The sequence below is a fragment of the Streptomyces sp. cf386 genome, assembly GCF_900103585.1.
Classification (GTDB): Bacteria; Actinomycetota; Actinomycetes; order Streptomycetales; family Streptomycetaceae; genus Streptomyces.
This window is the reverse complement of the sequence record NZ_FNHV01000006.1, coordinates 457,371-515,041: the sequence shown is the minus strand read 5'-3', so window position 1 is coordinate 515,041 and position 57,671 is coordinate 457,371. Positions and strand designations below refer to the sequence as shown.

42 protein-coding genes (2 of these 42 cut by a window edge) are annotated in these 57,671 nt (G+C 71.6%); 27 read left to right on the top strand and 15 right to left on the bottom strand.

Annotation, left to right across the window (positions count from 1 at the left end):
- Positions 1-423 carry the 5' end (the start) of a class II 3-deoxy-7-phosphoheptulonate synthase gene (locus BLU79_RS18520; protein WP_256333371.1) on the bottom strand. Its footprint begins 939 nt before the window's first position, so only the first 423 of its 1,362 coding nucleotides appear in the window; its start codon is at positions 421-423; its stop codon lies beyond the left edge, outside the window.
- 216 nt (positions 424-639) lie between these two features.
- Between BLU79_RS18520 and BLU79_RS18515 the strand changes: the two genes are divergently transcribed.
- Positions 640-2,238 (top strand): anthranilate synthase component I family protein, encoded by a 1,599-nt coding sequence (locus tag BLU79_RS18515; protein ID WP_218137783.1) that lies wholly within the window; start codon positions 640-642, stop codon positions 2,236-2,238.
- Entirely contained in the window at positions 2,235-2,843 is a 609-nt protein-coding gene (locus BLU79_RS18510) for an anthranilate synthase component II (RefSeq protein ID WP_093906890.1), read from the top strand. The genes BLU79_RS18515 and BLU79_RS18510 overlap by 4 nt, the downstream gene beginning before the upstream one ends.
- Here BLU79_RS18510 and BLU79_RS18505 read toward each other — a convergent pair.
- Complete coding sequence (locus BLU79_RS18505) at positions 2,830-4,242, bottom strand: MocR-like pyridoxine biosynthesis transcription factor PdxR (protein ID WP_093906889.1); 1,413 nt, start codon at positions 4,240-4,242, stop codon at positions 2,830-2,832. The two genes, BLU79_RS18510 and BLU79_RS18505, sit on opposite strands and share 14 nt — an antisense overlap.
- Positions 4,243-4,388: 146 nt before the next feature.
- Between BLU79_RS18505 and trpD the strand changes: the two genes are divergently transcribed.
- Positions 4,389-5,465, top strand: coding sequence for an anthranilate phosphoribosyltransferase (trpD, locus tag BLU79_RS18500; protein WP_256333370.1), 1,077 nt, complete (start codon positions 4,389-4,391; stop codon positions 5,463-5,465).
- Between the two features lie 178 nt (positions 5,466-5,643).
- Here trpD and trpC read toward each other — a convergent pair whose 3' ends face one another.
- The gene (gene trpC / locus BLU79_RS18495) at positions 5,644-6,432 is read right to left on the bottom strand and encodes an indole-3-glycerol phosphate synthase TrpC (protein WP_093906887.1); all 789 of its coding nucleotides are present in this window, start codon (positions 6,430-6,432) and stop codon (positions 5,644-5,646) included.
- A gap of 227 nt (positions 6,433-6,659) precedes the next feature.
- Here trpC and BLU79_RS18490 point away from each other — a divergent pair, with 227 nt between their 5' ends.
- From BLU79_RS18490 to BLU79_RS18375, 24 genes are all read left to right on the top strand, one after another.
- Positions 6,660-10,010, top strand: coding sequence for a non-ribosomal peptide synthetase (locus tag BLU79_RS18490; RefSeq protein WP_177001067.1), 3,351 nt, complete (start codon positions 6,660-6,662; stop codon positions 10,008-10,010).
- An 8-nt stretch (positions 10,011-10,018) separates the two neighbouring features.
- Positions 10,019-11,602 carry an argininosuccinate lyase gene (locus BLU79_RS18485; RefSeq protein ID WP_256333369.1) on the top strand — a complete coding sequence of 528 codons (1,584 nt, stop codon included), beginning with the start codon at positions 10,019-10,021 and terminating at the stop codon, positions 11,600-11,602.
- A 71-nt stretch (positions 11,603-11,673) separates the two neighbouring features.
- Entirely contained in the window at positions 11,674-12,531 is an 858-nt protein-coding gene (locus BLU79_RS18480) for a GHMP family kinase ATP-binding protein (RefSeq protein WP_093906951.1), read from the top strand.
- Positions 12,532-12,580: 49 nt separating this feature from the next.
- Positions 12,581-14,857, top strand: a complete 2,277-nt coding sequence (locus tag BLU79_RS18475) for a pyridoxal-phosphate dependent enzyme (protein ID WP_093906885.1) — start codon at positions 12,581-12,583, stop codon at positions 14,855-14,857.
- Positions 14,854-15,969: a hypothetical protein gene (locus tag BLU79_RS18470; RefSeq protein ID WP_093906884.1), complete on the top strand. Its 1,116-nt coding sequence runs from the start codon at positions 14,854-14,856 to the stop codon at positions 15,967-15,969. The genes BLU79_RS18475 and BLU79_RS18470 overlap by 4 nt, the downstream gene beginning before the upstream one ends.
- Before the next feature lie 199 nt (positions 15,970-16,168).
- Positions 16,169-18,394, top strand: a complete 2,226-nt coding sequence (locus BLU79_RS18465) for an MMPL family transporter (RefSeq protein ID WP_256333367.1) — start codon at positions 16,169-16,171, stop codon at positions 18,392-18,394.
- A gap of 294 nt (positions 18,395-18,688) precedes the next feature.
- Positions 18,689-19,420 (top strand): AfsR/SARP family transcriptional regulator, encoded by a 732-nt coding sequence (locus BLU79_RS18460; protein ID WP_256333366.1) that lies wholly within the window; start codon positions 18,689-18,691, stop codon positions 19,418-19,420.
- 155 nt (positions 19,421-19,575) lie between these two features.
- Complete coding sequence (locus BLU79_RS18455; protein ID WP_093906881.1) at positions 19,576-20,541, top strand: LysR family transcriptional regulator; 966 nt, start codon at positions 19,576-19,578, stop codon at positions 20,539-20,541.
- 79 nt (positions 20,542-20,620) lie between these two features.
- Positions 20,621-20,881 (top strand): acyl carrier protein, encoded by a 261-nt coding sequence (locus tag BLU79_RS18450; protein ID WP_093906880.1) that lies wholly within the window; start codon positions 20,621-20,623, stop codon positions 20,879-20,881.
- Between the two features lie 55 nt (positions 20,882-20,936).
- Positions 20,937-22,169: a beta-ketoacyl-[acyl-carrier-protein] synthase family protein gene (locus BLU79_RS18445; protein ID WP_093906879.1), complete on the top strand. Its 1,233-nt coding sequence runs from the start codon at positions 20,937-20,939 to the stop codon at positions 22,167-22,169.
- Positions 22,169-23,269, top strand: coding sequence for a beta-ketoacyl synthase N-terminal-like domain-containing protein (locus tag BLU79_RS18440; RefSeq protein ID WP_093906878.1), 1,101 nt, complete (start codon positions 22,169-22,171; stop codon positions 23,267-23,269). Before BLU79_RS18445 ends, BLU79_RS18440 begins: the two co-directional genes overlap by 1 nt.
- Entirely contained in the window at positions 23,270-24,016 is a 747-nt protein-coding gene (gene fabG / locus BLU79_RS18435; RefSeq protein WP_093906877.1) for a 3-oxoacyl-ACP reductase FabG, read from the top strand.
- Positions 24,017-24,032: 16 nt separating this feature from the next.
- Positions 24,033-24,740 (top strand): 2-hydroxychromene-2-carboxylate isomerase, encoded by a 708-nt coding sequence (locus BLU79_RS18430; RefSeq protein ID WP_093906876.1) that lies wholly within the window; start codon positions 24,033-24,035, stop codon positions 24,738-24,740.
- Positions 24,741-24,948: 208 nt separating this feature from the next.
- On the top strand, positions 24,949-36,762 hold the full coding sequence (locus BLU79_RS18425) for an amino acid adenylation domain-containing protein (RefSeq protein WP_177001066.1): 11,814 nt from the start codon (positions 24,949-24,951) through the stop codon (positions 36,760-36,762).
- Complete coding sequence (locus BLU79_RS18420) at positions 36,759-37,577, top strand: ABC transporter permease (protein ID WP_093906874.1); 819 nt, start codon at positions 36,759-36,761, stop codon at positions 37,575-37,577. The genes BLU79_RS18425 and BLU79_RS18420 overlap by 4 nt, the downstream gene beginning before the upstream one ends.
- A gap of 20 nt (positions 37,578-37,597) precedes the next feature.
- On the top strand, positions 37,598-38,848 hold the full coding sequence (locus BLU79_RS18415; RefSeq protein WP_093906873.1) for a cytochrome P450: 1,251 nt from the start codon (positions 37,598-37,600) through the stop codon (positions 38,846-38,848).
- The gene (locus BLU79_RS18410; RefSeq protein WP_093906872.1) at positions 38,845-39,819 is read left to right on the top strand and encodes a 3-oxoacyl-[acyl-carrier-protein] synthase III C-terminal domain-containing protein; all 975 of its coding nucleotides are present in this window, start codon (positions 38,845-38,847) and stop codon (positions 39,817-39,819) included. The genes BLU79_RS18415 and BLU79_RS18410 overlap by 4 nt, the downstream gene beginning before the upstream one ends.
- A 52-nt stretch (positions 39,820-39,871) precedes the next feature.
- Positions 39,872-41,032: an acyl-CoA dehydrogenase family protein gene (locus tag BLU79_RS18405; protein WP_093906871.1), complete on the top strand. Its 1,161-nt coding sequence runs from the start codon at positions 39,872-39,874 to the stop codon at positions 41,030-41,032.
- Between the two features lie 15 nt (positions 41,033-41,047).
- Entirely contained in the window at positions 41,048-42,265 is a 1,218-nt protein-coding gene (locus tag BLU79_RS18400) for a class-II aminoacyl-tRNA synthetase family protein (protein WP_093906870.1), read from the top strand.
- Positions 42,262-43,158: a 3-hydroxyacyl-CoA dehydrogenase family protein gene (locus BLU79_RS18395; protein WP_093906869.1), complete on the top strand. Its 897-nt coding sequence runs from the start codon at positions 42,262-42,264 to the stop codon at positions 43,156-43,158. The genes BLU79_RS18400 and BLU79_RS18395 overlap by 4 nt, the downstream gene beginning before the upstream one ends.
- Complete coding sequence (locus BLU79_RS18390; protein ID WP_093906868.1) at positions 43,158-43,409, top strand: acyl carrier protein; 252 nt, start codon at positions 43,158-43,160, stop codon at positions 43,407-43,409. Before BLU79_RS18395 ends, BLU79_RS18390 begins: the two co-directional genes overlap by 1 nt.
- 115 nt (positions 43,410-43,524) lie before the next feature.
- On the top strand, positions 43,525-43,743 hold the full coding sequence (locus tag BLU79_RS18385; protein ID WP_093906867.1) for an MbtH family protein: 219 nt from the start codon (positions 43,525-43,527) through the stop codon (positions 43,741-43,743).
- 28 nt (positions 43,744-43,771) lie between these two features.
- Positions 43,772-44,710, top strand: coding sequence for an ATP-binding cassette domain-containing protein (locus tag BLU79_RS18380; RefSeq protein ID WP_256333365.1), 939 nt, complete (start codon positions 43,772-43,774; stop codon positions 44,708-44,710).
- 110 nt (positions 44,711-44,820) lie between these two features.
- Positions 44,821-45,654: a helix-turn-helix domain-containing protein gene (locus tag BLU79_RS18375; RefSeq protein ID WP_093906865.1), complete on the top strand. Its 834-nt coding sequence runs from the start codon at positions 44,821-44,823 to the stop codon at positions 45,652-45,654.
- Positions 45,655-45,719: 65 nt separating this feature from the next.
- On the opposite strand, the gene BLU79_RS18370 is transcribed toward BLU79_RS18375, so the two are convergent.
- From BLU79_RS18370 to BLU79_RS18315, 12 genes are all read right to left on the bottom strand, one after another.
- Positions 45,720-46,283: a flavin reductase family protein gene (locus BLU79_RS18370; RefSeq protein ID WP_371131887.1), complete on the bottom strand. Its 564-nt coding sequence runs from the start codon at positions 46,281-46,283 to the stop codon at positions 45,720-45,722.
- 88 nt (positions 46,284-46,371) lie between these two features.
- A complete protein-coding gene (locus BLU79_RS18365) occupies positions 46,372-47,925 on the bottom strand; it encodes a tryptophan halogenase family protein (protein WP_093906864.1) in 1,554 nt (517 codons plus the stop codon).
- Positions 47,926-48,073: 148 nt separating this feature from the next.
- Positions 48,074-50,617 (bottom strand): FtsX-like permease family protein, encoded by a 2,544-nt coding sequence (locus tag BLU79_RS18360; protein WP_093906863.1) that lies wholly within the window; start codon positions 50,615-50,617, stop codon positions 48,074-48,076.
- Positions 50,614-51,411: an ABC transporter ATP-binding protein gene (locus tag BLU79_RS18355; RefSeq protein WP_093906862.1), complete on the bottom strand. Its 798-nt coding sequence runs from the start codon at positions 51,409-51,411 to the stop codon at positions 50,614-50,616. The genes BLU79_RS18360 and BLU79_RS18355 overlap by 4 nt, the downstream gene beginning before the upstream one ends.
- Positions 51,383-52,153: a sensor domain-containing protein gene (locus tag BLU79_RS18350; protein WP_093906861.1), complete on the bottom strand. Its 771-nt coding sequence runs from the start codon at positions 52,151-52,153 to the stop codon at positions 51,383-51,385. Before BLU79_RS18350 ends, BLU79_RS18355 begins: the two co-directional genes overlap by 29 nt.
- A gap of 8 nt (positions 52,154-52,161) precedes the next feature.
- On the bottom strand, positions 52,162-52,395 hold the full coding sequence (locus tag BLU79_RS18345; RefSeq protein WP_093906860.1) for a hypothetical protein: 234 nt from the start codon (positions 52,393-52,395) through the stop codon (positions 52,162-52,164).
- A gap of 23 nt (positions 52,396-52,418) precedes the next feature.
- Positions 52,419-52,775 carry an ArsR/SmtB family transcription factor gene (locus tag BLU79_RS18340; RefSeq protein WP_371131891.1) on the bottom strand — a complete coding sequence of 119 codons (357 nt, stop codon included), beginning with the start codon at positions 52,773-52,775 and terminating at the stop codon, positions 52,419-52,421.
- Between the two features lie 57 nt (positions 52,776-52,832).
- Positions 52,833-53,504, bottom strand: coding sequence for a 4'-phosphopantetheinyl transferase family protein (locus tag BLU79_RS18335; RefSeq protein WP_093906858.1), 672 nt, complete (start codon positions 53,502-53,504; stop codon positions 52,833-52,835).
- Positions 53,505-53,642: 138 nt separating this feature from the next.
- Entirely contained in the window at positions 53,643-55,094 is a 1,452-nt protein-coding gene (locus tag BLU79_RS18330; protein ID WP_143052508.1) for a cation:proton antiporter, read from the bottom strand.
- Positions 55,095-55,174: 80 nt separating this feature from the next.
- Positions 55,175-55,915 carry a thioesterase II family protein gene (locus tag BLU79_RS18325; RefSeq protein ID WP_093906856.1) on the bottom strand — a complete coding sequence of 247 codons (741 nt, stop codon included), beginning with the start codon at positions 55,913-55,915 and terminating at the stop codon, positions 55,175-55,177.
- Positions 55,916-56,049: 134 nt separating this feature from the next.
- The gene (locus BLU79_RS18320; protein WP_093906855.1) at positions 56,050-57,348 is read right to left on the bottom strand and encodes a phosphatase PAP2 family protein; all 1,299 of its coding nucleotides are present in this window, start codon (positions 57,346-57,348) and stop codon (positions 56,050-56,052) included.
- A 111-nt stretch (positions 57,349-57,459) separates the two neighbouring features.
- Positions 57,460-57,671 carry the 3' portion of a CU044_2847 family protein gene (locus tag BLU79_RS18315; protein ID WP_093906854.1) on the bottom strand. The gene runs 109 nt beyond the window's last position, so only the last 212 of its 321 coding nucleotides appear in the window; the start codon falls outside the window, past its right edge; its stop codon occupies positions 57,460-57,462.

The following is a 57,671-nucleotide window of genomic DNA, read 5'->3' as shown; positions in this document are numbered from 1 at the left end:
GAACTCCGTCGCGTTGACGGCATCGCCCCGGTAGGAGGGCAGTTCCACCGCGCCCCGCCGTTCCACCGCGCTGGACCGCGGCTTGGCGTACTGTCCCGCCATCCTGCCGATCTTGACGACGGGCAGGGCGGTGGCGTGAGTGAGGATGACCGCCATCTGGAGCAGCGTCTTGATCTTCCCGCGGACGTCGTCGGCGGTGAGCCGGTCGAAGGTCTCGGCACAGTCGCCGCCCTGTAGGAGAACGGCCTCCCCGCGGGCGACGGCCGCCATCTTGCGCCGCAGCAGGTCGCACTCGGAGGCGAAGACGAGCGGCGGAGCGGTGGACAGGCGATCCGTCACGGAACGGAGCTCGGTGGAGTCGGGCCAGACCGGCTGCTGGGCCGCCGGCAACCGGCGCCACGCATCGGTGGGTGAATCGCTCATGCCACTCATCGCACTCATCGCACGTCTTCCCTTTCATGGTCGGGAACCCGTATCAGCTCAATCGAATGCCGGGCCCGGGTCAAGCGATTCCGAAGTGGTCCGCGTACACGGGGATCAATTGGTCTGGCCCCGGCAGGAAAGCGGCTGATTCTCTGAGGGCGATGGGTTGCGCACTCGTCATCCAGTCGCCGATGCCGAATTCACGGGGGGTTTACCGTGTCGTTGCAGGAACGGATCAGCGTGCGGGTCACCGCTGCCGAATTACCGCACCACGACCCTCTGGAGTTGTACGAGCGGCTGCGCGAGGTGTGCCGGGCGGAGGACGTCTTTCTCTTCGAGAGCACCGACGGCGCCGCCCCCGACCGCCGCTCCGCCGTCGTCGGTCTGGGCCGCCTCGCCGAGATCCGGGTCTTCGCGGAACACGTGGAGATCGACGGTGTGCCGGGCGTGGCGTCGGCTTTGGCCCGGGTCGCCGAGGAGGCGGGTCTGCTTCCCGAGGAACCGCTTCCCGAGGAACCGCTTCCCGAGGAACCGCTTCCCGAGCAGCCGCTTTCCGCGGAGCCGCCGCACAGCGCCGGAACGGGCACCCTTCGGCTGCGCACCCCCGACGCTGCCGCCGTCTGGACTCTGCTGCCCCTGGCACAGCACGTCTTCGAGGTGGAGACGGACATACCCGAGACCTCGTACGCCTTCGGGTTCCTCACCTCGCTCGCCTACGAGTCCGTCTGGCACATGGAGACGCTGCCGACCCGGACCAAGCAGCCGAACGGGCCCGACATCACGCTCACGCTCTTCCGGGACGCCGTCTGGTACGACCTGACCACGGCCACCGTCCGTCATCTCGCCGCCGAGAGCACGGAGTTCGGGGATCGCTCACCGGAGGCACCGTCCCTGTCGGAGTCGGCCGCGCGGGCCGCCCGGGCCACCCGCGGGCCGGGCAGCCAGGCCCCTGCCACTGCCCCGGTGCCCGCCGCTCCCGTCCCCTCCTCAGTGCACGACACCGTCAGCCACGAGACGTTCCTGTCGTGGGCCCACCGGTGCCTGGAGCACATCCGGGTCGGGGACATCTACCAGATCCAGATCGGCCACCGCATCGACGTACGCACCGAGCTCACGCCCGTCGACGTGTACCGGCGGCTGCGCGGCCGTAACCCCTCGCCGTACATGTATCTGATGCCCCGCGCCGGCAACCTGCTCATCGGGGCCAGCCCCGAGCTGTACTTCCGGATCGAGGGCGACGAACTCGAGATGCGCCCCATCGCGGGCACCGCGCGCCGGGGGCCGGACGACGAGGAGAACGCACGGCGCGTCAAGGAGATGCGGGAGAGCACGAAGGAACGCGCCGAGCACATCATGCTGGTCGACCTCTGCCGCAACGACATCGGCCGGGTCAGCCGTCCCGGCACCCTGCCCGTGGACCGGTTGATGGCCGTGGAGTCCTACTCGCACGTCTTCCATCTCGTCTCCACCGTCACCGGACGTCTCGACGAGGGCATGGGCACCTGGGAGGCGGTGCGCGCGACGTTTCCGGCGGGGACGATGACCGGCGCTCCCAAGGTGCGGGCCATGGAGATCATCGACGGTCTCGAACGGGAGCGGCGCGGCAGTTACGCGGGCGCCGTGGGGTTGGTGGACGTGCGCGGGTGGAGCGAACTCGCCCTGTGCATCCGCTCGATCGAGTACGACGGAACCACGTACTCCACCCAGAGCTCGGCGGGCCTGGTGGCCCAGTCGGACCCCGAGTCCGAGTGGCGGGAGACGCTGGCGAAGATGGGCGCCGCCTACTGGGCGCTCACGGGGGAGGAGCTGCGATGAAGGTCCTGCTGATCGACGCGTACGACAGTTTCGTGCACATCATCGACCAGTATCTGCGCCACCTCGGCGCGCAGACGCGGGTCGTGCGCTCGCTGACCCGCTCCGCCGACGAACTCGCCGGGTACGAACCGGATGCCGTGGTCCTCGGGCCGGGGCCCGGGCATCCGGCCGAGTCGGGCCATGTGGAGCTGGTGCACGAGTTCGCCGGGCGGGTGCCGCTGCTCGGCGTGTGCCTGGGGCACCAGGCCATCGCCCTGGCCTACGGCGGCCGGATCGAGGTGGCCGACCAGGTGATGCACGGACGGATCAGCACCGTGCAGCACGACGGCACGGGTCTGTTCGCCGGTCTCGGGAACACCCTGCAGGCCACCCGCTACCACTCCCTCGTGGTCGCCCAACCGGTTCCGGAGGTCCTGGAGACGACGGCCGTCGCCGTCGACCACGGCTATGTGATGGGCCTGCGGCATCGCACCCTGCCCGTGGCGGGCGTGCAGTTCCACCCCGAGTCCGTGATGACCACCGGCGGTCTGACCCTGCTGGAGAACTTCCTGGCCATGTCGGCGGACGAGCGTGGCCGGGAACGGCAGTCGCTCAGCGGGATCTGACCTCCGCCGGCGCGCGGGATCCGACTTCCGCCAGCACGCGGACGGCCTCGGTGATGCCCGAGCGCGGCAGATGCGCGTGCCCCACGACGAGCGCGGGCGCGCCCCGTCGTGGCCGGGCGTGGAACGCCGCGCCGCCGCGCACCGCGACGGATCGGCGCAGTGCCCCGGACACCAGGGCCGCCTCGTCGGTGTGCCGGGGCAGCCGGACGTACGCGTGCAGCCCCGCCGCCGGGCCGAGCACCTCGGCGCCGGGCAGGTGCCGGCGGACGGCCTCTTCGAGGGCGTGACGGCGGGTGCTCGCCCGGGCGTTGAGTTTGCGCAGGTGACGGTCGAGCAGTCCGCCGCGCAGCAGCTCGGCGAAGGCCAGCTGGGTGAGGGTCTCGGTGCCCAGGTCGTGCCGGGCGCGCTCGCGCAGCAGCCGGTCCAGCAGGTCGGGCGGTGCGGCCAGCCAGCCGAGCCGTAGCCCGGGGGCGAGGGTCTTGCTGGCCGTGCCCGCGTACACGACGCGTTCGGGGGCGAGGCGTTGCAGGGCCAGCGGGCGCTGGCCGCGTTCGTACCAGAGCCCTCCGTCGTAGTCGTCCTCGATGATCAGGCCGTCCACCTCCCGGGCCCAGCGCACGAGTTGCTCGCGCCGGTCCTCGCTCAGGGTCACGCCGGTCGGGAACTGATGGGCGGGGGTGACTAGGACGGCGCGCAGGTCCGTCGCGGCCAGCGCCGTCACGTCCAGGCCCGCCTCGTCGACGGGCAGGGGCACCGGGCGCACACCGCATTCCTGGAGGAACTGCCGCTGTCCGGGATGGCCCGGGTCCTCCACGCCGATCGCGTCGACCCCCTCCCGGCGGAGCACGCCGCACAGCAGGTCCAGCCCCTGTGAGAACCCGCCCACCACGGCCAGCTGTTCGGCCGTGGTCCGTACGCCGCGTGCCCGCCCCAGGTACTGGGAGAGTTCGAGGCGCAGCGCGGGGGTTCCGGCCAGCGGCGGGTAGGCGTGCGCCGAAGGGGCGGCCGAGCGCAGCGCGCGCTCGTAGCAGGCGAGCCAGTCGCGGCGCGGGAAGTCGGGCAGGTTGCCGCCGCCGGGCCGTAGGTCCCAGCGGACCTCGGGCACCCGGTCCTCACCGAGGAGTGTCGGTACGACCGCCTGGGTGGTCAGGTGTCCGACGACGCGGGTGCCGGCGCCCTGGACGGCCTCCAGGTATCCCTCGGCGACGAGCTGGCCGTACGCCTCCACGACCACGCTGCGGGAGACGTCCAGGTCGTCCGCGAGACGGCGGCTGGAGGGCAGCCGGGTTCCCGCGTGCAGGCTGCCGGCCGCTATCTCGCTCTTGATGAAGCTCTGTATCTGCGCGGTCAGGGAGACCTCGGAATCCCGGACGACTTCGACCGCCATGTGGAGGGACATGACCTTCTCTCTTTCGGAAGTGGACCGCGGGAATTGGACCGCATTTCTCACGTGGCAGTGGTCTGGCTGAGCGGGGCGCCCGGACGTGAGACTCGTCGTACTGATCGATGTTCGATTCGTGCCGTAGATGTCCGAGGAGAATTCACGTGACAACCGGACCGCAGAGTTTCAGTTGGCCCGAATTGCTGAATTCGCTGCTCGACCGGAAGGGCCTTTCCGCGCGGGAGACCGACTGGGCGATGGATCAGGTGATGTCCGGCGTCGCCGGGCCGGTCCGGCTGGCCGGGCTCCTGGTGGCGCTGCGGGCGAAGGGCGAGACCGTCGAGGAGATCGAGGGTCTGGTCAGCGCCATGCGGCGGCATGCGGTGCCGCTGGATGTGCCGGGCCCCACGGTGGACATCGTGGGCACCGGCGGGGACGGCTCGAACAGCGTCAACATCTCCACCATCTCGGCGATCGTGGCGGCCGGGGCCGGGGCGCGGGTCGTCAAGCACGGCAACCGGTCGGCGTCCTCCTCCTGCGGATCGGCCGACGTCCTGGAGGAGTTGGGGGTGGCGCTGGGGCTGCCCGCGGAGGAGATCGGCGCCGTGGCCGAGGAGGTCGGCATCACGTTCTGCTTCGCGCCGGCGTTCCATCCCGCCATGCGGCACGCGGCGGCGCCGCGCCGCGAACTCGGCGTGCGCACCGTCTTCAACGCCCTGGGCCCGCTGCTCAATCCGGCCTCGCCCACCGGTACGGCGATCGGAGTGGCCGACGCGCGGCTCGCGCCGCTGCTGGCAGGGGTTCTCGCCCGGCGTGGGTCGTCCGGGCTCGTGTTCCGGGGCGACGACGGAATGGACGAACTGACGGTCACCACGACCTCCACGATCTGGTCGGTCACGGACTCCGGGGTGGCCGAGGAGACCTTCGACCCCCGGGACATCGGCATCGGCCTCGCCCCACCCGACGCCCTGCGCGGCGGCGACCGCGCCCACAACGCCCGGGTGGCCCGTGAGGTCCTCGCCGGCACCCACGGCCCGGTCCGCGACGCGGTCCTGCTGTCGGCCGCGGCCGGCCTCGCCGCGCTGGATCCGGGCGACGGCACGTCGGTCGGCGACCAGCTGGCGACGGGGCTGGAGCGGGCGGCGGAGTCGGTGGACTCGGGTGCGGCGGCAGCGGTACTGGAACGCTGGGCGACGGTGACGACCAAGCGGGCGCAGTCGGTGGGGGCGGCGCAGGGGTGAGTCGTGGCGGTGGGCTGGGGTGTTGCTGGGCGGAGCTTGGAAGCATCCACAGCACCCACCCCGCACCCGTCCACGGCACTGCCCCCGCACCCATCCACGCGGCAACCCCGCAGCGCACCCCCCGGACAGTCCCAAGCCGCGCTCACCCCACATGCCCAGCCCCACCCGTCGACCGGACCTAGACGCGGGCTGCGGCCAGGAGTTCGGTCACTGCTGTTCTGGGGGTGCCGTGGGTGACCAGGGACTCGCCTACCAGGACTGCGTCTGCGCCTGCTTGGGCGTATGCCGCGACGTCCTCGGGGCCGCGGACACCGGATTCGGCGATCCGGACCAGGCCCTCGGGGATGTGCGGTGCGACCCTCGCGAACGTGCCCCGCTCCACTTTCAGCGTCGTCAGGTCGCGGGCGTTGACGCCGATCACCGTGGCGCCGGCGGTCACCGCGCGCTCTGCCTCCGCCTCGTCGTGCACCTCCACCAGCGGTGTCAGTCGTGCCTCGTTCGCCAGTGCGATGAAGTCGGTCAGCTGGGCCCGGCCCAGGGCGGCGACGATCAGGAGCACGATCTCGGCGCCGTAGGCACGCGCCTCCCACACCTGGTAGGGGTCCACGACGAAGTCCTTGCGCAGCACGGGCACGTCCACCCGGGCACTCACGGCCTCCAGATCCGCCAAGGAGCCCCCGAACCTGCGCTCTTCGGTCAGGACGCTGATCGCGGCCGCGCCGCCTTCCGCGTAGTCGGCGGCGAGGGCCGCCGGGTCGGGGATCTCGGCGAGCGGACCGCGCGAGGGGCTGGCGCGCTTCACCTCCGCGATGACCCGCACCCGCGGCCCGCCGCGCAGCAGCGGCACGCAGTCCCGCCCCGCGCCCCGGGCCAGGGCCCGCTCCCGCAGGGCCGCCTCCGGTGTGCGCTCCCGGCGTGACGCCACATCCTCGCGTACGCCCCTGACGATGTCGTCGAGAGCATTCATCGCTGTGTTCCCCTCCCTGGCCTGCGGGCTGTGACCGACCGGACGATAAGCGTTCGGAGCGGGTGGGGGACACGTCCTTAAGCAGCGGCGAAAACTGCCACGTGAGCGCGCGCGAACGGCGCGGGAGCCGTCGTCAGTGGCCTGTCAGTGCCGGTCGACAGCATGGTCACGTAGGCGATGCCGAACAGCACATTCTTCCGTCCATTCCTCGGTAGGTTGGCGATCACGTGGCGAAGACTTTGGTCGGGGCGACGGCCGTACGCGTTCCGCGGTGGACCACAGGCGACGAGATGGGTGCGCGGCGAGGAGTGACCGCCGAACTCGTTCTGCCTCCCGAACTGACCGCCCGGCTGCGCACGGTGGCCGTCGAGAGCGCGGCCCCGCTGGATGCCGTGCTCCTCGCCGCGCACCTGCGGGTGGTCGCCGCGCTGACCTCCGACCAGAACCCGGTCACCGGGTACGTGCCCGCCGACGGTGATCCCGGCGCGCCGCGCTCGCTGGGTGTCAGTGGTGTGCTGCGGCACAGCTGGCACGAACTCGTGCGGCAGGCGGCCGCGGCGGCGAGCCGGCCGGCACCGGTGCCGACGCCGGCCGCCGAGCCGTACCACGAATCCGTTCTGGACCTGTCGACAACGGACCCGTCCGCAACGGCCCCGTCCACAACGGACCCGTCCACAACCCATCCGGCCCCGCACGTCGCACCGCCGCTGTGGGTGCGCATCGCCCTGCACGCGGACCGTGTCACCGTCCGCGCCCGGTCCCGTTCGGATGTCATGTCCGAGGAGCAGCTGATCCGCATCGTCGGTTACCACGGACGGGCCCTGGAGCTGCTGGCCGCCCACCCCGACGCACCGGCGGGCGAACGGAGTCTGCTCGCCGAGGACGAACGGCACTTCCAGATCTACGGGTTGGCGGGCGAGGCGGAGCCCTTCGACGGGCGGCTGTTCGTCGAGCGGTTCGAGGAGCAGGTCCGGGCGGCCCCCGACGCGGTCGCGGTGTCGCACGGGAGCCGGTCATGGACGTACGACCGGCTGAACGCGAACGCCAACCGGATCGCCCACGCGCTGCTGGCGGACGGGCTCCGCGACGAGGACGTGGTGGCCGTCGTCATGGAACGCGGCCTGGAGTGGGCGGCGGCCACGATAGGCGTGCTCAAGGCGGGCGGCTGCTATCTGCCGGTGCAGCCGGACCTCCCGGCCGCACGGATCTCCGCCCAACTCGACGACGCGGACTGCCGGTTCGTGCTCGGGGAGGGGGAGGGTGAGGGCCACAGTGCCCCCGTGGGGGACGGGGACGACGCGCCGCGCCGTTCGATGGACGTCGCCGCCCTGTGCGCCGGAACCGGGAGCCATGCCCAGGAGGCACCGGCCACCAACAACCCGGGCCACGCCCCCGAGGCACCGGCCACCGCCAACCCGGACCGCCCACTCGCCCCCCGCCGGCTCGCCTACATCTACTTCACCTCCGGCTCCACCGGCACGCCGAAGGGCGTGATGTGCGAGCACGCGGGGTTGCTGAACCACCTGTTGATGAAGGTCGCCGACCTCGAACTCGGGCCCGGCGACGTGGTGGCGCAGACCGCCGCGCAGTCCCTGGACATCTCGCTGTGGCAGCTGATCGCCCCCCTGCTGACCGGCGGCAGTTCACGCATCGTGGACACCGATGTGCTCCTGGAGGTCGACCGTTTCGTCGCGGAGCTGACCGCGTCGCGGGTCTCCGTCGCGCAGTTCGTCCCGTCGTACTTCGACGCGCTGATCACGGCACTGGAGCGCAGCCCTCGCGGTCTCGGCGTGCTGCGCGCCGTCTCGGTGACGGGGGAGGAGCTGAAACCGGCGCTGCTGCGGCGATGGTTCGCGTGCCATCCGGGTGTCCGGGTGGTCAACGCGTACGGCGCGACCGAGGTCTCCGACGACACCATGCACGAGTTCCTCGACTCGGTGCCGGAGCACGGGCCCGTCACGCTCGGCCGGATGCGGCGCAACGTGCATGGCTATGTGCTGGACGAGCAGGGCGGGCTGGTGCCGCTCGGTGCGACCGGGGAGATCGTCTTCTCCGGTGTCGCGGTCGGCCGCGGCTATGTCAACGACCCCGAGCGGACCCGGGCCGCGTTCGTGCCCGATCCGTTCCGGCCGGGGCAGCGGATGTACCGGACGGGTGACTTCGGGCGCTGGCTGCCCGGTGGCCGGCTGCAGTTCCTCGGCCGCCGCGACCAGCAGGTCAGGATCCGCGGATTCCGGGTCGAGACCGGTGAGATCGAGAACCGGCTCATGGCCCTGGACGAGGTGAAGGACGCGGTGGTCGTCGCCTCGGCGCCGGGCGACCGGCACCGGGTCCTGGTGGCGTTCCTGGTCGGTGCCGTCCGCTGTGACGCCGACACCGTCCGGGACGCCCTGGCCCGCCATCTGCCGGACTACATGATCCCGGCGCACTGCCACTGGCTCGACGCGCTGCCGGTCGGCGAGAACGGCAAGGTGGACCGGAAGGTGCTCACCGAGCTGGCCGCCACGCTCGGGCATGCCGGCGTGCCCAGCACGGCGCCCACCACGCCCACCGAGCAGCGCCTCGCGATGGCCTGGGCGGAGGCGCTGAACGTGCCGTTGCAGAGCATCGGGCTGGCCGACAACTTCTTCGCGCTCGGCGGTACGTCGCTCGCGGCGACCTGGCTCGTCGTGAAGCTGGACCGACTCGTCTCGCTGGCGCAGATCGTCGCCCATCCCGTGCTGTCCGATCTCGCCGCCGCCGTCGACGCCGGCCAGGATGCGGCGCCGGCGGGGCGGGCGGAGCACGGTCTGCTCCGCCCGCTGAGCCGTGCGCTTCCGGGCCGGACCGTGGCCGAGGGCCGCCTCGTCTGCTTCCCCTGTGCGGGCGGGAACGCCGTCAACTTCCTCGCTCTGGCCCGGGAACTCGCTCCCAGCGGCATCGAGGTGTACGGCGTCGAACTGCCCGGACACGACTTCGTGCCCGGCGCGCAGGATCTGGCGGAGGTGCCGGAGGTGGCGCGCCGGGTCGCGCGGGAGCTGGCGGGGCTGACCGCCGTACCGCTCGTGCTGTGGGGCCAGCGGGAGGGCGCGGCGCCCGCGCTCGCCCTGGCCCGGCTGCTGGAGGACGGCCCTTCGGCACCGCGTCGGGTTCTCGTCGGCGGTGTCGCCCCGGACTGGCCGGCCGGGGTGCGGGCGAGCATGGACCGCACCCGTGCCCTGAGCGACCGGGAGGTCGCCGCCACCCTCCTGGGCGAGGGCGCGTACGTGGAGTTCGACGGGCTCAAGCCCGAGCGGGCCGGGCTGCTCGGACCCGCCTACCGCCACGACGTGCGGTCGGCCGGAGACTTCCTGCTGGCCGCCCGGCGGCGCCCGGAGGCCCACCGGGTCAAGGCGGGCATCGACCTCGTCGCAGCCGAGGACGGGGCGGCCGGGGACCTCGGCCACGGTCACGGCCACTGGGACTGGCGGCTCTTCTCCGACGAGGTGACGCACCGCCGGTTGCCGGGCGGCGGAGCCCACTTCCCGCGCACACGGGCGGCCGACGCGAAAGACGCGGTGCTGACCGCGCTGAACCGAACCGCCCCTTCGTCCCCGTGAGGAAACGGATGCCCAACGACCGGATGCCCGACGACCGGATGCCCGACGATCGGATGCCCAACGACCATGTGGCGACGGACAGTTCCAGTGGTGCGGGCGGGTTGACCGGGCGGATCGCCGCCGGTCCCGACCCGCTCCTGCGCGCCGAGGTGCTGGAGCCCCAGCTCCGCTTCGAGATCGACGCCCTACTGCCCTGGTACGTCCAACTGGAGAAGGTGCTCCTGCTGGAGTACCGCCGGCTCGGCCTGCTGGACGGTGCCCAGGTCGGTGCCATCGCCGACCTGCTCGATGCGGTCACTCCCGAGGCCGTGGCCCGGGAGGCCGAGGAGAGCATGAGCGACATCGCCTTCACCCTGGAGCGCCATGTCGCGAGCCGGCTGACCGAGGTGCCGCCCGCGTGGCACGTCGACCGCAGCCGCAATGACCTGCAGGCCACCGCCCAGTTGATGCAGGGCCGGGCGCGGCTGCTGGAGTGCGCCGAGGAGCTGATCGCGTTCGGCCGCACCGCGCACCGGCTGGCCGGGCGGGGCGCCGACCTGGTGATGCCCGGCTACACCCATATGCAGCCGGCCCAGGTGATCAGCCCCGGGTTCTACTTCGCGGCCCTGTGCGACCAGGTGCTGCACACCCTCGACCGGCTGGAGTCGGTGTACCGGACCGCTGCCGCCTCGCCGATGGGCGCGGGGGCGATGGCGGGACAGGAACTGGCTTGGGACCGGGGCCGGATGGCCGCGCTGCTGGGCTTCACCGAGGTCCGTACGCACGCGCTGCGGGCGGTGGCGCAGCGGGACTGGGCGCTGGAGGCCTGCGCGGAGTTCTCGCTGCTGGGCGTCGCGTTGAGCCGCTTCGTCACCGACCTGATGACCTGGGGCGGCGCGGGATTCGGTTTCATCGACCTGCCGGACCACTGGTCGGGCATCTCCTCGGCGATGCCGCAGAAGAAGAACTACCCGGTGCTGGAGCGGATCCGGGCCCGGACGGCGCATCTCGGCGCGGCCTACACGGCGATCGCCACCGGGCAGCGCTCCACCCCGTACAGCAACTCCGTCGAGATCTCCAAGGAGGCAGGGGCGGGGGTGCCCGCGGCCTTCGACACCGTCGGGTCGGTACTGCGGCTGTTCGGCGCGGTGCTGGAGAACCTGCGGTTCCGGGACGACCGGATGCGCGAGGCCTGCGAGAGCGAGTACCTGGGCGGGTTCACGCTCGCCAATCTGCTGACCTTGCGCGCCGGGGTCCCCTGGCGCACCGCCCAGGTGGTCGCCGGGCGCTACATCGTCCGGGCCGTCGAGCGCGGGCTGTCTCCCGCGGAGCCCGACGGCGCCCTGCTCGACACGATCCTGGCCGAGGCGGGGCATACGGCCGACCACGCGGCGGACCTGCTCGCCGAGGCGATGAGCGTGCCGGGCGGACTCACGGCGAAGCGCTCGGACGGCTCGGCCAATCCCGACGCCGTACGGGCCCTGCTCGCCGATCAGGAGACGGCGTTCGACGCATGGGAGAAGCGCTGGTACGGCCGGCGGGCGGACGTCGACGCGGCTGCGGCCGAGGTCGACCGGCTGCTCGCCGGACCGGAGGGACGGCAGGAGTGGTGAGGTCCCCCGACGCCGTCCTGCGGCCGGACGTCCCGGGGCGCGGCCCGGCACCGTTCGCCGTGGTGACGGGGATGAGTACCGCGTCCGGCACGTTCGGCGAGCTGCTTCAGGGCGTGCTGCCCGAGGAGAACAGCGACTTCCTGGTCACCCTGCCCATCGCCCGCTGGGCCCGGGTGACCTTCCACGGCAGGCCCGGCACCGACGAGCTGGAGGTCCGGCCGGCGCACAAGAAGAAGGCGCTCCGGCTCACCAGGATGATCATGGAGTCCTCGGCGACGCCGATGGGCGGGGTGCTCACCATCGAGAGCACGCTGACCGAGGGCAAGGGGCTGGCCAGCTCGTCCGCCGACCTGGTCGCGACGGCGCGCGCGGTCGCCAACGCACTGGGCGAGCCGATGCCGCCCCGGCGGATCGAGTCGCTGCTGGCGCAGATCGAGCCCACCGACGGTGTGCTGTACCCCGGCATCGTGGCGTTCTACCACCGCCGGGTGGCACTCCACACCGAGCTCGGGTCCCTGCCGCCGATGACCGTGGTGGGCGCCGACGAGGGCGGCGAGATCGACACGATCGCCTTCAACCGCATCCCCAAGCCCTTCTCCGCCGCGGACCGGGCGGAGTACGCCCGGCTGCTGGAGCGGACGGCCGGTGCGGTGGCCCGTGCGGACCTCGCCGAGGTGGGCGCGGTGGCCACGCGCAGCGCCCTGATGAACCAGGTGCTGCGCCCCAAGAGAACGCTCGACGACATGATCGACATCTGTCGGCAGGTCGGCGGGCTCGGGGTGGTCGTCGGCCACAGCGGGACCTGCCTCGGGGTGCTTCTCGACACGGCCGATCCCTCGTATCCGCAGCGGCTGGTGGACGCCGCGAGCGCGTGCTCCGAGCTCGTCGGCAACGTCACGGTGTACCGGACCTTGAGCTTCGACCGATGAACTCCGGCGCTTCGCCGGCCCGGCGCAGGGATGGGAAGAGAGAGCGCACATGCTGAGCCAGAACGTGATCGAGGCCATCGGCCACACCCCGTTGGTACGCCTGCGGCTGGGGGCCGACCGGGACGTCAGGGTCTACGCGAAACTCGAGATGAACAACCTGTTCGCGATGAAGGACAGGGTGGCCAAGCAGATCATCACCGAGGCGCGCGCCAAGGGTGACCTGGCCGAGGGCGCCCCCATCGTGGAGAGCTCCTCGGGCACGATGGCCCTCGGCGTCGCCCTGGTGGGCACCGCGCTCGGGCATCCGGTGCACATCGTCACCGACCCGCGGATCGACCGTACGACCCTGGCCAAGCTGGAGTCGCTCGGCTGCGAGGTGCACGTGGTGTCCGCGATGGACGACCACGGCTGGCAGGGCGCCCGGCTGACCCGGCTGCGGGAGATCATGGACCGCAACCCGGGGGCGTTCTGGCCGCGGCAGTACGAGAACCCGCAGAACCCCGCCGCCTACCGGCACTTGGCCGAAGAGCTGCTCACCGACCTCGACACCGTGGACGTCCTGGTCGGCGCGGTGGGCAGCGGTGGTTCGCTGTGCGGCACCTCGCGGGTGCTGCGGAACTCCCTGCCGGAGCTGTACGTGGTCGGCGTGGACTGCGTCGGCAGCGTGCTCTTCGGCCAGCCCGACCGGCCCCAGCGGCTGCAGAGCGGGCTGGGCAACAGCCTGCACCCGAAGAACCTCGACCACTCCCTGATCGACGAGGTCCACTGGCTCAACGACCACGAGGCCTTCGGCGCCACCCGCGAACTGGCCCGCGAGGAGAAGCTGTTCGCCGGCAACACCTCCGGATCGGTGTATCGCGTGCTGGGTGCCATGGCCGCGCGGGCCACACCGGGCACGACCCTCGTCGGGATCTTCCCGGACCGCGGGGACCGTTACGCCGACACCGTGCACAGTGACGAGCACTGGGCCGAGAAGGACATCCGGCGGCTGCCGGTCGCCACGGTGCCGCGTCAGGTCCTCGACGGCACCGAGGTGCACAGCTGGTCGTTCCGCCGCAACCGCGCGGACGCGCCCCGACCGGCGTTCGTCTTCGTGGAGTCCAACACCACCGGGACCGGCATGCTGGCGCTGCGGATCGCGGCGGAGGCCGGCTACGAGCCGGTGCTGGTGACCGGCGACTCCACCCGGTACGCGGGGCTGTCCGAGACCGCCGCGACCGTCGTGGACTGCGACACCAACGACCCCGACGCGCTGGTCCGGGCGGTGACCAAGGCGTTCGAACCCGGCTGTATCGCCGGAGTGTCCACGACCAGCGAGTTCTACCTGGTGGCGGCGGCCACGCTGGCCACGGCCGTGGGGCTGCCCGCGGAGCGTGCCGAGGCGATAGCCGGCTGCCGGGACAAGGGGCGGCTGCGCGCGACCCTGGAGCGGGCCGGGATCGGACAGCCGCTCTTCGAGGTGGTCGAGGACGGGCCGTCCGCCGCCGCCGCGGCGGCCCGGCTCGGAACGCCCTGCGTCGTCAAGCCGGTCGACGACTCGGGCTCGACGCGGGTGCGTCGCTGCGACTCCGCGCAGCAGGCCGCAGAGCTGGCCGAGGAGATCACGGCCCGGACCACCAACGGACGCGGACAGGCCATGGCGGGCCGCGCTCTGGTCGAGCAGTATCTCGACGCTCCCGAGTACAGCGTGGAGATGTTCGGCGTCGACGGCGTCCAGCGGCTGATCGGCATCACCGAGAAGACCGTGACCGGCGCACCGCACTTCGTGGAGTCCCGGCACCTCGTGCCCGCCGACCTGCCCGCCGAGGCGGCGCGGGAGATGACCGGGACGGTGTCGGCCGCGCTGGCCGCGACCGGCCTCGGCCGTGGCCCGAGCCACACCGAGGTGAAGCGCACCGAGACCGGCAGCGCGGTCGTCGAGATCAACCCGAGGCTCGCGGGCGGCCTCATCCCCGAGCTCTACCGCCTCGCCACCGGGGTCGACCTGCTCGCCGCCCAGGTGACCCACGCCGGTGGAACCGCACCGCTGCTGCCCGAGGGTTTCGCGCGCCACGCCGGCATCCAGTTCGTCCTGCCCACCGAGCAGGGCGTGCTGGAGCGGGTGGCCGGGCTGGAGCAGGCGCGGGCGGTCCCGGGGGTGGAGCGTGTGACGGTCACCGCCGCCGCGGGCACACGGATCGCTCCGCCGACGGACGCGTACGGGCGGATCGGCCACATCGTCGCCGTCGGCGCGAGCCGGGCGGAGGTCGTCGACGCCCTCGACCGGGCCCTGGAACTGATCCATGTCGAACTGGCACCCACAAGCCAAGGAGAGAGCGGACGATGACAGTCAGCCGACGAAGCCTTCTGCGGTCCGCCGCAGCCGTCGTACCGGCGATGGCGATCGGTGGCGCGCTGTCCGGCGTGGCCTCGGGCGCGACGCGGGCGGCGCCGTGGCAGGTCTTCCCGATCGCCGGTGGTTCGAGCTCGTGGTACAGGTTCAGCCGGATCAGCTTCGCTCCGGACGGCACCGCCAAGGCCCTCGGCACTGACAACTACTTCACGGACGGCCCCTTGGGCCCGATCGAGCAGGACCCGCTCGTCTGGAGCTTCAACGGGACGGGGTGGAGCGGGGCCGGCTTCGCCGACGACACCAGACCGTTGAACGGCATCACGGTCACGGGCCCCGCCGACGCCTGGGCGGTGGGCGAGAAGTGGGACCGGGTGCAGAAGTTCGACGTGCCCCAGCTGCTGCGCTGGAACGGCACGGCCTGGACCAACTCGATGACCGGAGCCGAGTCCTTCGCCCGGCCCAGCCAGGTCTCCGGCACCGGCAGCGACGTCTGGGTGGTCGGCTCGGCGCGGGAGTCGTACGCCATCCCGGCCGTGCTGCGCCGGGACGGTTCGAGCTGGGCCCCGGTGAGCCTGCCGGGCACGCTCGGCACCGCCACGCTGCTGACCGTGCAGGTCGTGGCGGCGAACGACGTCTGGGTGGCCGGCTCCGTCGGCACCAGTGGGGCGCGCAGATCCCTGGTGATGCACTGGAACGGCTCCTCGTGGACCGTGCTGCCCGCCCCGTTCGGCACCGCGGTGGGCCAGGTGACCTCGCTGCTCGTCAAGGGCGGCCAGTGCTGGGCCGGCGGGTCGGCCGCCAACCGGGGCGCCGTGGCCGTCTGGAACGGCAGCGCGTGGTCCGCGCGGAACCCGGCCCTCTCCGGCATCTCCGAGGTCACGCAGCTCGCGGAGTACGGCTCCACCGAGGTGTGGGTTTCGGGGACGGGCCTGACGCTGCAGCGCTGGAACGGCTCGGCGTGGTCCGAGGCCGAGGGCCCGCAGGCGGCTCCGCTGGTCGTGGGGGCGCTGGCGACCGGCCCGGACGGCGCCCTGTGGATCGCCGGCTCCAAGGAGACCTCGTCGTCCACCAGCTACTTCTTCGCCAAGCTCCCGGCAACCGCCTGACCTGGTCCTTCGGATGAAAACACGGACCCCGCCCCCAGGAAACCGGGGGGCGGGGTCCGTGCTGAATGGCCGGATGTGGCGCAACTGCCGTCAGGCGGGGCGCAGATGGCGCGAAGACCGATTGACGAACACTCTTACGCCTGTAAGCTTTGACTTACACGTAGAAGAGATCAGCTACGCGAGTAAGGGGTTGGAGACAGTGGAGAAACGCTCGATCACCGTCAGGGTGGCGAGTTGGAGCGCGGCCCACCCCTGGCGCGCCATCGTCGGCTGGTTCGTCTTCGTCGCGCTGTGCCTCGGGGCGTCGGCCGCCGTCGGGACCAACGCGGCCACCACCGAGGACTACCGGGTCGGCAACGCGGGCAAGGCCGAGGCGATCGCGACCGAGGGCGGCCTGCAGCGCCGGCCGGTCGAGCAGATCGTCATCGACTCCCCGTCCGGCACGCTGGACGTGCCCGCGGCCCGGGCCGCCGCCGCCGATGTCACCGCGCGGATGGAGAAGCTTCAGGAGGTCGACCGGGTCGAGAAGCCGGTCCTCTCCCGTAACGGCAAGGTCCTCATGGTCCAGGTCGTCATGGCGGGCGAGGAACTCGCGGCACGCAAGAAGGTCGGCCCGCTGGTCGAGCAGACCGAGGCGGTGCAGAAGGAGCACCCCGACGTACGCGTGCAGGAGACCGGCGGCCCCTCGATGAGCAAGGGCCTCGACCAGCAGCGCAGTGACGACCTCGCCTTCTCCGAGGCGCTCACCCTGCCGGTCACCGTCATCACGTTGATGATCGCCTTCGGTTCGGTGATCGCGGCCGGTGTGCCGGTCCTGCTGGCGCTCACCTCCATCGCCGCCGCCATGGGTCTGTCCGCCCTCGCCTCGCACGCACTGCCGGACGCCGGCGTCGGCAACAACATCATCCTGCTGATCGGCCTGGCCGTCGGCGTGGACTACTCGCTCTTCTACCTCAAGCGGGACCGGGAGGAACGGGCCAAGGCCGGCGGCCGACTCGGTTCGCAGGCCGTCGTGGAACTCGCCGCGGCCACCGCTGGCCGGGCCGTCGTGGTCTCCGGTTTCGCGGTGATCGTCTCGACCGCGACGCTGTACCTCGCGACCGACGTCATCTTCTCCTCGCTCGCCACCGGCGCCATCATCGTCGTCACGGTCGCCATGGCCAGCTCGCTCACGGTGCTGCCCGCCCTGCTGGCCAAGCTCGGTGCCCGCGCCGAGCGCCGTACGGCCCGCCGTGCGGCCCAGGGCAAGCGGACCCGGGACCACGGGGGGACGAGCAGGACGTGGAACGCGCTGCTGCGGCCCGCGACCCGGCGCCCCGGCATCACCCTGCTGGTCTCGGTGCTCATCATGCTGGGCCTGGCGGCGCCCGCCCTCGACCTGAAGCTGAGCGTGTTGGGCAGGGACACCTTCTCCCGCGAGATCCCCGCGGTGCAGACCTACGACCGGATGACGGACGCCTTCCCGGAGATGCTGGTCCAGCACCAAGTGGTGGTGCGTGCCGACGCGGACCGCTCACCGCAGGTGCTGAAGGCGATGGAGGACCTGCGCCGGCGCGCCCAGGCGGACCCGATGTTCGCCAAGGACGTCGACTTCAAGCTGACCTCCTCCGACGACCGGCGGATCACCAGCCTGACGCTCTCCGTGCCGTCCAAGCCCAGCGCGCCCCAGGCGCTCCAGTCACTCGACCGGGTCCGGGACGACTTCCTGCCCGCCACCGTCGACAAGGTGCCCGGCGCGGAGGCGTACGTCACCGGTGACATCGCCCGTGACTCCGACTACCTGGACCACCAGAACTCCAAGCTTCCGCTGGTCGTCGGCTTCCTGCTGCTGGTGACGTTCGCCGTGACGGTGCTGGCCTTCCGGTCGGTGGTCATCGGCGTGATCGGCATGCTGCTCAACCTGCTCTCGGCGGCGTCCGCCTTCGGCCTGCTGGTGCTGGTCTTCCAGGGCCAATGGGCGGAGGGCATCCTCGACTTCCACTCCACGGGAGCGATCGGGGCCCGGGTGCCGCTGTTCCTGTTCGTCATCCTCTTCGGGCTGTCGATGGACTACCAGGTCTTCGTGGTCAGCCGGATCAAGGAGGCGGCCCAGCGCGGCCTGGACACCCGCCGGGCCGTACTGGAGGGGATCGGCAGCTCCGCGGGCGTGGTGACCAGTGCGGCGGTGGTCATGGTCACCGTCTTCGCCAGCTTCGTCTTCCTCTCCCTGGTGGAGATGAAGCAAATGGGCTTCGTCCTCGCCGCCGCGGTCCTGCTCGACGCCTTCATCGTGCGGATCATGATCCTTCCGTCGGTCCTGACCCTGCTCGGTGACGCGAGTTGGTGGCCGTCCCGAGGCATGCGGACGGCACAGGCCCGGCAGACCGGATTGACTGGTTCTGAGACCGACGCCCCGTACCGGGCGCACGAATCAGGACGCGTCTGAACCACGGCTGCCGTTCCGGCAGCCGCGCGAAACGGCCTTCTATTCCCCCGGGAAGGCCAGATGCTGGGCCGCTCACACCCTGAGCGGCCCAGCATCATTTCTGGCGCAGAAACAATTCCGGAATGGCTGATTCCTCGGTCATATCTGCCAGGTATGGCCAACCGGAGAGTTTGATATTTCTCATCCGTCGTGGCGCGGGAAAGGATGTGGATCAGACGAAGACGGGGGTTACGAATCGTGGAGATCCACATACTTGGTTCACTTTTGCTCACCCGGGACACCCGGAGTTGGGGCGTGACATCGAAGCGGGTGAGCTCGGTGCTCGCCCTGCTGGCCCTGGCCCCGCGCCAGCCCGTTCCGTTCGACCAGCTCGTCGACGAGCTGTGGGGCGACGAGAGCATCTCGAACGCCAAGAACGCCCTGCAGGCCAACGTGACCCGGCTGCGCAAGCTCCTGGCGTCGGTGGCCGGGAGGGACGGCCGGGATCTGGTGCGCACCGTGGGCACCGGCTATCTGCTGGACGTCGTACCCGAATCGGTCGACGCCCACCGCTTCGTGGCCCTCGCCGACCAGGGCGCCGCCCTGCTGGATCGGGATCCCGCGGCGGCGGCGCGCACACTGGAGCAGGCGCTGGCCATGTGGCGGGGCGCGGCCCTGCTGGACGTCAGCGAGGGATTCCGGTGCCGGACCGCTTCGGTGCGCCTGGAGGAGCGCCGGCTCACCGCATACGAGGACTGGGTCACCGCGAGACTGGCGGTCGGCGTGGAGCGCGTGCCGGTGCCGGAGCTGCGTCTGCTGGCCACCGAACATCCCGGCCGCGAACGGCTCAGCGAACTGCTGATGCTGGCCCTGTACCGCGAAGGCCGGCAGACCGAGGCGCTCGACGTGTTCCATCAGGCGCGCCGGCGCCTGGCCGAGGACCTGGGAGTGGAGCCGGGACGTTCCCTGCACGCGGTGTACCAGGCCATCCTCCATCAGGACGACGTTCTCGGACGCCCCCACGGCTCCCTGAGTCTCGTCGGCTGACCCGCCCTCGGCCGACCGGAGCCGGTAATTCCCCCGACACCCTGCGACCACCGTGATTCAATTACGTTGGTGTTACGGTGATTAGCGTCTGTGCCCTCGCAATGGGGCAGATGCATGATCGCTTGTGTCCGGGGGAACGGGGAGTTGGGTCCGCAATGCGCGTCGAGTTACGGCATGCCCGACTCGTAGCCGCCATCGCAAGCGCCGGGAGCATTTCGTCGGCCGCGACCCAGCTCAATCTTCCGCAGCCCGCTCTCTCGTCCCAACTGCGCCGCCTGGAGCGCGAGTTCGGAGGGGAGCTGTTCGTCCGGTCGCACAGCGGTGTGGTGCCCACCCCGCTCGGCGAACGGCTGATCCCGATGCTCGTCGATCTGGCCCGGCGCGGTGACGCCCTCATCGCCGAGGTGGCCGCGCAGAACACCGAGACGCTGCGCGTCGGGAACGTGGAGTGGACGCCGCCCACCCTCAGGGACGCGATCGCCGCGAGCCTGCCCGCTGTCGAGGTGCAGACCGAGACGGTGGATCCGGCCGACGCGATGAGCGCGGTCGCCGAGGGGCTGCTCACCCTGGCGCTGGTGCCCAGTTCGCCGGACCGTGAGCCGGCCGACCTCACAAAAATGCCTCTCAGTACGGCGGTTGTGGTCCGCGAGCCGGTATGGCTGGCGGTGCCGCCCGGCCACCCGCTGGCCGAACAGGGGCCCGTCGGCCCCGCCGAGGTGGGTTCCCTCGACTGGGTTCGCTACGCGCGCGGCCACTGGTTCCACGACCACGAGGAAGCCGCCTTCGCCGACCTCGTCGAGGGCCGGCCCGCCGCGGTGCACCGGGTCCGCGGACATCACGAGGCGATGAGCTGGGTCCGCGATGCCAAGGTGGCCGCGCTGACCGTACCGACCGGTGCCACCAAGGACGTCAGTCTCGTCCCGGTCGCGGGTGCCCACCACTGCGAGATGCTGCTCGTGTGGCGCACCGGATCGCTCAGCCGGGCGACCCTGGTGACCCTGCTGGAGAACCTGCGCCGCTACTACTGCGACTACGCCCGCACCATCCCGCGCTTCTGGTCCTGGATGGTCGCCCACCCCGAGGACTTCCGCGAGGTCCAGCGCTTCCTCACAACAGGCTGAACCGCCGCACAACACCCCCGTGTCCCCGCGTCAGTTCGCGGTCAGTGGGCTGTCAGCCGCTTGCTCCAGCATCGTCTGCATGACTACAGCAGCCACCAGCGCCGAACGGTATGCCCAGATCAAGGGCATCATCTGCGACATCCTCGAGATCGAGCCGGACGACATGACCGGCACCAGCCGGTTCAAGGAGGACCACGAGGCCGACTCGATGGGCGCCATCGAGATCCTCTCCACCCTTGAGCGCACGTACGGGATCGACCTCGACCAGAGCGTGCTGTCCCGCATGGTCAATCTCGACGCCGTGGTCACCGTCGTCGACGAGGCCGTGGCCGCCAAGTAGCAGGCGCTGCCCGGCCGGGGCCGCCCGCGCCGGGCGTCAGGGACTGGAGTACAGGGTGTACGACAACGAGCAGCGGCCGCGCCAGGTGGTGATCACTGGACTGGGCCTGGTCACCAGCATCGGCCTCGGAGCCGAGGAGTTCCTGGCCGGGCTGCGGGCAGGGCGCAGCGGGGCCAAGCCCATCACGGCCTTCGACACCACCGGCTTCGCGCACTCCTACGGATGCGAGGTCGCCGACTTCGACCCGGCGAAGTGGATCCGCACGTTCCAACCGGAGGAACTGGGCCGGGCGACCCAGTTCTCCGTGGCGGCGGCCAACATGGCCGTCGCAGACGCGGGGATCGACGCGGAGGAACTCCGCGGCCGGCGGACCATGGTGTCGGTCGGCACCACCGACGCGGAGTCCCGCGACCTCGACCTGCTGGTCGGCGAACAGCTCGACAAGGGCCCGGAGCACCTCACCCCGGGGGTCGCCCGACGGGCCCACGCGAGCAGGCTCTCCACGAGCATCGTCCGCGAACTCGGCCTGACCGACGTCGAGGCCCTGACCATCCCCACCGCCTGCGCGGCCGGCAACTACGCCATCGGCAGCGGCTACGACGCGATCCGGGCCGGCGACGTCGACGTGGCGCTGTGCGGCGGAGCCGACGCCGTGTGCCGCAAGACCTTCGCCGGCTTCTACCGGCTGGGCACCATCGCCCCCGAGGTGTGCCAGCCCTTCGACCGGGACCGCAAGGGCATCCTCACCGGCGAGGGCGCGGGCATCCTCATGATGGAGAGCCTGGAGTCCGCCCGGGCCCGCGGCGCCCGCATCTACGCCGAGGTCCTCGGATACGGGCTCACCTGCGACGCCCACCACCCCGTCGCGCCCGACCAGGACAGCCTCGCCCGCTGCATGGCACTGGCCCACCGCAACGCCGGGATCACCGAGGCGGACGTCGACTTCATCTCGGCCCACGGCACCGGCACCAAGGCCAACGACGTGACCGAGGCGGGCGCCATCCGCCAGGTCTTCGACACCCCGCCGCCCACCGTGTCCATCAAGTCGATGGTCGGGCACAGCATGGGCGCCGCCAGCGCCCTCGGCTCGGCCGCCTGCGCCCTGGCCATCGCCGAGGGTTTCATCCCGCCCACCATCAACCACCGGGAGACCGACCCGGACTGCGGTCTTGACTGTGTGCCCAACGAGGCGCGTCCCGCCGAGCTGACCGTGGTGCAGAACAACGCGCTCGCCTTCGCGGGCAACAACGCCGTGCTCATCCTGGGCCGGCACCGGGAGGCCGCCTGATGTCCGCACTGGTCTTCTCCACCTGGTCGGCGGTGTCCCCGTACGGCGTGGGCAGCGAGCCCTTCCGCACGGGCGTCCGGGCCGGCCGCAGCGCGATCGGCGCACTCGACCGGGCGGCCTTCCCAGGACCGTTCACCGAGGGCGCGCTCGTGCCGGACTTCAACGCCGCCGACCACATCGGCCGCAAGGGCACCCGCACCATGGACCGGGTCACCGGCATCGCGGTGACCGCCGTCGGACTGCTGCTGGCCGACGGCGGACCGGAGTTGACGTCCCGGCCCGAGGAGACCGGGCTGGTGCTGGGCACCGGCTCGGGCAGCGTGCAGAGCATCATGGACTTCACCCGCGACTCACTCGTGGGGGAGCGCCCGTACCACGTCGACCCGGCCCGCTTCCCGAACACGGTGATGAACCGGGCCGCCGGGCAGAGCGCCATCTGGCACGGCATCAAGGGACCGAACACCACCATCGCCGGCGGCCGCCTGACCGGCCTGACCGCGCTGAGCTACGCCACCCGGCTGCATCGCGGCGGCCACTGCGCACGGGTGCTGTGCGGGGCGGCCGAGGAGTACTCCGAGCAGCGCGCGTGGCTGGAGTGGCACGGCCGGGACGGCGACGACCGGACGTCCCCGCTGGGCGAGGGCGGCGCGGTGTTCCTCCTGGAGACCGCGACCGACGCCCGGGCGGCCGGCCGGCGGGTGCGAGCCCGTCTGCTGACCACCCGGTTCCGTGCCTTCGCCGAACCGTCCGAGGCCCGCGGGGCCTTGGCGGAGTGCGTGCGCGACGCCCTGAAGCAGGCGGGTGCGCGGGCCGGGGACGTGCGTGTGGTGGCCCCGGCCGAGACGGGCGGGCAGCTGGCCGGCGTCGAGGAGGCCGCGATCGGGGACGTGCTCGGCTCGGCCGAGTTCGACCTGCTCGGCAGCCGTGCGCTGCTGGGCGACACCTCGGCGGCGACCGCGAGCCTGCAGCTCGCGGCGGTGCTGTCACTGCTCGACGACGAGGAGACCCCATCCGGCGCGCTCGCCCTCGTGACGGCGGTCGACCGGGACGGCACGGCCGGCTGCGCGCTGCTCGCCGCCGCGACGAACGAGGAGAGCTGAGTGGAGACGAACGCCCGCAGGGTGGCGCTGGTGACCGGGGGTTCCCGGGGCATCGGGCGGCATGTGGTCACCGCACTCGCGCGGGACGGCTTCGACGTCGCGTTCTGCTACCGGTCCGACGAGGAGGCGGCGCTGTCCGCCGCCCAGGAGGCCGAGAAGGAGGGCGCGGGCGTGTTCACCGCCCGCGTCGACGTCGCCGACTCCCGCGCCGTACGGGACTTCGTCCGCGGCGCGGAGGACGCGCTCGGCCCGCTGCACGCGGCGGTCTCGTGCGCCGGCATCGTCCGCGACAACCCGCTGGTGATGCTGCCCGAGGACGACTGGGACGCCGTACTGCGCACCAACCTGGACGGCACCTACCACCTGTGCAAGGCCGCCGTGTTCTCCATGATGAAGCGCCGGGCCGGCAGCGTCGTCACGCTGTCGTCCGTCGCGGGGGTGTACGGCAACGCGACGCAGACGAACTACTCGGCGTCCAAGGCCGGGATCATCGGCTTCAGCAAGGCGCTGGCCAAGGAGTCCGGGCGCTACGGCGTGCGCGTCAACGCCGTGGCGCCGGGCTTCATCGACACCGACATGCTCTCCGGGCTGGCGCCGGAGCACACCCAGAAGATGACCGAGCGCATTCCGCTCGGCCGTCTCGGCCACCCCCGGGAGGTGGCGGACCTGGTGTCGTTCCTGGTCTCCGACCGCGCCGCGTACATCACCGGACAGGTCTTCGGCGTCGACGGCGGACTCGTCGTCTGACCCGTTAAGGAGCAGCATGCCCAAGAACAAGACCCCGCGCTTCTACTTCTCGCTGCGCAGCCCGTACTCCTGGCTGGCGTACCAGGACCTGATGGAGCATCACAAGGACCTGGTGGAACGGCTGGAGTGGCTGCCGTTCTTCGAACCGGACGACAGCAGCGCGCAGCTGCTGCTAGAGCGCGGCGGACGGTTCCCGTACTCGGAGATGTCGAGGGAGAAGAACCGGTACGTCCTGCAGGACGTCGGCCGGATCACCAAGTCCCGTGGCATCACCGTGAACTGGCCCGTGGACGTCGATCCGGTCTGGGAGGTCCCGCACCTGGGATACCTGGTGGCGGCCGGGGAGGGCCGGGGACACGACTACATCGCCGCGGTCTACCGGGCCCGGTTCGGCGAGGGGCGCAACATCTGCGACCCGGCGACCATCGCGGACATCGGCCGCGAGCTGGGGATCCACCCCGAGGTGATCTCCCGCGCCCATGAAGACCCCGAACTGCGCGAGCGGGGCGCGGACATCCTGATGGAGGTCTGCAAGGACGGCGTCTTCGGAGTGCCGTTCTTCGTGCAGGGCTTCACCCGCTACTGGGGGCTCGACCGGCTCGACGCCTTCGTGGAACACCTGCGCACCAAGGCGCCCTCCGCGACGTCCCTGGCCCCCGCCACGGCCGGCGCGGTCGGCATCGGCCGCTCGGCCGACGACGGCCACGCGGGCGGCTGCGGCTGACCGGGCCGCGGCAACCGTCAGTTCTCGGTCAGTGCGCTGTCAGCGCGCTCGACCACCATCGATTCACGACGCTGCCCCGCCGGCTCCGGACAGCCGGCGGAGGCAGCGCTTCATGCGTGGCCCGGGGCCCTTGAGCGCCGAGTGCTGATCGCGCTGCGACGGCCGGGACGGCTGCATGGACCTGGTGAACCTTTCCGAGGGGATTGCAATGAAGCGTGTGCCGACGGCCGGCCTGCCGCTCACCGCTGGCCAGAAGGACATCTGGTTCGACGAGAAGCTCACCGGCGGCGGTGCCACGTACAACACCGCGATCTACTGGGACATCCAGGGCCCGCTGGACCGCGAGCGGTTCACCGCGGCGCTGGCCCGGCTCGCCGAGGAGTCGGAGTGCCTGCGGGCCCGCTTCTTCGAGGTCGACGGCGAGCCCCGCCAGGTCGTCGAGGACCTCGCCGAGCTGCCGCTGACCGTCACCGACGTCAGCGGCGCCGCCGACCCCGTCGCCGCCGCCAACGAAGCCATCCGGGCGGACCTGCGGGTGCCCTTCACGGTGGGCGGCGACGCGCCCCTGTTCCGGTTCAGCGTGTTCACGCTCGCCGCGGACCGCACGATCTTCTGCCTGCTCAACCACCACCTGGCGTCCGACGGCTTCAGCTACGTCATCTACTGGCAGCGGCTGTCCGCCATCTACGAGGCGATGACCGCGGGCACCTCCCTCGACGAGGGGCGCTTCGCCCCGCTGAGCACCCTGATCGAGGCCGAGGCCGCCTACGGCGACTCCCCGCGCCAGGAGCGCGACCGGGCCTACTGGACGGACCACTTCGCCGACGCCCCCGAACCGCTGACCCTGGCCCGGCGGGACGCCGAGCCGGCCCAGTCGTTCCTGCGCGAGGGGACCGTCCTCGCCGACGACCTCGCCGAGCGGCTGCGGACCGTGGCCTGGGACGCCCGGGTGACCTGGCAGACCGTGCTGGTCGCCGCGCTGGGCGCCTACACCCAGCGGATGACCGGGGCGGACGACGTCATGCTGTCGCTGCCGGTCACCGCCCGCGTGGGCGGCACCCTGCAGAACATCCCCGGCATGGTCGTCAACTACCTGCCGCTGCGGCTGCGGATCGGGCCACGGACGACCCGGGGCGAACTGCTCGCCGCCGCGCACAAGGAGATCACCGGCGCCCTCAAGCACCAGCGCTACCGGGTCAGCAAGGTACGGCGCGGCATGGGGCTGGCCAGCGACGACCGGCGCCCGTTCGGCCCGTTCCTCAACATGATGCCGCAGATCGAGAAGCTGACCATCGGCTCCTGCGAGGCCGTTCTGCAGAGCCCCTCCACCGGTCTGGTGGACGACCTGGAGTTCACCGTCGCCGACAAGGGCGCGGCCGGCGTCGGGGTCGACCTCAGCGCCAACGAGAGCCGCTACGACCGCGCCGAGGCCCGTGACCACCTCCAGCGGTTCATCGCCTGGCTCGACCGCTTCGTGACCGCCGGCGCCGACGACCGGCTCGGCGCCCTGGACCTGCTGGCGCCCGGCGAGCAGACCCGACTCACCCGTGTGCTCACCGGCCCCGAGCGGCCCGAACCGTACCTCGGCGTCGTCGAGCGGGTACGCGCCCGGGCCGCCGAGCGCCCGGACGCCGTGGCCGTGACCGACGACGCGGGCAGCCTGACCTACACCCGACTGACCGGCCGGGCGGGCGCGCTCTCCCGACGGCTCACCGGATCCGGTCCGGTGGCCCTGCTGGTCGAGCCCGGGCGGGACTTCGTCGTCGCCGAGCTGGGCGTGCTGGGCTCCGGCCGTGCCTTCCTGCCGCTCGACTCGCGCTCGCCGCACGCCCGGCTGACCGCGCTGCTCGCCGACAGCTCGGCCACCTGCCTGCTGGCCGACGAGGCCAACCGGGAACTGGCGGAGCGACTGGCGGCGGAGGCCGGGCACCGGCTCGACCTGCTGGTCCTGGACGGTGCCGAGGACGCACCGGAGGACCTCCCGCCGGTCGTCGGCGGTCCCCAGGACCTGGCCTACGTCATCTTCACCTCCGGGTCCACGGGCAAGCCCAAGGGCGCGATGGTGCAGCGCGGCGGCATGATCAACCACCTGCTGGCCAAGGTCGAGGAACTCTCCCTGACCCGCGCGGACAGCCTGGTGCACAACGCGCCGGTGACCTTCGACATCACGGTGTGGCAGACCCTGACCACCCTGCTGGTCGGCGGGCGGATCCGTGTGGTGAGCCGGGAGACCGCGGCCGACCCGGACGCGCTGTTCGGCGTCATCGGCGACGAGGGCCTGACCACCCTTGAGGTGGTCCCCTCCCTGCTGCGCGCCACGCTCGACGCCTGGGACACCACCGGCAACGCCCCGAAGCTGCCCGGCCTGCGCTGGATGATCTCCAACGGAGAGGCGCTCGCCCCCGAGCTGTGCGACCGCTGGTTCGCCCGCTACCCGGCGATCGGGCTGGTCAACATGTACGGCCCGACCGAGTGCTCGGACGACGTGACCCACGCCTACGTCCGCCACGGCGACGTCCTCGACGGGGCGTACGTCCCGATCGGCCGGCCGCTGCGCAACACCCGGCTGTACGTGCTGGGCGACGAACTGCGGCCGGTGCCGCAGGGGGTGCCGGGCGAGCTCTTCATCGGCGGCGCCGGTGTGGGCCGCGGCTACCTCGCCGACCCGGGCCGTACGGCCACCACCTTCGTGCCCGACCCGTTCGTGGGCCGGGGCGCGCGCATGTACCGCACCGGCGACCGGGTGGTGCTGCGCGCCGACGGACAGCTGGACTTCATCGAGCGCCGCGACCACCAGGTCAAGATCCGCGGCCACCGGATCGAGCTCGGCGAGGTCGAAGCGGCGCTGCGCGCACTGCCGGGCGTCTCGGACGCGGTGGTGACCGCGAGCGCCGACCAGGTCGGCCAGAAGCGGCTCATCGGCTACTACGTGCCCGAGCAGCCCGCCCCGAGCACCGACGCGGTCCGTGACGGACTCGCCGGCGTCCTGCCCGGCTACATGGTGCCGGCCGCCCTCGTGGCCCTGGACCGGCTGCCGCTGACGGCGCACGGCAAGGTGGACCGCAAGGCGCTGCCCGTCCCCGACTTCGCCGCGCCGGCCGCCGCCGTGGCCGACGCCGCGTCCGAGGCCCCGCGCAACCCCACGGAGCAGCTCGTCGCCCAGGTGCTGGCCGAGGTGCTCGGGTTGCCCTCGGTCGGCCCGGACGACAGCTTCTTCGCCCTCGGGGGCGACAGCATCAGCTCGATCCAGGTGGTCAGCCGGGCCCGTAAGGCCGGGCTGGTCGTCACCTCCCGCGACGTCTTCCTGCACCGCACGCCGGCCGCCATCGCGGCAGCCGCGCAGCCCGTGGAGGACAAGGCCCAGACGGCCGCCCAGGACGGCGTCGGTGAGATCGAGCCCACCCCGATCGTGGACCAGCTCCGCGAGGAGCTCGCCGAACATCCCGACGCCGCACGGGAGTTCAGCCAGTACGTGACGCTCACGGTTCCGGCCGGAACCGACAGGGAGCAGCTCACGACCGCCGTACAGGCGCTGCTGGACACCCATGACACGCTGCGGATGCGGCTGTCCGTCCCGGCCCCCGGGCTCTGGTCCCTGGAGACGCTGCCCGTCGGCGCCGTGTCCGCCGCGGACACCGTCACCCGGGTCGACGTCTCCGGCGCCGACGAGGATCCGCTGCCCGACCAACTCGCCGCCGCGCGCGGCCGGTTGAAGCCCGAGGACGGGCTGATGGTGCAGGCCGTGCTCCTCGACGCGGGCCCGGACCGGCCGGGCCGCCTGCTGATCGTGATCCACCACCTGGCCGTCGACGGGGTCTCCTGGCGCATCCTGCTGCCCGACCTGGAGGCCGCCTGGAACCAGCTGACCGAGGGCCGCCCGGTGCGGCTCGACCCGGTCGCCACCTCCTACCGCGGCTGGGCCCAGGCCCTGTCGCAGGAGGCCCGCACCGCCCGCCGCGCGGCCGAACTGGCCTGGTGGACCGCGCAGTCGGGCGCCGACGAGCCGCTGCTCGGCACCCGCGCCCTCGACCCGGTCCGGGACACCCACGCGACCGCCGGCGAGGTCACGATCGAGCTGACCGCCGAGCAGACCGCCGAGCTCCTCACCTCCGTCCCCGCGGCCTTCCACGCGGAAGTCGACGAGGTCCTGCTGACCGGCCTGGCACTGGCGGTCGCCGACCGGCGCCGACGGCACGGAGCCCCCGCCGCCCGGACGGTCGTCGAGCTGGAGGGACACGGCCGCGAACCGATCCCCGGCGAGCCCGACCTCTCCCGCACCGTCGGCTGGTTCACCAGCGTCTACCCGGTCGCCCTGGACCTCGGCGACCTCGACTGGACCGAGATCGCGGACGCCGGCGCGAGCTGCGGCCGGGCGCTCAAGCGCGTCAAGGAACAGCTGCGCGCGGTGCCGGGCCACGGCCTCGGCCACGGTCTGCTGCGGCACGTCAACCCGCAGACGGCCCGGGTGCTCTCCCGGCAGCCGGTCCCGCAGATCGGCTTCAACTACCTGGGCCGGTTCACCGCCGGCACCGGAGCGGCCTGGCAGATGGAGTCCGGCGCCTCCGGGCAGAGCGCCCACCCGGACACCCCGCTGCGTCACCCCGTCGAGGTCGTCTCGGTCACCGAGGACCGCCCCGGGGGACCGGTGCTCTCGGCGACCTGGACCTACGCCGGCGGGCTGCTGACCGAGGACGACGTCCGGGAGCTCGCCGAGGGCTGGTTCCGCTCCCTGCGCCTGCTCGCCGAACACGCCCGGCGTCCCGGGGCGGGCGGCCGTACCCCCTCCGAGTTCCCGCTGGTGACCGTCGGCCAGGACGAGATCGAGGCCTACGAGCGCGAGGTCGAGGAACTCACGGACATCCTGCCGCTGTCGCCGCTGCAGCGCGGGCTGCTGTTCCAGGCCGAGTTCGACCGGCACGGGATGGACGCCTACACCCTCCAGGTCCTCATGGACATCCAGGGGCCGCTGGACAAGGGCGCGCTGCGGCGGGCCGTGGCGGCTCTGCTGGAGCGCAACGACGTCCTGCGGGCCTGCTTCCGCGACCGGGACGCCGGCGACCCCGTGCAGGTGATCCCCGGAAACGTCGAGGTGCCCTGGTACGAGGTCGACCTGACCGACAGCGCGGCGGACGGCCGGGAGGCCGAGACGATCCGGCTGACCGACGAGGAGTGGCTGCGCCGGTTCGACGTGGCCGAGGCCCCGCTGACCCGGTTCACCGTCTACACCCTGGGCCCGGACCGGTATCGGGTGGTGTGGACCGCCCATCACATCCTGGTCGACGGCTGGTCCCTGTCGGCCGTCCTCGCCCACGAGCTGGTCACGCTGTGGTCCAACGGCGCGGACACCTCGGCACTGCCACCGGTCGCCTCGGTGCGCGGCTATCTGGAGTGGGCCGGCGCCCAGGACAAGGAGGCCGCGCGGACGGCGTGGCGGCAGGAGCTGGCCGGAGTGGACGAGCCCACCCGGCTCGGCCCGGCCGACCGGGACCGGGTCGACTCGCTGCCCGAGACCTGGAGTGTGGAGCTGCCCGAGGACCTCACGCAGGCGCTGACCTCGTGGGCCCATGCGCGCGGCCTGACCATGAACACCGTCGCGCAGGGCGCCTGGGCGGTGGCCCTCGGGCGGCTGACCGGCCGCCGGGACGTCACCTTCGGCGCGGTCGTCTCCGGACGCCCCGCCGAACTGCCGGGCGTGGAGCAGATGGTGGGCTCCTTCATGCACACGCTGCCCGTGCGGGTGACCCTCACCCCGCGCACCACGCTGGAGGAGATGCTGGTCGACCTCCAGTCCCGTCAGCTCGCCCTCGAACCGCACCAGCATCTGGGCCTGGCCGAGGTGCAGCAACTCGCCGGGGTGGGCGAGCTCTTCGACACCGTGGTGAGCTTCCACAACTACCCGACCGGTGTGCTCGACCGCATCGGCGAGCACATCCCCGGGCTGTCGATGCTCGACTGGCAGGCCCGGGTGATCGCCGAATACCCGCTGGCGCTCGGTGTGTTCCCCGGTGACCGCCTGCGGCTGGAGGCGCAGTACCGCTCCGACGTCTTCGACGTCCAGGGGGTCGGCGCGATCGTGGGCCGCTTCGTGCACGTCCTCCAGGCGCTGGTCGCCGCGCCCGGCGCGCGGCTGAGCACCGTGGACGCACTGGGCGACGACGAGCGCGGCCTCCTGCTCGGTGACTGGGCCGGCCACGCGGCTCCGGTGGCGTCCCGCCCCGCTACCGAGGTCTTCGAGGAGCACGCCGCCCGCACGCCGGACGCCGTCGCGGTCGTCGACGGCGACGACGAACTCACCTACGCGGAACTCGACTCCCGCGCCAACCGGCTGGCCCGTCTGCTGATCGACCGCGGCGTCGGTCCCGAGGACCTGGTCGCGGTGACCCTGCCGCGCTCGGCCACGATGGTGGTGGCCGCGCTCGCGGTCCTCAAGGCGGGCGCGGGCTATCTCCCGGTCGACTCCGCCTACCCCGCGGACCGCATCGGGTACATGCTTCAGGACGCCCACCCGGTCGCCGTACTCACCACGGAAGAGATCGCGGCCGGCCTCCCCGACACACCGGCGGCCGTCGTCACCGTCACCACCGACGGCACGCTCGGCGACCTCGCGCGCTACGACGACCACGACGTCGTCGACGCCGAACGCCGCGCCCCGCTGGACGCCCGCCATCTCGCCTACGTCATCTACACCTCCGGCTCCACCGGGCGGCCCAAGGGCGTCGCCGTGGCGCACCAGGGCCTGCTGGCGATGGTCGCCAGCCTGGTCGAGCGGTTCGGGCTGGACAGCGACACCCGGGTGCTCCAGTTCGCCTCGTTCAGCTTCGACGCGTCGGTCTGGGAGATCATGCTGGCGCTGCTGGGCGGCGGCACGCTGGTGATCGCCGACGAGGAGTGCCGTACGCCCGGCCGGCCGCTGGTCGACCTCATCAACAAGGCCCGGGTCAACCTGGCCGGTCTGCCGCCGGTGGTGGTGGGCGGACTGCCCGAGGGCAGCACCCTGCCCGCCGATCTGCGCCTCGCGGTGGCCGGCGAGGCCGTGCCCGCCGAGGTCGTCGAACGCTGGGCGTCCGGCGTGCGGCTGTACAACGGGTACGGCCCGACCGAGGCCGTGGTCAGTTCGACGGTCGCCGGCCCGCTGTCCGGGACCGGCCGGCCGCCCATCGGCCGCCCGACCTCCGCGCACCGCGTCTACGTCCTGGACCGCGACCTGGCGCCGACCGCCGTCGGCGTGACGGGCGAGCTGTACGTCTCCGGCGGACTCGCCCGCGGCTATCTGCGCCGCCCGGACCTCACCGCCCAGCGGTTCGTGGCCGACCCGTACGGCGCTCCCGGCGAGCGCATGTACCGCACCGGCGACCTGGTGCGCCGGCTGGAGGACGGTCAACTGGACTACGTCGGCCGGGCCGACGACCAGGTCCAGCTGCGCGGCTTCCGGATCGAGCTCGGTGAGATCTCCTCGGTGCTGCTCGCCCAGGAGGGCGTGGCCCAGGCCGCGGTCACCGTGCGCGAGGACGAGAGCGGGGACCGGCGGCTGATGGCGTACGTCGTCCTCACCGACGAGGACGCCGTCGCCGAGGGGCTGCGCGAGCGGCTGGCCGGCGAACTGCCCGACTACATGGTCCCGTCCGCGGTCGTGGCCCTGCCCGAGCTGCCGCTGACCCCCCAGGGCAAGCTCGACCGCAAGGCGCTGCCCGCGCCGAGCGCGCACACCGCGACTCAGGGACGCGAGCCCCGCAACCCCGTCGAGGACATCCTCCGCAGCCTGTTCGCCGACGTGCTCGGCCTGGACCGGGTCACCATCGACGACGACTTCTTCGACATCGGGGGCCACTCGCTGCTGGCGACCCGGCTGGTCAGCCGGGCCCGTACGGCGCTCGGTGTGGAACTGCCCATCCGTGCGCTGTTCGAGGCGCGCACGGTGGCCGCCCTGGCCGGGCAGCTGGACACCGCCGACGCGGCCCGCCCCGCCCTGGCACCGGCCCCCGCGGACGCCGGCCGGCCGCTGTCCTTCGCCCAGCAGCGGCTGTGGTTCCTCAACCGCCGCGAGGGGCGCGCCACCGGCACCTACAACTCGCCGATGACCTTCCGGCTCACCGGTCGGCTGAACGCCGAGGCCCTGCGGGCCGCGGTGCGGGACGTCGCGGCCCGGCACGAGGTGCTGCGCACCGTGATCCCGGAGACCGACGGCATGCCGTCGCTGCGGGTGCTGGACGCCGACGACGGCGGTCCGGAGCTGAAGGTGCGGGCCCTGTCCGAGGACGGTCTGGCCGCCGCCCTCGACGCCGAGTACGACCTCGGCTTCGACCTGACCAGTGAAACGCCTTTGCGGGTACGGCTGTTCAGCCTCGGCAAGGACGAGCACGTGCTGCTGCTGGTCTTCCACCACATCGCCTTCGACGGCTGGTCGATGGCGCCGCTGCTGGGCGACCTGTCCGCCGCCTACCGGGCGCGCTGCGCCGGCGGGGCCCCCGACTGGGCGCCGCTCCCGGTGCAGTACGCGGACTACGCGGTCTGGGAACGGCAGCTGCTCGGCTCCGCCGACGACCCCGACAGCCATCTGTCGCAGCAACTGGCCTACTGGAAGCAGACGTTGGCCGCTCTGCCCGACAAACTGGCCCTGCCCGCCGACCACCCGCGGCCGGCCGTGAGCGGCAACTCCGGCGGCGAGGTCATGTTCGAACTCGACGGCGAGCTCTACGCCGCCCTGGTGGCCATCGCCCGGCAGGCCGGCGCCACCGAGTTCATGGTGCTCCAGGCCGCGTTCGCCGCCCTGCTCACCAAGCTCGGCGCCGGGACCGACATCCCGGTCGGCACGTCGGTCGCCGGGCGCACCGACGACGCGCTGGGCGAGCTGGTCGGCTTCTTCGTCAACTCCCTGGTGCTGCGCACCGACACCGCGGGCGACCCGGCCTTCACCGAACTGCTGGCCCGGGTCAGGGAGGCCGACCTCGCCGCCTACTCGCATCAGGACGTGCCCTTCGAGCAGATCGTGGACGCGCTCAACCCGCCGCGCTCGCTGGCAAGGCACCCGCTGTTCCAGGTCATGCTGACGCTGCAGAACAACGAGGACGCACCGCTGGTGCTGCCCGGTCTGACGGTGCGCCCCGCGTTCGTCGAGTCCGGCCGGATCAAGGTCGACCTCGCCCTGCAACTGCTGGAGTGGCCCGAGGACGGCTCCATGCGGGGCCTGCTCGGCTACAGCACCGACCTGTTCACGCGGGCCACCGCCGAGCGCGTCGTGGCCGGCTTCGTACGGCTGCTGCGCGAGGTGGTCGCCGACCCGGACGTCCGGCTGAGCCGGCTGGACGTGCTGGGCGACGACGAACGCGCCCAGGTGCTCACCGGGTGGAACGACACCGCACGGGAGGTGCCCGGCACCACCCTGCCCGAGCTGCTCGCCGCGCAGGCCGCCCGCACCCCGGACGCCACCGCGGTGCTGGCCGAGTGGGGCTCCCTCACCTACGCGGAACTCGACGCCCGCTCCAACCAGGTGGCCCGGCATCTGATCGAGGCCGGGGCCGGCCCGGAGAAGGTCGTGGCGCTCGCCCTGCCCCGGTCGCCGGAGGCGGTCGTCGCGGTGCTCGGCGCCTTGAAGTCCGGTGCGGCCTATCTGCCCGTCGAGGCCGACGAACCCGTCGAGCGGATCAAGCGGATGTTCGCCGAGGCCGGGCCGCTCAGGGTGGTCACCACCGGTGGCCTCGCCCGGCGGATGCTGGCCACCGGGACGACCCCGGTGGTGGTGGACGGACCGGCGGTGAAGGCCGCGTCGACGGCGGCGGTCACCGACGCCGACCGTCCGGGCCCGCTGCGCTCCGCGCATCCCGCCTACGTCATCCACACCGCCGGCGCGGGCGGCCGCCCCAGGGGCGTCGTCGTCGAGCACCGTGCGGTGGTCAACTACCTGGCCTGGGCGCGGGAGACCTACCACCGCGTCGGCGACGACGCGCTGCTGGCCACCCCGTTGTCCTTCGACGTCTCGGTCACGGGACTGTTCCTGCCGCTGGTCACCGGCGGCACGGTGCGCCTGGCCGAACTCACCGAGGACGACGCCACGGCGCGCGGCGGAGCCGCGTTCCTCAAGGGCACCCCGAGCCACCTGGCGCTGCTGGGCGCGCTGCCCGACGGCTGCTCGCCGAGCGGCGAACTGGTCCTCGCCGACGAGCCCGTGCTCGCCGAGCGGCTGGACGAGTGGCGCGCGGCCCACCCGCGGGTCCGGGTGGTGACCGAGTTCGGCCCGACGGAGGCCACGGTCGGCGCGCTCTCCCGGACCGTCGAGCCCGGCGAGGAGACCGGCTCCGGCGTCCTGCCGCTGGGCCGGCCGATCGCCAACGTACGGGCATACGTCCTGGACCCCTGGCTGGGACCGGTCGGCCCAGGTGTGCCCGGCGAGCTGTACCTCGCCGGCGACGGCCTGGCCCGCGGCTACGCCGGCAGCCCCGCGGCGACCGCGGAACGCTTCGTGCCCTGCCCCTACGGCCCGCCCGGCTCCCGGATGTTCCGCACCGGCGACCTGGTGAAGTGGGGCGCGGACGGCGAACTGCGGCACGTGGGCCGCTCGGACGACCAGGTGCGGGTGCGCGGCTTCCGGGTCGGCCTGCGCGAGATCGAGGAGATGCTGGCGTCGCAGGCGGCGGTGGACCGGGCCGCGGTGGTGGCCCGTGAGGACCGTCCCGGCGATGTCCGGCTGGTGGCGTACGTCGTACCCGCCGAAGGGGCCGCGGTGGACACCGACGCCCTGGCCAAGGCCGCGGGTTCGGCGCTCGCCGCCTACATGGTGCCGTCCGCGTTCGTGGTGCTCGACGCCCTGCCGCTCACCGCGGACGGCCGGGTGGACCGGGCCGCGCTGCCCGCGCCGGAGGCGGTCCGGGACACGGCCGGGACCGCACCGCGCGACGAGACCGAGTCCGTGCTGCACGACATCGTCACCGAGGTGCTGGGGCTGCCCGGGATCGGGGTCGAGCAGAGCGTCTTCGACGTCGGCATGGACAGCATGAAGTCGCTGCTGCTGGTCAGCGGGGCACGCAAGGCCGGTCTCGACGTCACCGTCGCCGATGTCTTCGTGCACCAGAGCGTGGCCGAACTCGCCGAGGTCTGCCGGGGCGGCCCGGTCGAGGCCGCCACCGAGCCGGAGCGCACCGGCGCGGAGGTGATGACGCAGGCCCTCGCCGCCCCGGCGGAGCCCGACATGGCCGATCTGTTCAGCGCGATGCTGTGCATCCGGCCGACCGGGAGCCTGCCACCGGTGTTCTGCGTGCACAGCGGCGTCGGCTTCAGCCTGCCGTATCTGCCGCTCGCCCGGCACATCGGTGCCGAGCACCCGATCTACGGCATCCAGGCGCCCTGCGTGGTGGACTTCGCGCCGCTGCCCGGGTCGATCGAGGAGATCGCCGCCGACTACATCCGGATGATCAAGGAGGTCCGGCCCGAGGGCCCGTACCACCTGCTCGGCTGGTCGTTCGGCGGCACCATCGTCTACGAGATGGCCGTCCAGCTGCGGGCCGCCGGCGAGGAGGTCGGCGTGCTCTCCGTCCTCGACGCCTACCCGCGCACCGGGGTCCCGGACGACCGCGAGGAACAGTCGCTCTACGCCTGGCTGCTGGAGGGCATCGGGCACCATCGCTCCGAGTTCGGCGACCGGGACCTGACCGTCCAGGACATCTTCGAGACCCTGCGCCGCGACAACAGCCCGCTGGCCCGGATGGGGGAGCGGCGGATGGCGGCGATGGTCGACCTGATGAGCCATCACCAGACACTGAAGTCCCTGTACGCACCCGGCCGTTACGAAGGGAAGATGCAGCTCTTCGTCTCCGAGTCCCCGCTCTCCGACGGCGAGCAGGCGAACAAGGTGGGGCTGTGGAAGCCGGTCTTCGACGGGCCGATGGACGTCCACCACCTCGCCTGCACCCACGACGAGATGATGAGCAACGGACCGCTCCAGGAGATCGGCCCGGCCATCACCGCCGAACTGGCCCGCTGGCACGCCGAGAACGCCAAGTCGGCCGAGAACGACGGGCGGCGGTCATGACGGCCGCCGCCGCCACCCGGCCCGCCCCCGTGGCGGCGCTCCTCACCGAGATCTCCGCGGTGACCGGCCGCCGTCTGCGACACCTGCGGCGGGCGCCCGCCCGGGTGCTGGGCGTGGCGCTCAGCCCGCTGGTGAGCATGGTGATGCTCGGCTATCTGTTCCGGGACTCCATCACGCTGCCGGACGGAGGCACGTACGGGGAGTACGTCTTCGCCGGCGGCGCCGTCCAGGTGGCCCTCGCCTGTGTGGGACCCACCGCCATCTCCGTGGCGCTGGACCTGCACGGCGGCATGACCGACCGGTTCCGCTCGCTGCCGATCAGCCGCTCCGCGGTGCTCTTCGGGCACACCTTCGCCGACCTCCTGGTGGGTCTGCTGGGGCTGGCCGTCGTCACCGGCTCCGGACTGCTGCTCGGCTGGCGCCCGCACACCGGGCCCTGGTCCGTGCTCGCCGGCTTCGCCCTGATCGGCGCGTTCATCTACGTGATGCTGTGGCTGGGCGTGCTGTTCGCGCTGACCCTGCGCAACGTGGAGACGATCAGCGTGATCACGCCCTTCGTGGTGATCGTGCTGCCCTTCCTGTCCAACGCGTTCCTGGCCCCGCAGAACATCCCGTCCCTGATCCGGCCGGTCGCGGAGTGGAATCCGGTGAGCGCCGTGATCGCCTGCTGCCGCCGGCTGTGGGGCAACCCCGCGAGCACCGGCGGCACCTTCCCCGCCGACCACCCCTGGGTGGTGGTCGCGGTGTCCCTGGGCCTGCTTCTCGCCCTCTGCGTAACGGTGAGCCTCCGCCGCTACCGCACCGCGGGCGCCTGACCCCTGGAGAGAGACAGCACATGACCACCCCACCACGGCAGACCGTGGACGACCTGGCCACGGTGGACCTCACCGATCCGCAGACCTTCCTCGACGTGAACCTCCCGGACATGTGGCGCAGGTTCCGCACCGAGCAGCCCGTCTTCTGGCACCGGGCCACCGAACGCGGCCCCGGATTCTGGGTGATCTCCACCTACGACGACGTCGTCACCCTCTACCGCGACAACAAGCGGTTCACCTCCGAGCGGGGCAACGTCCTGGCGACCCTGCTCCAGGGCGAGGACTCCGCCTCACGCAAGATGCTCGCCGTCACCGACGGCGTACGGCACCGCGAGATCCGCAACCTGATGCTCAAGTCCTTCTCGCCCCGGGTGCTGGAGCCCGTGGTGGAGGGCGTGCACCGGCGCACCCAGGACCTCGTCGCCGAGGCCCTCGCCCACGGTGAGCTGGACTTCGTCACCGACGTGGCCGACCACATCCCGATCAACACCATCGGCGACCTCATGGACGTCCCGCAGGAGGACCGTGAGCAGCTCGTCGCCTGGAACACCCAGACGCTCTCCCGGCACAGCGCCGACGACAGCGAGCTGGAGGAGTGGCTCGCCCGCAACGAGATCCTGATGTACTTCTCCGACCTGGCCGCCCGGCGCCGGCGCCACCCCGGCGACGATGTGATCAGCGCCCTCGCCACGGCCACCGTCGACGGCGAACCGCTCACCGAGGACGAGATCGTCTTCAACTGCTACAGCCTGATCCTGGGCGGCGACGAGTCCAGCCGGATGTCCTCGGTCGGCGGCCTGATAGCCCTGGCCGAACACCCCGAGCAGTGGCGGGCCCTGAAGTCCGGCGCGGTGAGCGTCGACAGCGCCACCGAGGAGGTGCTGCGCTGGACCACCCCCGCCATGCACTTCGGCCGCCGCGCCCTGGTGGACGTACCGCTGCGCGATCAGACCATCAAGGCCGGCGACGTGGTCAGCCTGTGGAACAGCTCGGCGAACCTCGACGAGACGGTCTTCACCGACCCGGACGTCTTCGACCTGGCCCGCACCCCCAACAAGCACGTCGCCTTCGGCCACGGCCCGCACTTCTGCCTCGGCGCCTTCCTCGGCCGCGTCCATGTGAACGCGATGCTCGACGCGCTGCGCACCCAGGTCGCCGGCATCAGTCTCCAGGGCCCGCCCGAGCGGCTCTTCTCCAACTTCGTCTACGGCTACAGCGGCCTGCCGGTCGCCCTGACCGCCGAGCGGGCCACGGAAGGGAGCGCCGCATGAACGCCGGCACGGACATCGGCATCGGGGCGATCCACTTCCTGCTGCCCGACACCAGGGTGGCCGTCGAGGACCTCCCCGAGTTCGCGATGCTGGACGCCGCCTCGGCGGAGTTCGCCCGGGGCAGCGGTGTGCGGACCGTCGGTGTCTTCGACGAGACCGAGCAGGCGCCGCTCGCCGCGCGGGCCTGCCGGGAACTGTTCGAGGCGCATCCGGGGGAGCCGGACGTCCTGCTGCTGGTGGCGCCGCGGGCACCGGACGTCCTGCTCGGCTCGGACGTCTGCCGGGTGCAGAGCGAGGCGAAGCTGAACTCCGCCTACCCCCTCACCATCGAGGGGCTGGGCTGCACCGGGTCCAGCACCGCCTGGGCCCTCGCCCGGGATCTGCTGGTCGCGGACCCCGCCCGTGAGCAGGTCGTCATCACCCACGCCAGCCGCCCCACCGGGGTCGACCGGATCCGGTTCCCCGTCACCGTCGTCGGCGACGGCGCGTTCGCCATGACCATGGTCCGCGGCGGCCGGCCGGTGCTGCGAGCCCATCGTGAGCAGGCCGACGGCAGCTTCCACGACCTGTTCCGCGTCGAGTACAAGGAAACCCCCTGGTACGAGTGGCGCGAGGTGTGTGAGGACGTATCGCGCTACCGCTTCCAGCTGGCCACCCTCAGCTCGCGCAGGCTCGGCGCGATGATCGAGCAGGTCCTCGCGGACGCCGGGGTGGACCGGGACCGGGTCAAGGCCACGCTGATGCAGAACGTCACCGCCGCCGCGTACGACTTCTACACCTCCCTGCTCGGCCTGCCCATCCACCCCGTGTGCGGCCGGCACCTCGCCGAGTATGGCCATCTGGGCGCCGCAGACGTGGTGCTGAACATCGACGCCCTGCTGGCGAGCGGCGAACTGGACCAGGGCGACATGGTGCTCGTCCTCAACAACAGCCAGGTGGCCGCATGGGCGGTGACCTTGTGGGAGGTGTGAGCCGCCCACCGCTTCGCAACCGGCCCCACCTCCCCGACCACGGAGAAGACTGATGGATTTCGCACCCACGCCAGAGCAACGGGCGCTGCGCGACCAGGTCGTCCGGTTCGCCCGTGACAACCTCGGCGCCCAGGTGGCCGAGCACGACCGCAACGCCACCTTCGACGAGATCGGCTGGAAGGCCTGCGCCGACTTCGGCGTGCTGGGCTGGCCGATCAAGAAGGAGTACGGCGGCGGCGGCCTGGACCCGCTGACCGCGATCATGGCGTACGAGGCGCTCGGCGAAGGCTGTGTCGACAACGGCCTGGTCTTCGCGATCAACAACCACCTCTTCGCCTGCGCCGTCTACATCGCCGACCACGGCACCGAGGAGCAGCGCCACCGCTGGCTGCCCGCGCTCTGCGACGGCTCGCTGGTCGGCGCGCACGCCCTGTCCGAGCCGGAGACCGGCTCCGACATGCTCTCGCTCACCACCACCGCCGTCCGTGACGGGGACGGCTATGTGCTGAACGGGACGAAGAAGTTCATCAGCAACGGCCCGCGCGCGGACCTGTTCATCGTCTTCGCCCGCACCGGTGGCGACGACGTCGCTCCGCAGCGCGCCCTGTCCGCCTTCGTCGTCCCGGCCGACACCGCCGGACTCACCGCCCGCGACATCCCCAAGGCGGGCCTGCGCGGCACCCTGATGGGCGAGATCACCTTCGACGGCTGCGTGGTCGGGGAGGACCAGCGGCTGGGCGCGGAGGGAGCCGGGTACCAGCTGTTCACCTCCACCATGGAGTGGGAACGCGGCTTCATGTTCGCCAGCCAGGTCGGGGTGATGAGCCGGCTCACCGACCAGTGCGCCAAGTACGCGGCCGGCCGCCGCCAGTTCGGCCGCCCCATCGGTGCGTTCCAGTCCGTCTCCCACAAGATCGCCGACATGCGGGTCCGTCTGGAGCTGGCCCGGCTGATGCTCTACAAGGTCGGCTGGCTGCGCTCCGAGGGCCGCCTCGCGATGCAGGAGGCGTCCATGCTGAAGCTCTATGTCAGCGAGGGCCTGAAGGCCACCGCGCTCGACGCCATGCAGATCCACGGCGCCCGCGGCTACACCGAGGAGCTCGGTATCGAGCGGGAGGTACGGGACGTGCTCGCGGGCACGATCTACGGCGGCACCTCGGACATCCAGCGGTCCATCATCGCCGGCCTCATGGGCCTGCCGACGACGGCGTAAGGACGAGAGGCCGACATGCACTCCTACCGACTCACCCTCGACGAACCGGTCTCGGGGGCCCACCTCGACGAACTCAACCGGCGCGTCTACTACATCTCCGAGGCCATCACCGGCTTCCGGCTCGTCCCCGGCGACGGCGACGCGGTCGACGCGGTCGAGGTGACCACCGAGCACCCGGTCGACGCCGAGACCCTCGCCAAGAAGCTCCGGCACGTCGTCGACACCGAGGTACGCCCCCAACTGCCCACCCCGCCCAAGGTGTTGTGGCGCTCCGCCACGGACCGCACGCCGAACGACGACACCTTCGACGGGCTGCTGGCGGACGGCGTGGTGCACGAGATCGGGCCCGGGCAGGTGGCGCTCGGCGCCCCGGCACTGGCCGCGCTCGACGCCCTCGACGGACTCCTGCGGGACATCATCCGCGAGGAGTTCGGGGCCCACGAGTACCGCTACCCGACCCTGCTGCCGGTCACCGCGCTGCACCGCAGCGGATACCTGTCCTCCTTCCCGCAGCACATGATGTTCGCCGCGCGGCTGGACGGAGACGTCGATACCTACCGGGCCTTCGCCGAGGAGGTCGGGGCGCGGGACACCATCGGGGACCGGGTGCTGCACCGCTGCGCACCGGTGGACCGGTGCCTGCCGCCCACGATGTGCTACCACACCTTCGACCAGTTCGCCGGGGGCACCCTTCCCGACGAGAACACGGTCGTGACCGCCAAGGGCGGCTCCTTCCGGCACGAGTCCCGCTACCACCGGACCCTGGAGCGGCTGTCCGACTTCACCATCCGCGAGACGGTCTTCCTGGGCACGGCCGAGTTCGTCCGCGAGGCCCGCGACCGGTTCCGCCGGCGCGCCGTGGAACTGGTCGAACAGCTCGACCTGGCCGGCCGGGTCGAGGTGGCGAGCGACCCCTTCTTCGCCGGAGCGGCGACCGCGGCCCAGGTCTCCTCGCAGCGTCTGCTGGAACTCAAGCACGAACTCCATCTGGACGTCGGCCCCGGGGACAGCATCTCGATCGGCTCCTTCAACCTGCATGAAAAGCACTTCGGCGACGCCTTCGGCATCAAGGGACCCGACGGCGCCACGGTGTACTCCGCCTGCGTCGGATTCGGCCTGGAGCGGTTCACCTACGCCGTGCTCTGCCAGTACGGATGGGACGTCGCCGACTGGCCGGCCCCGCTTGCCGAGCGGTGCCGCACCACACCTCAACCGGGCAAGGGAAAGCGATGACTGATACCAGCCAGATCCGGCGCGTGGCCGTCCTGGGCGCCGGCACGATGGGCATCGGCGGTGCCCACGCCTTCGCCGCGGCGGGCCTCTCCGTGGTGCTCGTGGACACCACCGACACAGCCCTGTCCCGGGCCCGCGACCTGATCGGGGAGAACGCCCGGCTGTACGGGATGCTCGACCGCGAGCTGGCCAAGAGCAGCCCCGAGGAGGTGCTCTCCCGGATCGAGTTCCGCACCGACCTGGACGGGCTCGCGGACGCCGACTTCGTCGTGGAGAACGTGACGGAGAACTGGGACATCAAGGAGAAGCTGTACCGCGAGATGGACGCGGTGGCGCCGGAGCACTGTGTGTTCGGCGTGAACACCTCGGCCATCCCCATCACGCGGATGGCGTCGGTCACCGGCCGTCCGGACCGGGTCGTCGGCACCCACCTGATGAACCCCGTGCCGCTGAAGAAGCTCGTCGAGGTGATCCGGGGCTTCCACACCTCACCGGAGACGATCGAGGTCACCCGCGGGCTGTTCCGCACCGTCGGACAGGACATCGTGGTGGTCGAGGACTCCTCGGGCTTCGTCACGAACCGCGTCGCCATGCTCAGCGTCAACGAGGCGATCCTGCTGCTCCAGGACAACGTGGCGCAGGCCGGCGACATCGACCGGCTCTTCCGGCAGTGCCTCGGCCACCAGATGGGTCCGCTGGAGACCGCGGACCTGATCGGCCTGGACACCGTCATGTACTCGCTGGAGGTCCTTCTGGACAACTTCAACGACCCCAAGTTCGCTCCGGCGCCGCTGCTGCGCAAGCTCGTCGCCGCGGGCCGCCTGGGCCGCAAGAGCGGTCATGGTTTCTATTCGTACGAGCCGGTCAACACCGGGAAGAAGGCAGGGGCCTGATGACAGACGACATCGCCAAGATCGTGCGCACCTTCATCGGTGAGCACGTCCGGGACGCCGAACTCGGTGACGACCACGACATCTTCGCCACGGGCAGCGTCAGCTCGCTGTTCGCCGTGCAGCTCGTGATGTGGGTCGAGCGGACCTTCGGCATCGCGGTCAACCCCACCGACCTCGACATCGACAACTTCCGCACGGTGAACCACGTCGTGCGCTTCGTGGAGTCCCGCCGGGCGGCCGCTCCCGCCTGACGCCCGTTTCAGGTAGCGGTCAGTGCCGTGTCAGCGGGCCTCGACACGATGTTCGTATCGGGGCCCGCCACGGTCGGCCCTCTTCCCCGAACTCCTCAGATTTGGAGAGCGCGACGTGACGAACCCCTTCGACGACCAGGACGGCACGTTCCTCGTACTCGTCAACGACGAGGGCCAGTACAGCGTGTGGCCCGCCTTCGCCGCGGTGCCCGACGGGTGGACGGTGGCGCTGGGCGAGAGCAGCCGGGAGGCCGCCCTGGCCCATGTGGAGGAGCACTGGACCGACATGCGGCCCAGAAGCATCCGCGAGTCCGCTGCCGGCCTCGGCGCCTGACCGGGCGTCGCGGACACCGCCGACAGACGTGAAGACCGCGATCCGGGCCGAGGGCCTGCGCAAGGGATTCAAGGACCACCAGGCCCTCGACGGCGTCGACCTCAGCGTCGTGGAGGGCACCGTCCTCGGACTGCTCGGCCCGAACGGAGCAGGCAAGACCACCACCGTACGGGTCCTCAGCACCCTGCTCGAACCAGACAGCGGCCACGCCGAAGTGGCCGGATTCGACGTCGTGCGCCGACCCGCGGAGGTCCGCCGCCGGATCGGCCTGGCCGGCCAGTACGCGGCCGTGGACGGGCTGCTCACCGGCCGCGAGAACCTCACCCTCATCGGCGTGCTGCTGCACCTCGGCCGACGCGGCGCCCGTGGCCGTGCCGAGCAGCTGCTGGACCAGTTCGACCTGACCGGTGCCGCCGACCGGCCCGTGCAGACCTACTCCGGCGGCATGCGGCGCCGGCTCGACCTCGCGGCCTGTCTGGTCGCGTCGCCCTCGGTGCTCTTCCTCGACGAACCGACCACCGGCCTCGACCCGGTGAGCCGTATGTCGCTGTGGACCGCCGTGCGCGATCTCGTGGCCGACGGCATGACCGTCCTGCTGACCACCCAGTATCTGGAAGAGGCGGACTTCCTCGCCGACCGTATCGCCGTCGTCGACAGCGGGCGCGTCGTCGCCGAGGGCACCCCGGACGAGCTGAAGCGGTCCGTCGGACCGGACCGGCTGGAGATCCGCGTGGCGGGCCACGGCGCCGTCGCCGACGCCCTGGCGGCCCTGCGGACCAACGCCTTCGACGACCCGGCACTGGGCCGGGACGAGGGCGTCATCTCCCTCCCGCTCGATGCCGGCATGGGCAGTATCGCCGCTGCCGCGACGGCATTGGAGAAAGCCGGAGTGACCGTCGTGGACTTCGCCGTGCGTCGACCCACACTCGACGACGCCTTTGCCCGGCTCACCGGACAATCGAGCTGATTCGGCTCGCCGGCCAGTCGCACACGACCGCACGAAAATCGTTCCCCCGTCGGCCGACCGGTGGGGGCGGATGCATGACCGAACATCGTGCACAACACGGGGGTATTGCCTTGCAGCGGATCCATTTCACGACGGCCGATCTGGCGCGAACACGGCTGCAGACCACCGCGGGACCGGAAATAGAGTCGAGACTCGCCAGAGAACTGTTCACGCGTGGCGTCGGCGCCATTTACGCGCGATGGCAGCGCCAGGTCTATACGAGGCTGCGCGCGAAATCGGGCACCCAGACGGCGTCCGCGTCGACCCCGGGCGATTTCTGGCGGGCCGCGGTGGCCCCTTACTGGAACCGGGTGCTGGCCCACTGCGAGGCCGAGTGCGACGCCCGCGGCCGGATGGTCATGGCGGGCGGTGTCGAGCAGCTGCTCGCCGGGCTGGGACGACGGGCCCTGTGGAACGGCCAGGTGCTGGAACTGCACGACGGCCCCGACAGCGACGTACGTCTCGACGGGAAGGGCCTGGTGCTCAGCCCGTCCGTGTTCCTGGCCCACCGCCCCGCCCGGCTCTTCCGCGCCGACGAGCAGCGCGGCCCGGCCGTCCTGGTCTTCTCGGCACCGCCGAACGCGGAGCAGTCCGCCCTGCTGTGGGACGACACCAGTCTCCCGTCCCAGGCACTGGCCGCCCTGGTCGGCCAGACCAGGGCGGCGGCCCTGCGTGAACTGCGGGCCGCGCGCACCACCAGCCAACTCGCCGACCGGCTCGGCGTCTCGGCGCCCTGCGCCAGCCAGCACGCCTCCGTGCTGCGCGAGTCGGGGCTGATCACCACCCGGCGGGTGCGCAACACCGTGCTGCACTCGGTGACCCCGCTGGGGATGGCCCTGCTGGACGGCAGGACGGCCGCGGTCGGCCCGGTTCTCGGCCCGAGGCCCATGGCGTCCTCGGCCTGATCCGCCGGCACTGATTCCCGACACCGAGGGGCCCGAGCACATGTGCTCGGGCCCCTCGGCTGTGGTCACACGCTTTGGCGGCGGTCCTGCCCCACCGGCCACACCCGGTACTCCCGCTTGCCGTAGACCAGCGGCTGCCGGTCCGGGAACGGGGTGACCCGCAGGACGCTGCCGAAGACCACGAGGTGGTCCCCGCTGCGGTGCTCGTCACTGACCTGGCAGTCCGCGATGGCGTGTGCGTCGTGCACGAGATGGGGACCGGCCGCGTACGGGTCGCCGGCGTCGTACTCCCAGCGCACGCGGTCGAAACGATCGGGCGCACCCGACGCGAACAGTTCGGCGACCGGCTGCGCGGCACCCTGCAGCAGGTTCACCGCGAACCGGCCGGTGTCCAGGACCGAGCGCAGGGTGGGGCTGCCGCTGCGGAGGCAGACCAGCAGGATGGGCGGGTCCAGCGTGACGCTGCACACCGAGGAGATGGTCATCCCGCGGGGCGTGCCGTCGGGGTCGGTCGTGGTGAGGACGGCGACCCCGGTGGGGAAGCCGCTCATCATGGTGCGCTGGCCCTCGGCGACGGACGCGGGGGCGGCCGGCCGTGCGGATTCGTTGAGTCGGATGAGTTCGTTCACGGGGTGAAGCTCCCTGGGGCGACGGACGCGACGGACGCGGCGCCGCGGCGGCCGGAGGGCCGCCGCGGCGCCTGCGGGGTCAGCGGGGTCAGCGGCGCATGTGCGTGAAGTACTCGTACTGCGTCGGGAGCTGGCCGATGAGGGTCGCGGCCTGGTCGTGCACCGACTGGAACTCCTTCAGCGCCGCGCTGTTGTCGGCGAGCGAGAGCGCCGGGGACGGCTTGAGGTCGATGCCGCCCATCCCGAGCAGGATGCACATGTAGGAGTACGGCGGCAGCCCGTGGTAGTACGGGTAGACCGACTCGGTGTCCGGCAGCTGGTACTTCCAGTGCTCGATCCGCTCGGCCAGACCGTCGGGCAGCTCCCGGGTCTTGGTGTCCTTCCAGTACTGCGTGTCGTTGCGCGCGGCGGCGGCGTAGTGCAGAGCCAGGAACTCACGCACGCCGTCCATCACATTCGCGACGGAGCTGTTGTAGCTGTCGCGCTGCACCGGGTTCCAGTCGGCCCCGGGGAAGTTCTTGACCAGCTGCTCGGCCGCGTGATGGATGAAGAAGATGCCGGTCGACTCCAACGGCTCGACGAAGCCGCTGGTCAGGCCGATACCCACACAGTTGTTGACCCAGGAGCGGTTGCTGCGGCCGATGCGCATCTTGATGTGGTTGGCCTCGGCGTCGGCCGCGCTCGGGCCCACGAACTCGCGCAGGGTGCGCTCGGCCTCGTCGGCCGACAGGTAGTCGCTGGCGTACACGTACCCGGTGCCTATGCGGCCGTAGAGCGGGATGGTCCAGATCCAGCCCGCGTCCTGCGCGGTGGCGGTGGTGCAGGGCCGGATGCCCCGCGCCTCCATGTCCTGCGGCACCTGCAGGGCGACCGCGCTGTCGTTGGGCAGGGTGTTCTGGAAGGAGATGAAGGGCTCCTCCAGGGCCTTGTTGAGCAGCATCCCGCGGAAGCCCGTGCAGTCGATGAACAGGTCACCGGTCAGCTCACCGTGCTCGGCGGTCACCACGCTGCTGATCCAGCCGCGCTCGTCGAGCTTGACGTCCTTGACGTCGTCGATGATGTGCTTCGCACCGCGTTCCACCGTGTAGGTGGTGAGGTACTTCGCCAGCAGCGCGGCCTCGAAGTGGTAGGCGTACGGGAACTGGGTCTTGCCCTGGTGCTCCGACATCGTCAGGCCCTGGGGCTCTTCGACGTGCTCGTCGTACGGCTGCGACAGCATGGCGCCGCCGAGGTGACGGGGGCTGCGCTCGGCGTCGCAGATGTTGGCCATCACGAAGCAGTCCACGTCGAACCGGTCGGTGCGACCGTTCTTGAGCCACCAGTCCGTCAGCGGGAAGCCGTCGACGGACCGCATCTGCTCGAACGGGTGGTAGAAGTGATGACCGGGCTTCCGCCAGTTCTCGAAACGCACCGCGAGCTTGTACGTGGCGTTGCACGCCGGCATCCAGTCCGATTCCTTGAGCCCGAGAAACTCGAAGAAATGCCGGATGTCGCTGAACGTGGCTTCTCCGACACCGATGGTGCCGACCTTTCCGGATTCGACGAGGGTGAGGTCGATCCGGTCACCGAAGGCTGCCTTGAGGTACGACGCGGTCATCCAGCCGGCAGTACCACCGCCCACGATCACGACTCTATTCAGCATCGAAAAACTCCAATTCTGCGACGAGATGGTTTCCGATGGGCTTCAACGCCATAAGAGCGAGCGTAGGTTTGACAAGGCTTCGTCCACCACGTTGTTAAGTGGTGGACGAAATACGCAGGTGGACAAGGTGGGTCGGCCGGTTTTCAGCTCAATCGCGGCTGCCGATGGCCGCGGAGGGCCGGGTGCGCAGCGCCACCCGGGCGGTCAGCAGGGTCGTACCGACCGTCAGGACGAGCGCGGAGACGAGGACCGCCAGCAGAATCGACGGCGGTCCCGCGGGCATCGTCCGGGCGAGCACGGCCTGGCTCAGCGGTACCAGGGTCGCGACCGCGACCAGCATGCCCAGCGCCAGACCGGCCAGCGCGGTCAGCAGCGCCTCCACCGTCATCATCCGCATCACCTGGCCCCGGGTCGCGCCGACCAGACGCTGCAGGGTGAACTCCCGGCGCCGTTCGCCGGTCGCCATCACCAGCGAGTTCACCAGGGCGATGACCGCGTATCCGACGACCATCGCGACCAGCAGGTACGCCACCCAGGTCTGGGTGTCGTTCTGCTCGGCCGAGGCGGTGACCAGGTCGCCGCGGTCGACCGCGCGCAGCCCGGGCAAGGGCGCGCCGGAGCCGGTGAGTTCGGCGGAGAGCTTCGCGGTGTCGGTGCCGGAGTCCGCCGCGACCAGGATCTGCGGCACGGCGCCGTCGGTGGTGTGCGCGGCCACCGTGGCGGCGGGCATCAGGGCCGCGCCGTATCCGCGCTGGTCCCCGACCGTCGCCACCAGGCGTGGCTCGACCTGGGTACCGTCGCCCAGGCGCATGGGGATGCGGTCACCGATCCGGTGTCCCCCGGCGGAGGACTCGGGCAGGGCCACGGTGTCCCCGGTCAGATCGGCGAGGCTGCCGCTGACCGCACGGATCGCCGTGGTGCGCTCGATGCCCGTCGCGGACACCCCGGTGATCTGCACGGGGTCGCCCTTCGGTTTGCGGCCCTTGCCGTCGTACTCCGCCAACTCGGCCTTGGACGGCTCCAGGAAGCCGGAGCTCGGCACATAGGCGGAGGCCGCCGCCACGCCGGGCTCCTTGTCGAGGCCGGCGGCCAGGGACGCGGGCATCCCGCCGGCCACCGAGGTGAGCACCAGGTCGGCGCGGAGGTTGTCCTCGAACGCCTGCTGGGCGCCCTGGTTCTGGGTCGTCTGCAGATAGATCAGGGCGGTGGCCATGCCGGTGGCGAGCATGACCGGCATGACCGCTCCGGCCAGCCGGGCCGGCCGGGCCTTGGCGTTGAGGATGGCCAGTTGGCCGGAGAAGCCGGTGACCGCGCGCAGCGGCCAGCGCAGCAGGGCCGTCATCAGCCTGGTCAGCGCGGGGCCCAGCAGTCCGAAGCCGGCGGCCCACAGCATCGCCGCGGGCGTAGCCGTACTGCCGGCCGTCGCGCCGTCGACGTTCATCGTGACGAACGCGAGAACGGTGCCGCCCGCCAGGCAGAGCACGGCGAACAGCAGCCGGATCCAGTTGAGCCCGCGACGTTGCAGGGACGCCTCGGCCAGCGCCTCGGTCGGGCGGGTGCGGGAGGCGGCACGGGCCGCGATCCAGGCGGCACCGAGCGCGGTCAGCAGGGCCGCACCGGCGCCCGCGACCAGCGGGATCCAGCCGGTCCGGTAGATCAGCACGTCGGGCACCACATCGGCGTCCACGAACTGGCCGAGCAGCCACTTGCCCAGGCGGGGGCCGGGCACGCAGGCCAGCGCGGTGGCGAAGACGGCGATGACGAAGGTCTCGGCCAGCACCATCCGCCGGACCTGGCCGGGCGTCGAGCCGATCGCGCGCAGCAGCGCCATCTGCCGCTGCCGCTGCTGCAGTGACAGACCGAGGGTGCTGGCCACCACGAACACCGTGACCATCGCGGCCAGTCCGCCGAACACGGCCGACATGGACACCAGGTTCTTGCCGTGGGTCACGACGTCGGGGAACTCGGCGCGGCCCCGTTCGTCGCCGGTGAGCACCGAGACCGGGGTCCCGGCGAAGGCGTCGGCGAGCGCGGCCTTCACCTGGCCGGTGTCGGTGCCGGGGCGGGTGAGAACGCCGATGGAGTCGACCTTGTCCTGCTGAGGAGCGTGCCGCGCGGCGTCGGCGTCCGCGAGGAACAGCGTCTCGGCCTCGCCGGGTCCGCTCACCAGCCCGGTCACCCGGTACGTGGCCATGGTGCCCTGGAGGCCCAGGGTGACCCGGTCGCCCGCCTTGGCACCCGCGCGGGCGGCGAGCCGGGAGTCGAGCGCGACCTGGCCCTCGGCGCGCGGCGCGCTGCCCTCGACCAGGCGGTACGGTCCGAGGCGGGCGGAGTCCCAGCCGTGACCGGTGGCGGTGACGCCGCCCTTGCCGCCGGGCGGGACGACCACCGCGGGGACGGAGACGTCCGGCACGGCCGCCTCGACGCCGGACACGGCCGCGGCCTTGGACACGGCGGAGGCGTCGAGACGGACCCGCTCCCGGAAGACCTTGTTGGATTCGGGGTAGCCCTGGTCCCCGGTGACGACGATGGTCGCGGCCTGGAGCCGTTGCGGCTCGGCCAGTCCGCGCACTCCGGTCTCCAGCAGTCCGCCGCAGGCGATCACGATGGCGGCGCCGAAGAACAGCGCGATGAACGAGGCGACGAAGCCCCCCTTGTGGAACTTCAGGGAGCGCAGTGCGAGGCCGATCACCGGGTCGCTCCGTACTGCCCGTCGGGCGCCGTGCTCTCCTCGGCCCAGGCACCCAGATGCGTCATGCGCTCGGCGACCATGTCGGCGGTCGGGCGCTCCAGCGCGTCGACGATCCGGCCGTCGGCGAGGAAGAGGGTGCGGTCCGCGTGCGCGGCGGCGACCGGGTCGTGGGTGACCATCACGATGGTCTGTCCGGCCCACTGCACGGCCTCGCGCAGCAGCCCGAGGACCTCGCGAGCGGTGCGGGTGTCCAGGGCGCCGGTCGGCTCGTCGCCGAAGACGACGGCGGGCCGGGTGACGAGTGCGCGGGCGATGGCCACGCGTTGCTGCTGGCCGCCGGAGAGTTCGCCGGGGCGGTGCTTCTGTCGTGAAGCGAGGCCGACGCGTTCGATGACCTCGTCGACCTCGCTGGCTTTGGGGCGGCGTCCCGCCAGTCGTAAGGGCAGGGTGACGTTGTCCCGTACGCTCAGCGCGGGCATCAGGTTGAACGCCTGGAAGACGAACCCGACCCGCTCGCGGCGCAGTTTGGTCAGCTCCCGCTCCTTGAGCCGGGACAGCTCCACGCCGTCGAGCCGGACGGAGCCGGACGTCGGCCGGTCCAGCCCCGCGGCGCAGTGGAGAAAGGTGCTCTTGCCCGATCCGGACGGGCCCATCACCGCGGTGAAGGTGCCCCGGCGCAGACTGATGCTGACACCATCGAGGGCGGCCACCTTGTTCTTGCCGCCGCCGTAGACCTTGTGCACGGAGTCCAGGTGGACGACGTCTTCAGCCGGCCCGGCCGGTGTTCGTTTCATGGGTTTCCCTGTTCTCTGTCGGTTCTGTGGGGATGCCGGTGCGACGGCCGCCCGGCACGGCGGAGAGCGGACCGGGGCGGTCGAGTACGCCCTTGGCCTCGGCGAGCGGGTCGCCGGGCGGGCGGAGTACCGCCTGGGCCACGGTCAGATGCAGCCGGGCGGTGACCAGGAGAAGCCGGGCGGCGAAGGGAAGCAGGACGAGCGCGGCGAGTGCGAGGGCCAGCGCTCCGGGCAGGGTGTGGAGCCAACCGAACATGCCGTCCTCGGCCATGACGCCGGAGACGCCGATGGCCGGGTACCACAGGGGCAGCGTGAGGCAGCCGAGGGCGCCCAGCCAGACGACCAGTGCGAAGAGGTCCAGGACCAGCAGAGGGGGGAAGAGGAGGATGAGATAGGCGCAGTCGCGGGTGAACGCGGGATCGGCGCAGCGGGTTCTGATGTGGGCGGGCAGACCGGGTTCGGTGACCTCGCTGTACCGGTAGGGGATCGGCCGGTCGACGAGGGCCGCGCGGCCCCGCTCGACCTGCGCACAGCCCCTGATCACCCACACCGAGCAGATGATCAACGGCACGGTCACCGTGAACTGGCTCAGTACCACGCCGCCCAGGAAGGCGGCCGTCGCCACGGCGAACAGGGCGCCCCCGACCAGGAGATAGCTCGCCAGGTAGCCGGCGGCGAGCCAGGGGGCGGCGGATAACGGAAGTCCGGCCAGGGAGGCCCGAGTGCGTAGGCGCTCAGGCATCGGCCTGCTCACTCGATCCTCCGCAACATGTCGTCGATCGAGCTCACCTTGGCCTTCAGCTCGGCCAGTTCGGCCTGCAGCTCCTCCTGCCGGGCGACCGCCTCTTCGGCGAGCTTGCGGTACGAGGCCATGGCCACGGCGTCGGCGCGGTGGCGCTGCAGTCTGAAGTTCGAGACCACCGCCGCCGTGATACCCCCGACGACGATCAAGACGATGGCGATGGCGACAACGGCGCCGGTCATGTCCGGGTCCCCCTCATAACGTTCTAACCTTCCTCATCGGCAGGCCCATCCGCCGCACGTGCCTGTTGCTCGACCGCTTGCTCGTCCGCGCGCAGGGTTTCCAGAATCGTCTGCAGGTTGATGTGCAGATCGAACGGCACCAGCTCGAAGTACTTCAGGGCCTTGCCGTCGTCGGAGAGTTCCAGATGGCCGACGACCAGGCCGGCCTTCTCCAGGCGCTCCAGATGCATGTACAGCAGGGGGCGGGACATGCCCAGCTGCCGGGCCAGTTCACTGACGTACATACGGCCGTCGGCGAGGCCTGCGATGGCCCTGAGCCGCTGGGCATGGCCGACGGCGGAAAGGAAGGCCAGAAGTTCCTCGCTGGTCAACGCCCCCACCTCCCACCACGCCGAGCTGTATGTGTAAGTCAAATCTTACACATGCCAGAAACGCAGTCAATCAAGGGCCGGGGGGACGGTCGGGGACACCACGCACGCCAGCACAAGACCGTCCCTTGCCAGCCACCGTCCGGTGAACTCCCGAGGTGCGGGGACCTGTTGCGGGGGAGCCGGGGTCAGGACGCGCGCATGGAGAGTGCCGTCGGGCGCCGGTGAGATCACCGCCCCGTCGAAGCCGAGCCAGCTGTGGGTCGCCGGGAACCATGCCTTGTAGACGGCCTCCTTGGCGCAGAACAGCAGCCGGTCCCAGTGCACTTCGGGGGTGTGGCGGGTGAGCCGGGCGACATCCGACGCCTCCTCCGGCAGCGCGATGTACTCCAGTACGCCGTCCGGCAGGGGTGCGTGGGGCTCCGCGTCGATGCCCAGGGTGCGCACGTCGGAGCGGTGTGCGGTGGCGGCGGCCCGGTATCCCGCACAGTGGGTCATGCTGCCGACGACGCCCTCGGGCCAGCGCGGGGCGCCGCGTTCGCCCGCCACCAGCGGCGCCGGCGGAAGGCCCAGTCCGCCCAGGGCCCGCCGCGCGCAGTGGCGCACCGTCGTGTACTCCCGCCGGCGCGCCTCGCCGACCTCTCCCAGCGCCGCCCTCTCCTCGGGGAACAGCCACGCGTCCGGCTCGTCCCCGAAGGACTCGGCGCTCATGACGGCGGCGGGAAGTATCTCGTCGATCATGGGAGCCGTTCTGCCGCGGAGGTACTAAGTGGTTTCGGTGAAGTTCCGTGCGGTAACGCGCCCCGTAAGGCGCGCGGGGAACTGCACGACCAGCCCCCACCGGCCCGCGGGTTAGTCACCGTTCTTCCAGCGGAGCGCTCAGTGGGACAGCGAGGAGCGCTCGGGCGCGTCCTTTGCGGCGGACATGGCGTCCTGCTCGGGCTCGCGCGGCGAGGGTGCGGCCTCCACGCCCTCCGGCCCGAGCAGCCGGAGCAGCGGCCTCGTCAGGATCGTCGTGACCAGCGCGACGATGGTGAGGATGCTGAGAAGCCGCTGGTCGATGACGCCCGCCTGGTAGCCGATCTGCAGGATGACGAGTTCGGTCAGACCACGGGCGTTGAGCAGCACGCCGAGCGTGAGGGCCGGCCGCGGGCGCATGCCGGTGAGCATGGCGCTCAGCGCGGGCCCGCACACCTTGGTGACGACGGCCAGGACAAGCAGGGTGACGAGGGCCAGCACGGAGGAACGGTCGAAGCGCAACGAGCCGAGATCGATGTTGAGCCCGAACCCGAAGAAGAAGAACGGCAGCAGGACGGTCTTGGACGTGCTCGACAGCCGGTCCGCCACCCGGGCCATCCGGGCGTTGCCGGTGGGCCAGGCCAGTCCGGCCAGCAGGGCCCCGATCAGCTGGTGCACGCCGACGACCGTGGTGAGGGTGGCCGTCGCGGCGACACCGCCCGCCAGCAGAACCATGATCGTGGCATCGCCCTCGGCGCCCTCACCGGACGCCCTCCGGGACCGGGCCCAGCGGGCCAGCCCTCGGCGCAGCGGGCCGAGGAAGACGATGGTCAGCGCGGCGGCGAACAGGCCGTTCCACAGCACACCCGTGGGGCTGCTCCCGTGCACGACCGCCAGGATCGCGGTGAGCACCAACCACACCACGCCGTCCCCTAGCGCGGAGGCGAACAGACTCAACTGCCCCTGACGTGTGTGGGTGAGCCGCAGGTCGGTGAGGATACGGGCCAGTACGGGCAGCGCGGTGACGCTCAGCGCGCACCCCACGAACAGGACGAAGGCCATCGGGTGGCCCGCCGGTCCGTTGAAGTCGTTGACGAGGGGCACGGCCGCGGCGGTGCCGGCCGCGAACGGGATCAACAGGGAGGCCTGGCTCACCATCAGTACCTGCGGTCCGATACCGCGCAGCGGCATTCCGGTCAGTTCGCGGCCCACCCCGAACATGAAGAACACCAGGCCGATCTGCGCCAGCCCGTCGAGCATGGGCAGGTTGTCCGCCGGGAACAGCCAGTCCTTCGCATCGGGGGCGAACCGTCCCAGCAGGGTCGGCCCCATGGCCAGTCCCGCGCAGATCTCGCCGATCACCCGAGGCTGTCCCAGCCGGTCGGCCAGCCATCCGCCCAGGAAGCTGGCGAGCAGGATGGCCGCGACGGCGAGGAAGAAGTGACCGCCCTTGTCCAGCCGCGCCGCCTCACGCACCGCCGCACTGCCCGTCGACTTCGACGTGACGACCGCCACCGCGGCCCACACGATCACCGCCAGCGGCAGCACGACCATCGCGATCGTGGCAGCCCTCGGCCCACTCTTGACCCGCACCTGTGTCCCCCAGTGATCCAGCGTCTTCGGAACGAGGCCGGCCGGAACACCGGCACCCGCCGTTGGCCTGCCGAACCGGCCTACCGGCTCGGCGTCTCACCTCGCTCGGCGCACACCTCTCGCACCAGCTCGTACGGCGGCGAGTCCGCGAGGTAGAAGTGCCCGCCCGGCACCATCCGCTGCCGGAACGACCCCTCGGTCACCTGCGCCCACTGCGCCACCTGCTCCGCCGTCACCCGGGGATCTCTCGCCCCCGCGACCGCCGTGACGGGACAGCCGAGCAGCGCACCCGGGCGGTGCTCATAGCTGCCCAGCATCCGGAAGTCGGCCTGGACGTACGGCAGGATCAGCTCACGGAACATCGGGTGGTCCAGCAGCTCGGTGTCGGTGCCGCCCAGCTCCTGGAGCGCCGCGATGACGCTCTCTTCGTTCATCCCGGCCGCCCAGGCGTCCCGCCGTATCAGATGGCCGGCGCGGGCACCCGACACGAACAGATGTGACAGCGGGGCCCCTTGGGCCTCCAGCGCCCTGGCCGTCTCGTACGCCACGACCGCGCCCATGCTGTGTCCGAACAGCACGGTGGGCCGGTCCGTGAGCGGCTTGACGGCCTCGGCGATCTCACCCGCCATCGCCACCAGATCGGTGGCCGTCGGCTCCCCGAACCGGTCCGCCCGACCCGGGTAACAGACCGCGTGCACCTCGAACTCGGGCAGCCCCTTGCGCCAGTCCCGGAAGAAGTACGACGACCCGCCCGCGTGCGGGAAACAGACCAGCCGCATCGCGGCGAACGGCCGCAATTCACTGCATTCCGTCCAGGACATCAAGAGCCTCCTGCTCGCCGCTCGCCGACCACGTTCGGCTCCTCCACGGACCCGGCCCATTGCACCAGGCAGCCACTGACAACCGGCTGACAGCGGGTTCCGTTTGACGGGAGGGCAGCGAAGTGCCGCAGGGCTCAGACCAGTTCGGGCTGCGGTTCCTGTTGCCGTACCGGTGCGGTCGTCGTTTCCCACAGCTTGGTCGTGCGCATGTAGCCGTAGATCACCGACGCCATCGCGAGAAGGAGAAGGGGGCCGTAGAGCAACGGATGTCTGGCCATCTCCATCGGCAGATAGCGATAGGACAGCAGGAGCGCGACGAACACCGTTGCGCCGTGGGCGACCATTTGGGTTCCGGACCGATCCCAGCCGCGGGCCTGGGAGCGCAGAGCCGCCTCGATGGTGAGCGCGAACACCACACCGGCGATGAGATCGACGCCGTAGTGGTAGCCGAAGCCCAGCGTGGCGCCGAGTGTGGCGATCAGCCAGAACGTGCCCGCGTAGCGCAGAACTCGTGGGCCCTTGCGGGAGTGCAGGAAGATCACGGTGGCCCATGCCGTGTGCAGGCTGGGCATGCAGTTGCGGGGGGTGATCTCGTCGTAGGGCATCGGCTGCGGGGCGGTCATCGGGGGAGCCGTCTCCGGCCAGATGTTGGCCACCGCCCAGTGCACGCCGCCAGTTCCGGAGGCGCCCGGGCCGTAGGCGAAGATCGGGCCGACCACCGGGAAGATCATGTAGATGGCCGGCCCGAGGAGGCCGATCACCAGGAAGGTGCGCACCAGATGGTGGCGCGGGAAGCGGCGTTCGACCGCCACATGACGCAACTGGTACAGCGCGACGCAGACCGCGGCGACCGCGAGCTGGACGTACACGTAGTCGAGAACATGGGCGCCGACCGGCCCGGTGGCCCTGACGATCCGGCCTACCAGCCAGGACGGGTTGCCCAGTGCGTGGTCGGCGGTCGCCAGGTACTGGTCGAGCACCGCCGGGCGGGTCTTCGCCGTGATGAGCAGCCAGGTGTCGCCGGTCTTGCGGCCGGCCACCAGCAGCAGGCCCAGCGCGACGCCCTTCAGCAGCAGAAGGCGTTCCGGGCCGGTCCGGCGGGTGACGGCGATGACCCCACAGCCCAGGACCACCCACAACGCGCCGTTACCGAACGGGTGGCCTTCGGTCACCCTGGCGTCGGCCAGCCACCGCACCACGAAGACGGTGACGTCGATGCCGATCGCGGCACCGAGCGCGATGAGCCGTTGCCGCCAGGTGAGCACCACCATCGTCAACGCCATGCCCGCGTACAGCAGGAATCCCGACTTCGGGGCGAACACCGCCTCGCGCGCCTGCGTGGTGATCGGCCCCGGTATGCCCAGGCGACGCGCGGCGATCTCCAGCGCGACGAGGAATCCGAGGGCTGCCGCACCTGCTGTGGCCCACAGCACGGCCCGTGGTTGACGCCATATAGATATCAATTGTTTTGGCCGATTTGGTAGATGTTTATCGTCAGTTAGTTCGACGATGTTATCCGAGCGGCGCAAGGGGTCTGCGAGGTTCTATGCCGATGTCGCCGCGTTCCAGCGGAGGGTGACGTCCAGGTGGGCGCCCGCTCCCGCGCTCGACAGGACAGCGCCCAGCTTGGCGTCCAGTGCGACGCCGAAGGTGATCTCCACCTCGTCGGGCCGCTGGGCGAGGGCCTGGAACCCGTCGATCACATCGGACGCGGCCGTGGTGACCGGCCCCAGCGCCTCCCGCAGGGACTGTGCCG

Bases quoted from the DNA above. Each gene is read 5' to 3' on its own strand.
- BLU79_RS18455 (WP_093906881.1), top strand. From the start codon at position 19,576: ATGCGCGTCGAGTTACGGCATGCCCGACTCGTAGCCGCCATCGCAAGC.
- BLU79_RS18400 (WP_093906870.1), top strand. From the start codon at position 41,048: ATGCACTCCTACCGACTCACCCTCGACGAACCGGTCTCGGGGGCCCAC.
- BLU79_RS18335 (WP_093906858.1), bottom strand. From the start codon at position 53,504: ATGATCGACGAGATACTTCCCGCCGCCGTCATGAGCGCCGAGTCCTTC.
- BLU79_RS18355 (WP_093906862.1), bottom strand. From the start codon at position 51,411: ATGAAACGAACACCGGCCGGGCCGGCTGAAGACGTCGTCCACCTGGAC.
- BLU79_RS18390 (WP_093906868.1), top strand. From the start codon at position 43,158: ATGACAGACGACATCGCCAAGATCGTGCGCACCTTCATCGGTGAGCAC.
- BLU79_RS18325 (WP_093906856.1), bottom strand. From the start codon at position 55,915: ATGTCCTGGACGGAATGCAGTGAATTGCGGCCGTTCGCCGCGATGCGG.
- BLU79_RS18510 (WP_093906890.1), top strand. From the start codon at position 2,235: ATGAAGGTCCTGCTGATCGACGCGTACGACAGTTTCGTGCACATCATC.
- BLU79_RS18345 (WP_093906860.1), bottom strand. From the start codon at position 52,395: ATGACCGGCGCCGTTGTCGCCATCGCCATCGTCTTGATCGTCGTCGGG.
- BLU79_RS18485 (WP_256333369.1), top strand. From the start codon at position 10,019: ATGCCCAACGACCGGATGCCCGACGACCGGATGCCCGACGATCGGATG.
- BLU79_RS18410 (WP_093906872.1), top strand. From the start codon at position 38,845: ATGAACGCCGGCACGGACATCGGCATCGGGGCGATCCACTTCCTGCTG.
- BLU79_RS18475 (WP_093906885.1), top strand. From the start codon at position 12,581: ATGCTGAGCCAGAACGTGATCGAGGCCATCGGCCACACCCCGTTGGTA.
- BLU79_RS18430 (WP_093906876.1), top strand. From the start codon at position 24,033: ATGCCCAAGAACAAGACCCCGCGCTTCTACTTCTCGCTGCGCAGCCCG.
- BLU79_RS18395 (WP_093906869.1), top strand. From the start codon at position 42,262: ATGACTGATACCAGCCAGATCCGGCGCGTGGCCGTCCTGGGCGCCGGC.
- BLU79_RS18480 (WP_093906951.1), top strand. From the start codon at position 11,674: ATGAGTACCGCGTCCGGCACGTTCGGCGAGCTGCTTCAGGGCGTGCTG.
- trpC (WP_093906887.1), bottom strand. From the start codon at position 6,432: ATGAATGCTCTCGACGACATCGTCAGGGGCGTACGCGAGGATGTGGCG.
- BLU79_RS18365 (WP_093906864.1), bottom strand. From the start codon at position 47,925: ATGCTGAATAGAGTCGTGATCGTGGGCGGTGGTACTGCCGGCTGGATG.
- BLU79_RS18425 (WP_177001066.1), top strand. From the start codon at position 24,949: ATGAAGCGTGTGCCGACGGCCGGCCTGCCGCTCACCGCTGGCCAGAAG.
- BLU79_RS18440 (WP_093906878.1), top strand. From the start codon at position 22,169: ATGTCCGCACTGGTCTTCTCCACCTGGTCGGCGGTGTCCCCGTACGGC.
- BLU79_RS18420 (WP_093906874.1), top strand. From the start codon at position 36,759: ATGACGGCCGCCGCCGCCACCCGGCCCGCCCCCGTGGCGGCGCTCCTC.
- BLU79_RS18405 (WP_093906871.1), top strand. From the start codon at position 39,872: ATGGATTTCGCACCCACGCCAGAGCAACGGGCGCTGCGCGACCAGGTC.
- BLU79_RS18350 (WP_093906861.1), bottom strand. From the start codon at position 52,153: ATGCCTGAGCGCCTACGCACTCGGGCCTCCCTGGCCGGACTTCCGTTA.
- BLU79_RS18450 (WP_093906880.1), top strand. From the start codon at position 20,621: ATGACTACAGCAGCCACCAGCGCCGAACGGTATGCCCAGATCAAGGGC.
- BLU79_RS18415 (WP_093906873.1), top strand. From the start codon at position 37,598: ATGACCACCCCACCACGGCAGACCGTGGACGACCTGGCCACGGTGGAC.
- BLU79_RS18505 (WP_093906889.1), bottom strand. From the start codon at position 4,242: ATGTCCCTCCACATGGCGGTCGAAGTCGTCCGGGATTCCGAGGTCTCC.
- BLU79_RS18470 (WP_093906884.1), top strand. From the start codon at position 14,854: ATGACAGTCAGCCGACGAAGCCTTCTGCGGTCCGCCGCAGCCGTCGTA.